The organism is Methylobacillus glycogenes JCM 2850, from assembly GCF_000617925.1.
In the GTDB taxonomy this organism is placed as follows: domain Bacteria; phylum Pseudomonadota; class Gammaproteobacteria; order Burkholderiales; family Methylophilaceae; genus Methylobacillus; species Methylobacillus glycogenes.
This window is the reverse complement of sequence record NZ_BAMT01000004.1, coordinates 1-57,671: the sequence shown is the minus strand read 5'-3', so window position 1 is coordinate 57,671 and position 57,671 is coordinate 1. Positions and strand designations below refer to the sequence as shown.

Below are 57,671 nucleotides of genomic sequence, written 5' to 3'. Positions count from 1 at the left end.
CCATTTCCCGCCGCGGTGCACATTTCCGTATTGCCGGGGAACAAACCAACACCAGGCTGGCGGCACAATTAGTAGAGAATTATTACTCCCGCGCCAGCAAGCCAGTGAGTCTGGAAGAAATACAGCTAGGCCTGGTAGAACTGGATCGACTGGCACCAGAGCAAGTCAGCACTGCCATGCCCACACTGATGACCCGCCGTCAGGATCTGCATGGCCGTACACCGCGTCAGGTGAGCTATCTGCAGCAAATTCAGGATTACGACATCACCTTTGGCATAGGCCCAGCCGGAACTGGCAAAACCTATCTGGCGGTGGCCAGCGCCATTGATGCGATGACGCGTGACCGCGTCAAACGCATTGTGCTGGTGCGTCCCGCAGTTGAAGCAGGCGAGCGCCTGGGCTTTTTACCTGGAGACTTGTCACAAAAGGTAGATCCTTATTTACGCCCACTTTATGATGCCTTGTACGACTTGGCAGGCTATGACTCGGTGAACAAGATGTTTGAACGCGGCGCGATTGAAGTGGCACCACTGGCCTATATGCGTGGCCGTACGCTCAACCAGAGCTTTATCATTCTGGATGAAGCGCAGAACACAACGCCCGAGCAGATGAAGATGTTCCTGACCCGCATAGGTTTTGGTACCAAGGCTGTGATTACCGGGGATGTCACACAGATAGATTTGGCCCGCGGCCAGAAAAGCGGTTTGGTTGAGGCGCAAAAAGTGCTTAAGGATGTGCGCGGTATTGCCTTTACCCAATTCCTTTCCGATGACGTGGTACGCCACCCATTGGTGCAGAAAATCATCAATGCCTATGAGCGCTACGATAGCGAACGTCAGTCTGCATCCACCACAGACACAGGAAACAAGTAATGCCCAAGCTGGCGATGAGTGTGCAGCTAGCAACAGAAAGCAGCGGATTGCCCAGCGAGCAACAGTTTCGCAAATGGGCGCGTGCAACCTTGCGTGTAGATACCGAGGCTACACTGCGCATCGTGGATGAAGAAGAAGGCCGTGAGCTTAATCGCGACTATCGTGGCAAGGATTATGCTACGAATGTATTGACCTTCCCCTTGACCGAAGAACCCTGGCTGATAGGCGACATTATCCTGTGTGCGCCCGTAGTCGCCCGGGAAGCGCAGGAACAGGGCATTACGCTGGAAGCGCATTATGCGCACCTCACCGTGCATGGCATACTGCATATGCACGGTTATGATCACATCGAGGAGGCGCAGGCCGAGCTCATGGAATCGCTGGAATCCGCGATCATGATCAAGCTCGGGTTTGCTGACCCCTATTTATCAGAAAAACGGAAGCTCTAAACCATTACCATGGCTGAACCGGAAAAACGCAGCGCCAACGACAAACCCCACTGGCTGGAACGCCTGACCAATTTTCTGCTGCGCGAGCCTGAAGATCGTGAACAACTCATAGAGCAACTGCACACCGCCTACGAGAACAGCCTGCTGGATGCCGATGCGCTGGCCATGATAGAAGGCGTGTTGCAGGTCTCCGAAATGCAGGTGCGTGACATCATGATCCCGCGCTCGCAAATGGATGTCATCGACATCACCGACCCCCCAGAAAAATTCATTCCCTTTGTCATTGAAGCCGCGCACTCGCGCTTCCCGGTCATAGGCGAAAACAAGGATGACGTCATTGGTATTCTGCTGGCCAAGGACTTGCTGCGCTTTTACAGCAGCCCGGAATTTGATGTGCGCGAAATGCTGCGCCCTGCCTTGTTTATCCCTGAATCCAAGCGCTTGAATGTGCTGCTCAAGGAGTTCCGCAGCAACCGCAACCATATCGCCATTGTCGTCGATGAATACGGTGGCGTAGCGGGCATGGTGACGATTGAAGACGTGCTGGAGCAAATTGTCGGCGATATTGAGGATGAGTTTGACGAGGACGAGAACGAAGACAATATCATCCAGGACGCGCATGGCCGGTATCGCGTCAAAGCGCTGACCGAGATCAGCGACTTTAATGAAGTGCTGGGCACCCAGCTTAGCGACGAAGAATTTTCCACCATAGGTGGTCTGGTCGTCAGCCAGTTCCAGCATATGCCCAAGCGCGGTGAGGAAGTTACATTCGACAATCTCAATGTCACCGTCTTGCGTGCAGATAGCCGCCGTGTTTATTCACTATTGGTAGAAATCATCCCGCCCCAACTAGAAAACGGCGCGGAATAAGGCGCACAGCAATAAACGCATAAGTCATTGTCATCACTGGAACTTTAGGCAAGAATTCAAGCTCAAAACTACTCAACCTGCTTGATGGGAGATTTCTCATGCGTACGCTGTGGCTATCCCTGTTGTTGTGCTTAATTGCCAGCCCTGCCAGCCAAGCCTTGGCGCAGGACGAACCAGCGCCTGCTGCGTCTGCGGCAGACCCTGCCAAATCTACCATCCCCACCGCAGAAACGGATTTCATCCAGAAAATCCATCAATACGATAAGGATGCGATAGTGGCGCAGTTTGGTGAGCCAGCCAGCAAGAATGACTACCACCGCGCGGGCACAGATGAATTGATGGCCTCGGTCTGGCAATACCACTACATCAACACCGACCTTGAAGGCGCGTTCTACCAAACTACTGAACTGGATTTTGTCGGCGACAATGTGGTGATGGTGGTCTTCATGAATCATGATGGCACAGACCCTGACGCTCAGCGCATACAGGTCAAGCCAGATCTATAACTCCCTGCTTCCTGCCATACAGGCGCAAAAAAAGCGATGCATGCATCGCTTTTTTATTGCTCACTGCTTAGCAGCAACAGACTATTTTTTTAGGGAATCGCGAATTTCACGCAGCAGCACAATATCTTCCGGAGTGGCCGCTGGCTTGGCTGGCTCTTCGGTCTTGAGCTTGTTGATGGCACGTATCAGCAAGAACACCGCAAACGCTACTATGGTAAAGCTCACCACTGCATTGATAAACACGCCATAGTTCAGGGTCACAGCCCCCGCTGCATGGGCGGCCGCAATAGTGGCGTAAGGCGGAGCTACTTCAGCGCCATCCTTGAGCACCAGGAATAGATTGCTGAAATCCACATTGCCCAGCAACAAGCCTATGGGTGGCATGATGACGTCATCCACCAGGGATTTGACGATGGCACCGAAGGCAGCGCCTATGATGATACCGACCGCCATATCGACTACATTGCCGCGCATGGCAAATGCCTTGAATTCCTTTAACATTTTTTCTCCTTCTAAGAATTGTGGATTGGCTGGCGCATGCAGCTGCATGCCGGATTGAAGCTTGAGCCGTTATAATGCAATAAAGTTCGAACTGCCGTCTATCTAAGCATAGCAAACCATGACTTGTGCTTAGCGTTAGAAAGGCCCAAACCCTAGCATAGAACATATACAACCCTGCCCTGAAACCCCTCTTTAAGGCTTACCCAAGGTGTCCCAGTTACTCAAGAAGTTACCCCTGTCTTATTTGCTGAGCCTGCTGGCTGGTGCCGCCACTATATTGGGCTATGCCCCTTTCTACCTCTACCCGGCCACTATTCTGGGTTTAGCGGTGTTGGTGTACCAATGGCATCAAGCCAGCTCAGCCAAGCAGGCACTCTGGCTGGGACTGAGTTTTGGCCTGGGCATGTTTGGCACGGGTATCTACTGGATTTATATCAGTCTGCATGACTTTGGTGGCATGCCAGCGGCCGGGGCCATTTTTGCCACCTTCTGTCTGAGCCTATTCATGGCCTCTTTCCCAGCGATGACAGGCTGGGGCGCACGCAGGCTGGGGCATCTGTGGATGACAATACCCGTACTCTGGGTGCTGGGTGAATGGGTGCGCGAGTGGATATTCACGGGCTTTCCCTGGTTGCTTGTGGGCTATTCCCAGGTGCCTGCCAGCCCCTTGGCTGGCTTTGCGCCGGTTCTGGGCATACACGGCGTATCGCTGGCCACTATTCTCAGCGCCAGCCTGATCGCAGCGATTGCCTTGCACTGGCGCCTGGCTGCGTCCTGGCGGCGCAATGTGCTGTTACTGCTGATGCTGGGCCTGAGTGGCGGCCTGCTCAAGCTGCCGCAGTGGAGCACGCCCATAGGTGAGCCTATCTCGGTATCCTTGTTGCAAGGCAATATCACCCAGGATTTGAAATGGGAAAATGACACTCTGCGTCAAACCCTGCAGCTGTATCTGGATATGACATTGCAAAGCCGGGCACAGCTGATTATTTTGCCGGAAACCGCTTTCCCTTTGCTTTCCACGCAGATTCCCCAGGACTATCTGGCGCAACTGAGCGGCCATGCGCGCAATAATGGCGGTAACATATTGATAGGCACCGTAGAGTCGGAAAACGGTTTGTACTACAACAGCATGCTAAGCCTGGGCACCGCCCCAGCGCAGTCTTACCGCAAAACCCATCTGGTGCCGTTTGGCGAATTCATTCCCCTTAAAGGCGTTTTCGGTTGGGTGTACGAAAACTGGTTGCAGATTCCACTGACCGACCTGGCGCGCGGTGGCTTCCAGCAACGTCCCATGCAGCTTTCCAAGCTAGCTGTAGCGCTGAATATCTGCTACGAAGATGTATTTGGCGCGGAAATCATCAAGCAATTACCCGAGGCCAGTTTGCTGATCAATACCAGCAATGACGCCTGGTATGGCGATTCGTTGGCTGCATACCAGCACTTGCAGATTGCCCAAGCGCGCGCATTGGAAACCGCACGCATGATGTTGCGTGCCACCAATACTGGCGCCACCGCCATCATCAACCCGGATGGCAGCCTGCAAGCCCATGCACCGCATTTCACCACCATGTCACTGGAGGGCCAGGCCCAGGGCTATACGGGCACCACGCCTTATGTACGCTGGGGCAATTGGCCAGTGTTGCTCTTGCTGTTTGGCAGCTTGCTGATTTTGTGGGCGCGCGGTCGATTCAAGTAACGCGGGGCAGTGTAATAATCCAGCCTTTTATGGGGTGGCAAAAAGAAGTAAAATCAAGCCCTTTTGTGCCTGCGCAAAACACACGATGCGACGGCCTCATCAACCCATTAGCCACAATCTCTAAACTTTAGTTAAGAACACCATGCTGACTTTTCAACAGATCATTCTGACCTTGCAGCAATATTGGGATAAGCAGGGCTGCGCCCTGCTGCAACCCTACGATATGGAAGTTGGCGCTGGCACTTCGCACACCGCCACTTTCCTGCGTGCATTAGGCCCTGAGCCCTGGAAGGCCGCCTATGTGCAGCCCAGCCGCCGCCCCAAGGATGGCCGCTATGGCGAAAACCCCAATCGCCTGCAACACTATTACCAGTTCCAGGTGGTGCTCAAGCCTGCGCCAGACAATATTCTGGAGCTATATCTGGGCTCGCTGGAAGCGCTGGGCTTTGACCTCAAGCAAAACGACATCCGCTTTGTTGAAGACGACTGGGAAAACCCCACCCTGGGTGCCTGGGGTTTAGGTTGGGAAGTCTGGCTCAACGGCATGGAAGTGACACAGTTCACCTATTTCCAGCAGGTGGGCGGCATCAATTGCAAACCTATCACTGGCGAAATCACCTATGGCCTGGAACGTCTGGCCATGTATCTGCAAGGCGTGGAAAACGTCTACGACCTGGTGTATTCGCGCGGCATCAATGGCGCGCCTGACCTCAGCTATGGCGATGTATTCCATCAAAACGAGGTTGAGCAATCCACCTACAACTTCGAGCATAGCGATGCCGATTTTCTCTTTACCGCGTTCAGCGCCCACGAGAAAAAGGCGCAGGAACTGATAGAGCACAAACTGGCCCTGCCCGCCTATGAACAAGTGCTCAAGGCAGCCCATACCTTCAACCTGCTGGATGCGCGTGGTGCAATTTCGGTGACCGAGCGCGCGGCCTATATTGGCCGCATCCGTAACTTGGCCCGCGCCGTGGCGGCGAGTTATCTGGACAGCCGCGCACGTCTTGGTTTCCCTATGGCGCCCAAGGCCTGCAGATGAAGTATTGGCAGAACTGGCAAAGAAAGCAGCAGCATGAGTAACTTATTAGTCGAATTATTTGTAGAAGAACTGCCGCCAAAAGCCCTGAACAAGCTGGGTGAGTCCTTTGCCAATACCTTGGCAGAAAGCCTGGCCGCACAAGGCCTGCTGGCAGCTGACTCCGCCACCACCGCCTTTGCCTCGCCGCGCCGTCTGGCCGTGCATATCACGCTGTAGCCGAGAAAGCCGCAGATAAAGCCGTGGCACAAAAGCTGATGCCCGCCAGCGTGGGCCTGGATGCCCAAGGTCAAGCCACGCCAGCGCTACTCAAAAAACTCAGCGCTTTGGGTGCCGATGCCGCGGCAGTGAGCCAGCTCAAGCGTGAGCATGATGCAAGGCCGAGATTCTGTTCCTGGATCAAACCTTGCCGGGTGCCAGCCTGGTTGATGGCCTGCAAAAAGCGCTGGATGAAGCCCTTGCCCGCCTGCCTATCCCCAAGGTCATGACCTATCAGTTGCAGGATGGCTGGAGCAGCGTCAACTTTGTGCGCCCCGCGCATGGCCTAGTGGCTTTGCATGGCAATCACATCATTCCGGTAGCCACCCTGGGACTTAAGGCTGGCAATACCACCCACGGCCATCGATTCGAGGCCAAGCATGACCCGATTACCCTACGTGATGCTGACAGCTATGCTGAGCAATTGCGTACAGAAGGCGCAGTGCTGCCAGGCTTTGCAGAACGCCGCGCCGAAATTGCACGCCAGCTTGCAGCTGCGGCAGCCAAACAGGGCCTGAAGCCGATTGACGATGATGCCTTGCTGGATGAAGTCACTGCCTTGGTCGAACGTCCCAATGTGCTGTTGGGCCAATTTGAACAAGAATTTTTGGCGGTGCCGCAGGAATGCCTGATTTTGACCATGAAGGCCAATCAGAAATACTTCCCGCTGCTGGATGCACAGGATAAGCTCACCAACAAATTCCTGATTGTCTCCAATATCAGCCCGCAAGACCCCAGCGCGGTCATTGGCGGTAATGAGCGTGTGGTGCGCCCACGCCTGGCGGATGCCAAGTTCTTCTTTGAGCAGGATAGAAAGAAAACCCTGGCCTCACGCATCCCCGGGCTGGATAAAGTGGTGTACCACAACAAGCTGGGCTCGCAGGGCGAGCGTATAGGCCGTGTGGTCAAGATTGCCCAACTGATTGCGGCATCCCTGAATCAAGCTTCCTTGCTTGAGCAGGCCGCGCAGGCAGCAGCATTGGCCAAGGCCGATCTGGTTACTGACATGGTCGGTGAATTCCCGGAGCTGCAAGGCATTATGGGCCGCTATTATGCTCAGCACGAAGGTCTGGGTGACGAGATTGCCTTTGCGATTGAAGACCATTACAAGCCACGCTTTGCTGGCGATAGCCTGCCACGTAATCAGGTTGGTAGTGTGGTGGCGCTGGCAGATAAACTGGAGACGCTGGTCGGCCTGTTCAGCATAGGTGAGAAACCTACAGGCGAAAAAGACCCCTTCGCCCTGCGCCGCCATGCCATAGGCATACTGCGCCTTTTGACCGAATCTGGCATCAACACGCCACTGGATCAGTTGCTGCAACAAGCGCTGTCGGCATTTAATCAGGTGGCAGATGAAGCCGCAGTGTTGCAGTCACTGCAGGAGTTCATCTTTGACCGCCTGGCGGGCAACCTCAAGGAGCAAGGTTATAGCGCGCAGGAAATTGACGCGGTACTGGCACTCAAGCCCCAGCAACTGGCCGATATCCCCAAGCGTCTGGAAGCGGTACGTGCGTTTGCCTCGCTGCCTGAAGCGGCCAGCCTGGCTGCGGCCAACAAGCGTGTAGGCAATATCCTCAAGAAATCTGAGGAGACAGTCAGCAGCACTATCAACACAGCCTTGTTGCACGAAGCGGCCGAGCAGGCATTGGCGCAAGCCCTGGATCAGGTAGGGCCGGAAGCCGAGCGTAGTTTCATTGCCAACGACTATACGCAGTCACTCAAGGCACTGGCAGCACTTAGAACTCCGGTTGATGCTTTCTTTGATCACGTCATGGTGAATGCCGATGATGCAGCACTCAAGGCCAATCGTTTGGCCTTGCTCGCCAAGCTGCACCATGCCATGAACCGCGTCGCCGATTTGTCCAGGCTGGCGGCTTAACCTGCACCATGGGCACCCCTATGAAACTTGTGATTCTCGACCGTGACGGCGTCATTAACTATGACAGCGCACAGTTCATCAAAAGCCCGGATGAATGGAAGCCTATCCCTGGCAGCCTGGAAGCCATTGCCTTGCTCAACCAGAGTGGCTTCCGCATTGCGTTGGCAACCAATCAGTCCGGCATAGGGCGCGGGCTATTTGATATGGCTACCCTCAATGCCATTCATGAAAAAATGCACAAGGCACTGGGGCAGCTGGGTGGGCGTATAGATGCGCTGTTTTATTGCCCGCATGCGGCTGATTCCAATTGCAATTGCCGCAAGCCTAAGTCCGGCATGATAGAGGAAATCAGCAAGCGCTTTGGCGTGGATTTGCATGGCGTGCCCAGTGTAGGCGACTCACTGCGGGACCTACAGGCCAGCGCGGCTTTCGGTGCGCAACCCATACTAGTGTTGACCGGAAAAGGCGATAAAACTCTGGCCGCAGGCAATCTGCCTGAAAATACCTGGGTCTGCACCGATCTGGAAGAAGCCGCCCAGCGCATCATCAGCGAGTTGGCTTAATTTAATACTAAAACCATGATTGTTATCCGTTCCCTTATTTATACGATAGGCATGTGGCTATTCACTATTGTGTTTACCACCGCCATCCTTCCCACCATTATTCTGCCGCGCCGTCTGCGCTATATTCTGATTACCGGATGGGCGCGCAGCATGCTGTGGTGGCTGCGTGTCAGCTGTGGCCTGAGTTATCGCGTCATAGGCCGCGAGAATATTCCGCAACAGCCCAGCATTCTCTTGTGCAAGCATCAATCCGCCTGGGAAACCCTGGCCCTGCAGCAGATTTTTCCGCCGCAGGTATGGGTGTTAAAGCGTGAATTGCTCTGGATTCCCTTCTTTGGCTGGGGGTTGGCGCTGGCTTCGCCAATTGCCATTAACAGGGCCGCTGGGCGCGAGGCGCTGAAGCAATTGGTGAGCAAGGGTAAGGAACGCCTACAGCAAGGCTTCTTTGTCGTGATCTTTCCCGAGGGTACACGCATCGCCCCAGGCAGCCGCGGCAAATATCATATAGGTGGTGCCTGGCTGGCCACGCATACCAAATCCTTGGCGGTGCCTATTGCACACAATGCGGTGAGTACTGGGGCAAGAATTCATTCCTCAAACGCCCTGGCACCATCACCCTCAGCATAGGTCAGCCTATAGATACCACCAAGCTCAAACCTGATGCCCTCAACCAGCAGGTAGAAGCCTGGATTGAGCAGGAAATGCTACGGCTGCCTCAGCTGTGAAGTTGATATGAACCAGCATGTGTTAGCCCTGCCCAACGGTGAACGCATTGCCTACCTGCTGGAACGTAGGCAACGCAAAACCATAGGCATGAAGATTACTGCGGAAGCCTGGTGGTGCATGCGCCACTGCGACTTAAGCAGACTGATCTTGAGGGTCTGCTGCTGACCAAGGCACGCTGGATCAGCACCAAGCTCAAGGCTAGGCAGGCATCTGCCCTGCCCGCCATGCAATGGGTAGATGGCGCCAGCCTGCTTTGGCTGGGAGAGCCGATTACGCTGGAAATTATCCCCGCTGCGCGTAATAGCCGCCCGCGTCTGGAACAAGGCATATTGAGCCTGACCACCACCAATATTAATGACCACGTCAGCATCGCGCGCCGGGTTGTGCAGTGGTATCACAAACAGGCCATGGAAGACTTTGCCCGCAGGCTGCAATTGCTGGCAACCAAGCTCGGCGAGCCCCTGCCGCCGCTCGCGCTTTCCAATGCCCGCACACGCTGGGGCAGTTGCAATTCCAGACGCGAAATTCGCTTGAATTGGCGTTTGATCCAAGCCAAACCCAGCATTATCAACTACGTCATTGCCCACGAGCTTGCTCATCTACGCGAGATGAATCATTCCGCACGTTTCTGGGCAGTGGTGGCGAGTATCTATCCTGAATACCGTCAGGCAGAGCTTGCTCTCAAGCAATGCTCTGCCTTGCTGTATCAATTAGGTTAATCAAGCTCAGTCAGCAATCTCTATTGTTGTTTTTATGATGCAACAATAATATACTGCCCTGCATGCAACTGACTAAATTCACCGATCTGGGTTTACGCGTACTGATGTATGTGTCGCAGCACGATAGAGAGTCGCTGATCACCATCAGCGAAATTGCGACGCAATTCAATATTCCGCGCAATCACCTGATCAAGGTCGTCACCTTCCTCAACAAAACCAGTTGGATACAAACCACACGCGGCCCAAGTGGCGGCTTGCGCTTGGGCACAGACCCAGCCAGCTTGCGCCTGGGTCATGTTATCCGCACCCTGGAAGGTAGTGAATCGCTAGTGAATTGCCAGGAGCCGCCCTGCCCTCTCGCTGGCATGTGCGGCCTGAAAAGCGCACTGGATTTTGGTTTGAATGCGTTTTACGAGCATATGGACCAATACACCCTCGCCGATGTGACCCAGGCACGTACTGCCCAAGTCATCCTGCAGCTGCAACAACAACACCTGAGCATCAGCCACTAAATAATTTCAGCATTGTTTATGTCCAAGATTACATCTCGCCGCTATTGTTTCATTTTATATACAACATAAGGAGTCATCATGCTTTCTGCCAGCGCTCGTCCCTATATTGATGCCAGTGTTCCCGTCTTGCGTGAACACAGCCTGGATATCACTAAAGTGTTCTACGCCAATATGCTGGGTGCCCACCCCGAGCTGAAGAACCTGTTCAATATGGGTAATCAAGCGAGCGGCGTGCAGCAGCAGTCTCTGGCTTCGGCCTTGTTTGCCTACGCCGCCAATATTGCTAATCCGGCAGCGCTGGCGCCCGTCGTGACGCGCATTGTGCATAAGCACGCGGCGGTTGGACTGACTGCTGCGCACTATCCTATTGTCGCCGAGCATCTGCTGGGTGCCATCAAACAAGTGCTTGGTGATGCTGCCAGCGATGATTTGCTCAGCGCCTGGGGCGAAGCTATTGGCTGCTGGCCAACCTGTTGATAGAAGAAGAAAAGAAACTGTATGCCGCCACTGCAACTACCCCAGGAGCATTGAAAACACTCAAAGTGGTGCGCAAAGTCTTTGAGTCCGAGCATATCGCCTCGTTTTACCTGCAAACTGAAGATGGTCAGCGCCCAGGCGATTTTCAGCCCGGCCAATATATCAGCGTAGAAATGCAGTTTGATGGTGGTCAGCGCCGCCAGTTGCGCCAGTACAGTCTCTCGGATTCGCAAGCGGCTCCCTGGTGGAGAATCTCGGTCAAACGTGAACAGGCACAGGACCAACTCCAGGGCCAGGTTTCCAACTGGCTGCATGATGAAGTGGAAGTGAGTGCCAGCATTCAAGCCACGCCAGCTTTTGGCGATTTCATGCTCACGCCTGTGGTCAGCGAGCGTCCTTTGGTGCTGTTATCCGCCGGGGTAGGTATCACGCCTATGTTGTCAATGCTGAACTCGGTACGCGATCTGGCACCACAACGCCAAGTCTACTTTGCGCATGCTGCCCGTAGCCCAGCCTGGCAAGCGCATAGCCTGGATCTGCAAGAAGCGCGCAACCGCATGTCTGCATTGGAAATTGCATTGTTCTACGAAAGCCTGGAAGGTGCACATGGCAGCATAGGTGGCGTTTACCAAGGCAGAATGGATGTGTGCACACTATGGCTGAGGCACTATTGCACGCGGACATCTACCTGTGTGGCCCGCTGGGCTTCATGCAGGCGCAAAGGCAGCAACTACTTGAGGCTGGTGTCGCGGCGGAACGTATACAGCGTGAGGTGTTTGGCCCAGACCTGCTGGATCATTTACTGTAAATGTTGGTGGAGTGCCCTGAGCAGAATACTCAGGGCTGGGAGGCGTCAGTTAAATGAACTGACGCCATCTGATTTCAGGCAAAACTGATGGGCATCAGGCCATTAGCGTTGGGTTCGGCGTGTGCTTCACGCAGGCACTGGCGAGCACAGCTGGCACATTGACCGCATTCTGCGGCCACACCCAACTCGCGGCGCAAATCCTTGAGATTTTTGGCTCCAGCTCGCGCGGCCTGCAAAATTTGGCGATCGGTTACCGCGCGACAAACACAGACGTACATATCAGGCTTACCAGCAACTTTCTCATATCAGCCCAGCAAATGGCCGGGATTAGGTTGATGTAACGTTTGATATATAAAACAAACGATAACTATTATCGTTTTTAACTCAAATACTTGTCAAGAAAAATTCCTGCCTTATTCTTAAAATCCCCACACCCAGCTATAGACAACCTCACTCTTAACTCCACGCAACAGCAGGCCAAAAAAAACCGCAGACTGGCTGCGGTTAGGGGCTTGCATAGAAGCAGTAGACTGAAAAAGCAGTTTAGTCTGCCGCTTCCATATGCGCTTGCAGGTAATTCGGTAGGGTCACGTCCGCAATCAAGGTTTGCTGGGTTTCCAGCCAATCAATCGCAGCTTCACTTTTTTCCAGCAGTTCCTGTACCAGATCCCGGCTGACGTAATCTTGTAATTTCTCGCACAGGGCCACGGCCTCAATCAGCAAGGGCCTGTGGATTTCCCGCTCATACTTAAGGTCGCCCTGTAGGCACTCAACCACATTCTCGCCTATCAGCAACTTGCCCAGATTCTGCAGATTGGGCAGGCCATCGAGAAACAAGATGCGCTCTATCAGCTCATCAGCTTCCTTCATGACGCGTATGGACTGCTTGTATTGGTAGTCGTTGAGTTTTTCCAGGCCCCAATTGCGGAACATGCGCGCATGGAGAAAATACTGGTTGATCGAGGTCAATTCATTCTTCAACACCTTGTTGAGAATGTCGATAATTTGCTTGTCGCCTTTCATGATTTACTCCTTATGCTGCCGCGCCAGATTTGATCTGACTTTGCAGGTAATTCTCCAGACCCACCAAGCCTATCAGGCGCAATTGTTGCTCAATCCAGTAAGCATGATCCATCTCGGTATCATCCAGTTGTACCAACAACATATCGCGAGTGACGTAATCGCCCGCTTTCTCGCATTTGGCCATGGCCGCCTTGAGGTCACCCACTACTTGGTATTCCAGCGCCAGATCAGACTTGAGCATCTCAACCACGTTACTACCCACGGTCAGTGGATTACGCTTTTCCAGATTGGGTTTGCCTTCGAGGAACAAGATGCGCTGAATAATCGCGCGCGCATGCTGACGCTCGTGATCAGACTCATGCAGACTCTTTTCTGCCAATAAATTCAGACCAAAATCGGCATACATTTCGCCGTGGATTAAATATTGATCTACAGCGGTTAACTCACCAGCCAGTAGCTCATTCAGGGTATCAATGATTTTCTTATCGCCTTTCATAGCGCCTCCACGGGTTTTTTATACGATGCAGGCATGATACCCAAAGTCATGACCAATAGATAGGAAAATGTTATATAAATTATTGATTTTAAATGATTTTATAAAGAAAAATACCAACAAGAATCATTCTTTCTCAGACTAAATTCTAGTCCTTCATTTAACCGCTAAATCTCAAACAATATTTAGCGGCATGTGTATAAGATGCCCCCAAAATACGGACATAATAAAACCCGCCGTAGCGGGTTTTATTATTAAAAACATTCTGTTAGATTTTTAAAACAACAGCCTCTTTTAAATATTTAGCTCACTCCCCTTGTGCCAAGCATGGAGGCAAGCTGTGCTCAAATGCAGATTCAAGACAGAGTTGAACGCAAATCAAATGCAGCCATAGGCGCTGCCTTAGGCATTAGTCCCACCATCAACCACTATATTGCTACCAGTAATCTGTTTGGCAGCGGGGCTGGCGAGGAAGGCCACACTCTCAGCAATATCGTCTACCGTAGCGTATTGTCCCAATGCGCCCAATGCCCTTAAACCATCAGCATGGTCACCATCCGCAGGGTTCATATCGGTATCTGTGGGGCCTGGATGTACATTGTTGACGGTAATGCCTTTGCCACCCAGGTCTCTGGCTAATCCCCGCGTGAATGCAAGTAAAGCGGATTTGGTCATGGAGTATACCGTTGCACCTTCAAAAGCCACCCGCTCCGCCAGGCATGAGCCTATTGAGATAATTCTTCCGCCAGCCTGCAAGTGCGTAATGGTAGCTCGCGTGAATAGCACTACGCCGCGGATGTTGACGGCGATCACAGCGTCAATTTCTTCAATACTCATTTCAGGGAGTGAGCCTCCGGCATTGATCCCAGCATTGTTCACCAGTATGTCTATACCACCGAGCTGAGCCACGGTATTTTCGACAGCCTGGGTAATTGAGTTGGCATCTTTACTGTCGGCCTGAACTGCCAGACCTTTGCGGCCTAGGGCTTGTATGCCCTGCACCACGCTATTGGCTTTATCCGCAGATTTTTCATAGGTGATGGCAACATCCGCGCCACGTTTCGCAAGCAATATGGCAATGGCCGCGCCTATTCCTCTGGATCCCCCTGTTACCAAAGCTTTTTTACCTAACAAATCTTGCATTTTATTTCTCCAAATAGTCGTATGTATCAGGAATGATGCACGAGAAATATTGCTAAAAATATTAAGCTACGTCACTAGATGCATTGCTTTACAGGCACTGCTTGAGAAGTGCTCATGATGGGATTTTGCCTGAACCACAAAACCCCAGGCTGATCACTAGATAAGGCTATTTTTAACAAGCTGTAAAGCTAGAGTACTTCTAATATAGGTTCAAACTTGTCTGATCAGAGCTGCCACTAGTATGCCAGCTGCGATGGCAGGCAAGGGTTTCTTCAGCCAGAGCATCATGAGCGCTGTTGTCAGCAAGGCCATTCGTGCAGCGATATCGCCATTCAGTGCAATAGGAGCAAGCAAGGCCACCAGCACGGATCCGGACATGGCGCGGATAAAACGTCTGACACGTTCATTGATAGGTACCAGCGACATGATAAACACGCCACCCAGACGGGTAGCCAGCGTCACCAAGGCCATCACGATCACTACAAAAATCGCGCCCCATGCTGTGGTTTCAATGTTCATCTGCTGGCTCTTCCCAAATCATACCCAACAAACCGCCTGCCAAGGCGCCTACTACCACATGGCTGTTTTCCGGCAGATACCAGTAGCTAAGCAGGGAGGCTAGCGCCGCCACGGTCCAGATCGCCAGCACGCGCCAGTTTTTCTCAACATCCACCACCATGGCCAGCAGAAAGCAACCCATGACCATATCCAGGCCTATGCTTTTAGGGTCTGCCATCACGCTGCCCAATGCCAGCCCAAAACAGGTGCCGGACACCCAGAACAACCACAGGGTGGCCCCTCCGCCCAGCAATATGCCAAAGCCGGGACGTCCGTGATTGAAAGCCTGCAAGGACATGGCCCAATTGGCATCTGAAGTGACTCCCATCAATCCATAGCGCTTTGCTGGCGGTAAATGACTGAGCCATGGGTATAAGCTAGCCCCCATCAACAGATGGCGGGCATTGATCGCAAATACGGTCAACATCATAGTCAGCAGCGGAATGTGGGTGCCCCAGAGATCTAGCGCCGCAAACTGTGAGGCACCAGCAAACACCAGCATGCTCATGGCGAGTATGGTGAGTTCGCTCAAGCCAGCCTGACTGGCGGCCAAGCCAAATGCTGCGCCAAAGATAGCGACAAATACTGAAATTGGTATCAGTTGCTTGAAACCAGCCCAGACCAGCGCCTTGTCTATTTTAGCCAAGGCTGCATCGGCAACTGCCATGGCTACATCCTTTTGTATGCATTGATGTTAATTACCTTAATCATGAATTCCGCAGCATAGGCCAAGCCGCTGTGTGGCAAAACACCAGTAATAGCTGATTAGCGCAGGCGTAAAGCGTTGATGATGACGATCAGTGAGCTTACCGACATGCCTATGGCCGCCATCCAGGGAGCAATCAAGCCTGCGGCAGCAAAAGGCAGGGCCACGGCATTATAGACCAGCGCCCAGGTGAAGTTCTGCCTGACCACGCTGACCGTAAAGCGCCCGGTGCGGATGGCATGGGCAATTTCCAGCAAATGTTCACCCAGGAGGACAATATCACCGGATGCCCTGGCCATTTGCGTACCGTTACCCATCGCAAACGATACCTGGGCACCCGCCAGCACCGGGGCATCATTGATGCCATCGCCTACCATGGCAACCACCTTGCCTTGTTGCTGCAAATCGCGCACGGCGGCGAGCTTGCCTTCAGGTGTCATCGCCGCCTGCCACTGAGTGATGCCAGCCTGGCTAGCGAAGTGAGCCACACTGGAGCTGGTGTCACCACTGAGGATGGACACCGAGATACCTAAGTCACTCAACTGTTGCATCAAGGCTGGCACCTCGGGGCGTGCGCTATCTTCCAGCACAAACGCTGCCAGCACTTGCTGCTCATTGCTGAGCCAGGCCAGGCTGGCCCCTGGTGCTAGGGTAGGCAGGGCTGGGTAGTCTAGTGCAGGGTTGAGCGCGGAATTACCTATAAAGAGACGTTGATTCCGGCCCACATAAGCCAACTCTCCACTCATGCCTTTACCGGGGAAGTTTTGCGCGGCTTGCACTTGGAGTAAGGCCCCAGTTGGCACGCGTTCAATAAAGCTGCGCGCCAAGGGATGTTCTGAGGCTTGCTCTAGGCTGGCCGCAAGCTGTAAAGCCTGCTCTTGCTTTAAATCATGCCAGGTGAAAACCTGTGTGATTAGCGGACGCCCCAATGTCAGCGTTCCGGTTTTGTCAAAGACCACATGATTGACCTTGGCCAGGGATTCCAGCGCATGTCCACGAGTCACCAGCACACCACGCCCCACTAGATGTGAGCCTGCCGCAGCGAAAGCAGCGGGCGCTGCCAAAGACAAGGCACAAGGGCAGCTCACTACCAGCACAGCCAAGATAATTTCGAAACTGCGTGCAGGCTCTATCCACCACCACACCACACCAATCACAATCACCGCCAGCAATAGCACCGAGGTAAACACCATGGCAACCTGGTCTGCCACCCGTGCCAACCTGGGCTTTTCAGCTTGTGCTTTGTCGAGCAGCCTCGCGATACCTGCGATCACTGTCTGCTCACCCAAGCCCGTTACCTGAACACGTAACGGGCTTTCATGGTTGATACTGCCCGCATACACCTCAGAACCTACCGCTTTAGGCACGGGCTTGCCTTCGCCAGTCAGCAAGGACTCGTCCACCTGACTGGCGCCATCAATCACCAGCCCATCTCCAGCAATGGTTTCACCCGGCTTGATCTGCAGAATGTCGCCAAGGCGTAAATCATGCAGTGCCACCAGCTCGGCTTGTTGTTGTGCATCCAGCCGGGTAGCCATGGCCGGAATCAATCGATGCAGATTTTCTGCGGCTTCAACCGATTTCTCGCGTGCATTGCGCTCCAAATAACGTGTTGCCAGCAGGAAAAAGAGCAACATGGTCAGGGTGTCGTAATACACCGTGCCCTGCCCTTGCAGCGTTACCCAGATGCTGCCCGCAAATCCGGTCAACAAGCCCAGGCTGATAGGCACATCCATGCCTATGCGTCGGTTCACCAAGCTACGCCAGGCGGCCTGATAAAACGGCCAGGCGGCATACGTCATGGCGGGCACGGTCATGACTAGGCTAAACCAGCGCAGCAAATGCTCGGTGGCTGGCTCCAAGCCCTGTGCAGGCCCCGCATAAAAGGCCACGGCCACCATCATGACCTGCGCAGCGCAAAGCCCGGCAATCGCCAGACGGCGGAAATCCAGACGGCGCTGACGCTCTCTAACTGCCTCTTGTTGCTGAGCGTTGAAAGGATGGGCGTGATAGCCCAGTTTGCGGATCTCGGCGAGGATCTGACTTAAGCGCAGACGTTGATTGTCCCAACGGATACGGGCGCGGTGGGAGGCATAGTTGATGCTGACGGAGATCACTCCCGGCAGCTGTTGCAAGTGTCGCTCGTTAAGCCATATACAGGCAGCGCAGGTAATGCCTTCCAGAATTAAACTGGCTTCGAGTTGTTCGCCCGCTTCATCATGCACAAAGCTTTTTTGCACTTCGGGGTGATCGTAAAGCTCAAGCTGGCGCAGTTCATCGGGCACCAGTTGCTCTGCGGTGTTGGGCATCTCGGTGCGATGCTGGTAATAGGCATCTAGCCCATTGGCGACTATGGACTCAGCCACGGCCTGACAGCCGGGGCAACACATACTACGGCGCTCACCGAATATGCTGACATGGAAATCGCTTGCCTCAGGGACAGGCAAGCCACAGTGATAACAGGCTAGCTGCACGGCAGCCGTCTATTCCTCGCCGATAAACAGCGACTGTTGCTTACGGAAACGTTGATCGCCGAGCTTGACCAGCATTTCTGCGACCCAGCGCCCAGAATCCGGCAGGGTCACCTCAGCGACATAATGCCCTGGTGACTGCTCACGCATGACATAGCTTTGGTCATCACGACTATTGGCCATGCGCCAGAAATTCAGCGTCAGTTCAGCCTGGCTGATAGGCTGGCCGTTTTCATCTTTCAATTCCACGCTGACCTTTTTTGGCTGGTCGGGGGCCAGGCTTTCAATATCGGCAAGCTTGAGTTGCCAACCCAGCGCCTGTTGTTGCTCCAACTGCTGCAAGTGGGGTTGGTAACTTTTATTGCGGTCATGCGGCATGACACCGGGGAAGCCAGTATGCACACGCTGATTTTCTGGGCTGGGCAAGAATACCGAGGTCAAGCTTTGAGGCAAGCCACGCCCGGCAATGGAAAGCAGGATGGCATTGGAGATCACCAGAAAAATAAAGAAACCGATGATGATTTTTGGTGCCCAGTGCAAGGTCTGCTGCTTCTGCCGCATGCCACCGAACACCCCCAACAAGCCAGCGTTGGCAAGGAATACCGCAAAATGAATTGCCAACACATCACCCCCACCCCAGTGCTGAGTGCTATAGACGATATACATGACAAAAGGAATGGCACCACTGAGCACTGCCGCCCAGAAATTGGCAAGACGTAGCGCCCGCAACAAAAAATAGAGGGCAATCGCAAACACCAGCCCACCAAACAGGGTCTCGGCTATCGACAATAAAGGAATCAGGCTCAGCATTATTTAGTAACTATGGTCTTGTAAATATGATTAGTGGCTATAGAAATTGGTTTTCACTACCACAGGCTCGGCTTCTGCCTGTGTGGGGATAATGATGAAGGAAAACTCCTTGGTATTACGCGCCTGCTCAGCGCTTAAGTCCACCTTGGCATTGAGGCTCAGGGTCTTACCCGCACGCACGCGTATTTGCGGAATATGGCCGATATCAAGCGCGTTTGGTGGTATGCCTTGCACCCTTAGCTCGTAGCGCTGTTCATGTTCGGTCTTGTTGATAATGTTGACCTGGTAGCGATTGCGCACGCTGCCATCGGACAGCATGACAAACAAAGGCTGCCTCACCTGCTGCACGCTGGCTTCGGTGGCATGGCGCGAGCCTATGTTATAGAACAGAATGCCAGTAGCAATCACCAGCGCCGCCGCATAACCCAACACCTTTGGCCGCTTCCATTCCATGCGGGGTGCATGCGGTGCGCTGCTGGCCAGGTTCTGCTCGGAGTCATAGCGTATCAATCCACGCGGTGACCCCACCGAATCCATAATGGTGTTGCAAGCATCTATGCATAAGCCGCAGGAAATGCATTGATACTGCAGACCATCGCGTATATCGATACCAGTGGGGCAAACCTGCACACAGAAACCACAGTCTATACAATCGCCATGACCACTGGCCTGGCGTTCTTCCCTAGTCTTCAGCCCCTTGGCCGGAGCCTTGCGCCCGGCACTGCCTTCGCCGCGCTTCGCATCGTAAGCCACTGCCAGGGTATCGGCTTCGTACATCACGCTCTGGAACCGCGCATAAGGGCACGCCAGTGTACAGATATGCTCACGCGACAAACCTGCCGCCACGTAGGTCGTAATGGTCAGCACCACTACCGTGATATAGCCCGCCTCAGCAGCACTGCCGTTGAATAACCTGGGAATAAAATCTGGCGCATAGGTGAAATAGCAGGCAAAAGTGACCCCAGTCCAGAACGAGACCAATACCATCAAGCCATGAGACGCGCCCATTTTGAGGATTTTTTCTGCATTCCATGGCTGTTTCATCAAGCGTAAACGCGCGGGTCGCTCACCCTGGATCATGCGCTCTATCATGATAAAGAGATCAGTCCACAGCGTCTGGAAACAGAAATAGCCACACCAGGCACGGCCTATGAGGCCAGTGGTGAAGAATAGCAACGCCGCTGCAATAAACAGCAGCATGGCCAGCCAGAAGATATCCTGGGGATAAACGACTAGATCGAAGATAAAGAAGCGACGTGCATCGAGATCGAACAGCAAGGCCTGACTAGCGCCTGTGCTCCTCTCCCATGGCATCCACGGCAATAGGAAATATACAGAATAGGCAATCACCATGACTGCCGTCTTGAAAGTGCGGAACTTGCCTTTTACAGAACGAGTGACAATGGGGATTTGCCGGTTGAGTAACGGTGATTTCTTGACACTGTTGACCGAGCTGCTGGCATCCATACGACTTAGTCATTACCCCCGTAAAGAATAAGATCGACGTTTCAGAACATCAGGGCCCACGCATTGCTGCGTGAGCCCTGGTTCAGGCATCGATTAGACAGGCACTGCTTGCATGCCTTGATTTAACGCTGAGTCAGCTTATCTACCGCCACCCAGGCTGTCATGTACATAGACCGTCAACAGCTTGATTTGTTCTGGCTTGAGACGGCCACCCCAGGTTGGCATCACGCCTCTGTCCAAACCTGCAGTAATCACGCGCTTCACTTCCGCCAGCTTGGCTTCTTGGCCAGACTTGCCGCCTACATCTGCCCATAGCCAGATCTTGTCGGTCAAGTTAGCAGAACCATCTGTGTATTACCCTTGGCTTCTGCGCCATGGCAGTAGTAGCAACCCGCGTCTTCGCTCTTGAACAGCTGAGCACCCGCAGTAGCTTGGGCAGCATCGTGCGGCTCACCCGACAAGCTCAGTACAAAGTGACCCAACTGCGTAATCTGCTGCTCGTTCAGTACCTCCTTGAACGCTGGCATGAAACCACGGCGGCCATGAACAATGGTCTGGTTGATTTCATCATAAGTGCCACCAAACTGCCAATGGTCATCGGTCAGATTAGGTGCAAAACCAATCTTGCCCTGACCACCTGCCTGATGGCAGGGTGCGCAGTTATCGGAGAACAAGGTCTTGCCAGCAGAGTTGACGAACTGCATCAGCTCAGCATCCTTGGCCACATCCTCGAAGGACATGGAGGCCACCTTGTCAAACCATTGCTTCTGGCTGGTCTGCATTTCGTTCATTTCATGCATGAACTTGGAACGCATATTCCAGTGCGTGGTTTTTTCCACTTCCTTGCCGTCTGCCGTCACCGCTTTGTAGGTAATGGTGTGCAAACCGGGAATACCCTTGGTGAACTGGTTGCCTATAGGCCAAGCTGGATAGAGCAGCCAGTAAACCACGGTAAAGATGAAAGTGATGTAGAAACCCCAGATCCACCAAGCGGGCAAGGGGTTGGTGTATTCCTCGATACCGTCCCAGCTATGACCAGTGGTCTTTGGGTTTGTCGTAGCCTTATCCTGACTCATACTGTTTTCCTAACTAAATTTCGTCATCTTGCAGCGGAATGTTCTTATGGCTTTCCAGCCTTTCGCCGCGTTGCTTGCTTCCGAAGACATAGAACAAGATGCCGCAGAACACGATGAAGAAAATTGCCAACGACAAAGGCTTGGTATTCTCAAATCGCGTAAACCAAAGCATCCATTCCATCATCTTTTCTCCTTAACGGAATTTGACGAAATAATCGTCGTCATACTTTTTGAAATCAACATGGTGCCTAGCACCTGCAGGTAGGCAATCAAGGCATCCAACTCAGTGATATTGCTTGGATCGGTATCATAGTTACCAAGCTGAGCCTGAGCGATCAGGTTCTTCTCTGCATCTGGAATGTGCAGGCTCTTGGCTACATCAGCACCAAAGTCTTTCACGTTGCGCTCGTACTCCGCCTTGCTGTTGGAGTAAGGCACGCCTGTAGTGCGCAATGCCTTGAGGCGCAATTCAATATCCGAGGTATCCAGCTTGGTAGTTGCCAACCATGGGTAATTAGGCATTACCGATTGCGGCACCAGGGAGCGCGGTGCAATCAAGTGCTGGGTATGCCAATCGTTGGAATACTTGCCACCCACACGCGCCAAATCAGGACCAGTACGCTTGGAACCCCATTGGAAGGGGTGATCGTACTTGGACTCTGCTGCGAGCGAGTAGTGGCCGTAACGCAGGGCTTCATCGCGGAAGGGACGTATCATCTGCGAATGGCAGAGGTAGCAACCTCACGGGTGTAAATATCACGGCCACGTTGTTCTAACGGTGTGTAGGGGCGCACGCCCTCAACCTTTTCCACCGTTTCCTTGATGAAGAACAGTGGGATGATTTCCACCATGCCACCCGCACTGATGGCGAGCATGGTGAACACCAGCAAGATGCCTAGGTTGCGCTCAATTTTGTCATGCTTCATGAATAACTCCAGTAACTTGTCTTTAACTCAACCGCATCAGGCTGCAGCGATGTTCAGGTCAGCGTGGGGAGCAGTGCTACCCTGGCGTATGGTTTTGAACATGTTGTAGCACATGATCAGCATGCCAGTGAGGAAGAAAGCCCCACCGACTGCACGCATGACATAGAACGGTTGTGCTGCCGCAACAGACTCGACAAAGGAATACTGCAAGTTACCGAAGTCATCGAAAGCACGCCACATCAGGCCTTGCATGATGCCGGAGATCCACATGGCGGTGATGTAGAGCAACACGCCTATCGTTGCCAGCCAGAAGTGCACATTGATCAAGCGCAGGCTGAACATCTGGGTGTTCCAGATACGTGGCACCAGGTGATACATACTGCCGAAGGTAATCATGCAACCCAGCCCAGCGCACCGGAGTGCACGTGACCTACGGTCCAGTCAGTGTAATGCGACAAGGCATTCACATCCTTGAGCGACATCATCGGGCCTTCAAAGGTGGACATGCCGTAGAAGGACAAGGCCACAATCAGGAAGCGGATCACAGGGTCAGTACGCAGCTTATCCCAGGCACCGGACAAGGTCATGATGCCGTTGATCATGCCGCCCCAAGATGGCAGCAACAACATGATGGAGAAGGTGGCAGCCAATGTGCCAGTCCAGTCAGGCAGCGCAGTCCAGTGCAAGTGGTGCGCACCCGCCCACATGTATAGGAAGATAATGGCCCAGAAGTGCAGAATGGACAGACGATAGGAGTAAACCGGACGACCAGCTTGTTTGGGCACAAAGTAGTACATCATGCCGAGGAAGGCCGCAGTCAGGAAGAAACCCACCGCATTGTGACCATACCACCACTGTGTCATGGCATCTTGAGTGCCAGAGAACAGGCTGTAGGACTCTAAGGAGAACAGCTTGATAGGCACTTGCAGGTTATTGAAGATGTGCAGCAGGGCTGTAGCCAGAATGAAGGCGAGGTAGAACCAGTTGGCCACATAGATATGTGGTTGTTTGCGCTTCATCAGGGTGCCGACATAAATGGCCAGATAGCTCACCCAAACCACCAGGATCAGCAAGTCAACTGGCCAAACCATTTCTGCGTACTCACGTGCCTGGGTGTAACCAAACATATAACCCAATGCTGAGAGCGCTACAGCCGTTTGCCAGCCCCAGAAGGTGAAGTTCGCCAGACGCTCGCCACCAAAGAGGCGGGCCTGACAGGTACGTTGCACCACATAGTAAGAGGTAGCAAACAAGGCGCTACCACCAAAGCCAAAGATCACGCCACTGGTATGCACCGGGCGCAAACGGCCAAACGTGATGTAGGCACTATCAAAATTCAGGAAGGGGAATGCCAGTTCGGAGGCGATATACACACCGACGAACATACCAATCGCCCCCCAGACCAAGGTCATGATGGCGAACTTGCGAATAATATCGTAATTATATTGTTCGCTAGTACCAACACCAGCAGTCGCGACGCTTGCCGTTGCCATTACTATCTCCTCACACAAAATCTATACTTGAAAAAATCCCAAAATTATATGCTCTATCCAATCGCTTGGACAAGAAAAACCCTAATAAAAGTGGGTAATATCATGTGCTAATTCCGCTGGCGTTTGATCATGCCGTAAAAACGCGCGAATTTTTCCTTCCCGGTCAAACACATATACGCCAGCACTATGATCCATGGTATAGGAGTCACCATCTTCTGTCGCTTGCTTGCGATAGACCGCTCGGTAATTTCTTGCCGCCTCTTTCAGCTGCGCTGGCGTACCGACAAGTCCTAAAAAGTCAGGATGAAACGACGGCACATACTGCGCCAGGATTTCCTGAGTGTCACGCTCCGGGTCTACGGTAATGAACAGTACTTGCACATCCCTGGACTTATCCCCAAGCAGTTTCATTGCACTCGCCAGAGACATCATTGTCGTGGGGCACACATCCGGGCAACGCGTATAGCCAAAGAAAACCGCGACCAACTTACCCTTAAAATCATCGAGATGCCTAAGTCGCCCCATGTGATCAGTGAGCGTAAATTGCCCATTGATGCTGGAACCCGTGACATCCGTACCCACCAAGAAATCTGTCTGCGGCGCCGGGCCACAGCCCAGCAACAGCAAACTTAAACCCATGCAAAATTGTTTTAGCACCCTACCCTCGATTTGTTGTGCCAACCTGATTGAACATTATCAGCTAGGCGAGCATTTACTCCAATCAAGGGCAGAGTTGCACTCAATTAAAAACGCTTACCAAAACCAAAGCCTACAACCCAGGGGTTGATATCCAGACTGTCGATCTTGGGGCCATTCTTCAATTTGACGTCGGTATCTATCCACAAATATTTAATATCAGCATTGATCAGCCAGCCATCAGCCAGGTTGTAGTCAAAACCAGCCTGCAAAGCAGGGCCCCAGCTATTGCGCTCAACACGGATATCCTGATCCAACTGATCGGAATGCAGACCGTTATCCATGAAACGGGTGTAATTCACACCAGCGCCTACATAAGGATCAAAGGTTTGGTCAGGACGGAAATGCCACTGCGCAGTCAGCGTAGGTGGCAGCAGATTGACTGAACCCAGCCCTTCGCTAGCGACACCGTTAGCTCCCTTGATACCCACGTTATGCCGCGTACCTAGCGCCAACACCAGTTCCAGCGCGATGTTTTTGGTGACATAGTAGGAAATATCCAACTCGGGAATCACCTTATCGCTTACTTCCAGCTTGGAGCCAGCGCCAGCACCGAGCAGAGAATTGGTGTAATCACCCAAACGGCTATCTTCATTTGGGCTGACGTTAACCGCACGCGCCCGCACCACCCAATCACCAGCCTCAGCCATTGCTGCCGCAGGCACCATTAATGCACAGACCAACATCATTGTTTGCTTGATTTTCATTTTATTGCACTCTCCAGAATTACCCACAAAAATCCTATGGGTTTGATTCTACCCCCATTACCCATAATTTAAAAGTGGTTAATAGCTTATTAATTTAGTCAACTAATATAACAAGACATCAATCCGACCATTTTTATAGCTTAAAACCGGGGAGGCAGCCCATCGATCAAAGCCAACACTAGCGCGCTTGCTAATGAATTTTTCTTGATGCTGCTATCCAATACAAGGCCTTGCGCTTACAATAAGAGTTTTGACCGCACTAAGTAATGGAGAAGCAAGATGTCGATGGCTGACCGCGATGGTCTGATTTGGTATGACGGTAAAATGGTACCTTGGCGCGATGCCACAACCCATGTACTCACCCACACCTTGCACTACGGCATGGGCGTATTTGAAGGTGTGCGCGCTTACAAGACTGACAAGGGTACGGCCATTTTCCGCCTGCAGGACCACACTGACCGCCTGTTCCGCTCGGCTCACATCCTGGGGATGAAGATGCCTTTCGACAAGGCCACACTGCTAGAAGCGCAAATTGCCGCATTCCGCGAGAACAAGCTGGAATCTGGCTATATGCGCCCAATGGCGTTCTATGGTGCAGAAGCCATGGGTATTTCTGCCAAGACGCTGTCTACCCACGTTATCGTTGCTGCCTGGAAATGGGGCGCTTACATGGGTGACGATGCCATCAAGCACGGCATTCGCGTCAAGACTTCTTCCTTCGCCCGCCATCATGTGAACATTCATATGTGTAAGGCCAAGGCCAACGGTAACTATATGAACTCCATCCTGGCTCACCAGGAAGCGGCAGCCGATGGCTATGATGAAGCCTTGTTGCTGGACGTTGATGGCTTTGTTGCCGAAGGTTCAGGTGAAAACATTTTCATCATTCGCAACAACAAGATCTACACGCCTGACCTCACCAGTGCACTGGAAGGCATCACGCGCGACACAGTTGTTCAGCTAGCTACCGAGTTTGGCTATCAAATCATTGAAAAGCGTATCACTCGCGATGAAGTCTATTCCGCAGATGAAGCTTTCTTCACTGGCACTGCCGCTGAAGTAACGCCTATCCGCGAACTCGACAACCGCGCGATTGGTGCAGGCACCCGTGCCCTATCACTGAGAAGCTGCAATCCAAGTACTTCGACGTAGTACATGGCCGCTCACCTGAGCATATTGGCTGGCTAACCCTGGTTTAATTCTGACGAGAGCTTGTAATGGCTGACGATATCAAGGAAATTGAAATCAGTGCTGCGGATTTACCGCTGCATTGCCCGACCAAGGAAGTGCCCTATGGTGTTCTCACCCGCGGGTATTTCTTGATATCGCCGCCAGTGGCGCTGCCATGTGCCCTTATTGCGGTACTAAATACAAGCTCAAGGCAGGCGAAGTGGTCAGTCACCACTAGCGCATCAAAACCTAAAATATAAAAGCCGGATTTATCCGGCTTTTATATTTCCATTCTCAGCGCTCCGTCACATCGTGAGCTTAGGCCTGCGTATATCAAAGACCAAGCGCCGCTCAGCGCATACTTGCCAGTATGGCCTCGATATCCAAGGCCTGATCATCGCGCCAACCTTGCAGCTTACCCGCAGCTTGCAAAGGTGAAATCAAACTTGATTCCTCCAGCCTGTGTTGCAAATGTCTGGCCACTGCCGCCCCGGTATCAATCAAGGTGACTTGCGGCCCCGCGATCTCGGCAATCAAGGGCCGGACAAAAGGATAATGAGTACAACCCAGCACCAGAGTATCGGCACCTGCCTCTAGCAAGGGTGTGACATATTGCGCTACCAAAGCACGTGTACTGGCAGCATCCAGTTCGCCACGTTCCACACACTCAACCAGCCCCACACAGGCCTGGGTAACCACCTGGATATGCTGACCATAATTGGCCAGCAAGGCGGCAAACTGGGCACTTTTCAAGGTGCCCGTAGTGGCCAGCACCCCGATGACACCCGTCTTGGTCGCAGCCGCAGCAGGCTTGACCGCAGGCTCCATGCCTATAATCGGCAAGGTGTATTCCTGGCGCAGGGTTTGAATCGCAGCCGCAGTGGCAGTGTTGCAGGCCACGACGATAGCCTTAGCCCCATGCGCCAGCAAAAACTCCGTCAGCACGCGTGAGCGCTGAATAATGAATTCGGCTGATTGGCCACCATAAGGTGCATGCTGCGAATCGGCAAAATAAAGCAAATCCTCGTGGGGCAAATGTTCACGTATATGCCGCAGCACGGAAAGACCGCCGATGCCGGAATCAAAGATACCGATCGGGCTTGAAGCGTTAGCGACTGGCTGCATGATGAGGAAGTGGGCTGCGTGACATTGGGAACCACAGCAGTTTACCCAAGCTTATGCCTGCTAGCCAGTTTGCAGATGGGTTTACAATAACGCCCTTTACAGCACTGCTTGTGACTGATGGAAAAATGAGGAATTGAACATGGCAAATCGCTTGAGCAAAATCTACACGCGCACTGGCGATGATGGCAGCACTGGGCTGGGCGATGGCAGTCGGGTCAGCAAGAATGATCTACGCGTGGAAGCCATGGGCAATATTGATGAACTGAATGCGGTGATTGGCCTATTGCTGACAGAAGCGCTCAGCCCTAGCATCAATGACACCTTAGTCCGCATACAGCATGATTTATTCGACCTGGGGGGTGAACTCTCCATCCCAGGCCATGTATTACTGGGCCAGCATAGAATTGCGGAGCTTGAACAAGCGCTGGATTCTTTCAACGCCAATTTGGCACCGTTGAAGGAATTTATCTTGCCAGGCGGCTGCGTGGTGCGGCCACATGTCATTTGGCACGCACCGTTTGCCGCCGCTGCGAGCGTATATTGATCAGCCTGCAGAGTGAGCAGGCCATCAGCCCAAGCGCCTTGCCTTATATCAACCGTTTATCCGACCTGCTATTTGTACTGGCCAGACTCATCAACTATGAAGCAGGCCTGCCCGATGTGTTGTGGCAGCACCAGCGCTGATGCCACAGCAACAGACAACAGCTTATATACAAGCAGAATATATCAATAGAATAATAAAATATTTTTAATTATTTACATTCATTGTTACAGTGCGAGCATCTTTCACAGGACGCCATTAAAAAGCACGCCCTCATGCCGATAACAAGCTTAATTTCAACGCTGGGTATCATCACCATGAATGCGTCCTGCCTCATTCCCCTGGCCGAGCAACAGCCCAAGCAGCGCTGTTGCGCCCGGCCTGGCATGAACACCTACTGAATTACCAGCGGTTCAAATTTTTCACGAGACAATACATGGCTTGTCTACCAGTCAGCTGGGTGGCGGCCATACATACAGGGAGAACTATCTTGTTCAAAAAAACTGGAATCATCCAGCTACTTATCGCCAGCGGCTTGGCACTTAGCAGCAGTTACGGCTACTCAGCTGAAGAAGCCAGCGCATCCTCTAGCACACTCAGCGCCGAGGAGCTCGATCAACAGGAACGAATCAAGGCGCGCAAGGCCGAACTCAAAGCTGAGGCGGCTGCAGCCAAGAAAGCAGAAGTAGGTTATTGGGTTGCCCCGCGTGCCTACGGAACGACACGTGAAAGCGAACCCCCAAAGTTCGTCAAGCCCATCAACAAGACCTGGCTCAAGGACTATACCGATATAGACTGGCTGGACGTCGGTGCTGACTACCGCTTCCGTTATGAAAACCGTGAAAACGATTTCCGCCGTGGCGTTAATGTCACCGACGAGCCATTCCTGCTGCGTTCACGTATTTATGTTGCCGTGCGCAACAAATTTGACCCTCTGCGTTTCACCTTGGAAGCTGAAGATGCTCGCCGCAATCACAGTAATTTTGCCCGAGATAACCGCGATGTAGACTTGGCTGAACCTATCCAGGCTTATGCAGAACTTTACTTCAAGGACTTCCTACCCAAAGATGACCTGGGTGCAGAACGCCCTGTCAGCATCAAAGCGGGTCGTATGGCTTTCGAGCAGTTGGATAGACGTCTGATTGCACGTAACGAATGGCGTAACACCACCAATACTTTCCAGGGCTTCCGTGCCACCATCGGTCAGCACCGCAATGACTGGGAACTGGATCTGTTGGCGCTACAACCCATCGTGCGCTTTACCGAAGAGCTTAACCAGCGCGACAAGGCGCAATGGTTCTACGGTGCGGTGTTTGATTGGCGCAAGTGGTCTGACGTCATCACGCTGTCCCCATCCTACTTCTACCTCAAGCAGGATGGTGATGAAGTCAAATACACCGCCAACGGGGTACCAGCAACCGCAGCACAACGCATAGATCGCGAAATTCACACAGCAGGCCTGCGTGGCTATGGCGTGGTAGGTAAGACTGGCTTCGATTATGACGCCAGCTACTACCGCCAGTGGGGTGAAGACGGCACACGCGATCAACGTGCGTATTCCTACGTTGCAGAAGTTGGCTACACCGCTGAACATGCCTGGAAGCCCCGTTTCAGCGCCAACTACGGAGTAGCCAGCGGTAACAAGCAAGGCACCACTGGTACCACTGAGCGCTTTGACCGTCTGTTCGGCTTTGCCCGCCCTTGGTCCAGCAATGATTACATCCAGATGGAAAACATTAACGCTACAAAGATCCGTGCAGAGTTCAGCCCCTTCACTGGTGTCAATATCGATACCGGTTACAGCTGGTACAAACTGGATAGCGCCACTGACCGTTGGGGTGCGGGTAACAACCTGCAAGACACTACTGGCAGAAGCGGTCGCGATCTGGGTGAAGAATGGGATCTGCGTGTACGCTTCCCAGTCGTAGACAAAGTCTCGGCCAACGTGGGTTACGCCTACTTCAAGGGCGGTGATTTTGTTCAGAATGCCGCTGCAACGCGTAATCGCAAAGACACTTCCAACTTCTTCTACGTAGAGTTGACCGTCAGCGCGTTCTAAACCCCGTACTCTAGTTCTGTATACCTCCATTCTCGGGAATGCCTCAGGCATTCCTTTTTTTTGCCTATTTATCCAGCTAGATCAACTTTTATTGCTGAGGTTAATCTCTAGCAATTCAATATTCCAATTCAAGCTAAAAATATAAAAACAAATTATTTTTAACTATTTAAGCTTCTTGCTACAGTGCCAGTCATCCCATTGAACGCCGCCAAGGACAACAACATGTCACAAGAATCTACTCGCCGCGCCAGCAACGAAGTGGTGGAAGAAATCCTCCGCTCCATCGACCTGCTGCGCTTTGGCTCTATCGAGATCACAGTCCATGACGGCCGGGTAACGCAGATAGAGCGTAGAGAAAAGGTGCGATTCAATCAGGAGCCGCAGAAGCTCAAAGCACCACTAAGCAGTGCCGCAAATAACTAAAGCAAAAAACTAAAACTATTAAACGAGACAAAGGATTTTCATGAACCGCCTGTTACCCAGCCTTTCCGGCCTGATCACCATCGCCGCCCTGGCTAGCCCATGGTCTGCATTGGCTGCAGACATTACCTTGCTCAACGTGTCTTACGACCCTACACGCGAGCTTTATCAAGAATACAACGCTGCATTCGCCAAATACTGGCAAGCCAAGACTGGTGACAAGGTCACCATCAAGCTTCGCACGGCGGTTCCGGCAAACAGGCACGCTCCGTGATTGACGGCTTACAGGCCGACGTAGTCACGCTAGCACTGGCTTATGACGTGGATGCACTGTACGAAAAAGGCAAGCTGATAGACCCTAAGTGGATCAGCCGCCTGCCTGACAACAGCTCCCCTTACACCTCCACCATCGTGTTCTTGGTGCGCAAGGGCAACCCCAAGAACATCAAGGACTGGGATGACTTGGCCAAGCCTGGCATCAAGGTTGTGACCCCCAACCCCAAAACTTCTGGCGGTGCACGCTGGAATTACCTGGCTGCATGGGCTTATGGCCTCAAGCACTTCAACAACGATGAAGCCAAGACCCGTGACTTCCTCAGCAAGATTCTGAAAAACGTCCCGGTGCTGGATTCCGGCGCGCGTGGTGCGACCACTACATTTGTAGAACGTGGCATTGGTGATGTACTGCTGGCCTGGGAAAACGAAGCTTTTCTGGCACAAAAGGAACTCGGCCCAGACAAGTTTGAGATCGTTGCCCCTTCACTCTCTATCTTGGCTGAGCCTTCGGTTTCTGTCGTGGATAAGGTGATAGACAAGCGCGGCACTCGCAAGGTGCTGAAGCTTATCTTGAGCACCTTTACAGCGAAGAAGGCCAGGAAATCGCCGCCAAGAACTACTACCGCCCACGTCTGGAATCTGTGGCCAAGAAGTACGAAAAAACCTTCCCCAAGCTGAACCTGGTGACCATAGATGGCGCATTTGGTGGTTGGCAAAAGGCTCAAAAGACCCACTTTGCTGATGGCGGGACTTTTGATCAGATTTACCAACAGTAAGCCTTAAGATTTACCAGCAATAAGCTTCAAGCACTTTCTTGATTAGCAGGCGGTGTCAGGCAAAACCTGGCACCGCCGATAAAAAGGAGACTCTCATCATGAGTACTGCGTTAATTGTAGGTGGTGACCAGATTGATGGCATCAAGCAGGAATTATCCAATTTCGGCATTACGCATATCAATCACTGGTCTGGCCGCAAGGTCGGCGATGGCAAAAAAGTCATTCCGCATGATACAGACCTGATTGTGCTGATCACCGACTGGATCAGCCATACCTTCACCCACAAGATCAAGCAGAACGCTGCCAAGCGTGGCCTGCGCATCGTCTACACACCCAATGGCCCGGCTGCATTGCGTACCCGCTTGCAACAGATAAACCCGGACTATGTGCTGGAGGCAGAATGTACAGCCCCCGAGTTTTCCCTACAGTGGCAAGGCCGCAAGCCAGGCAAGTCATTGAATTAGGGTCTCCCATCGCAGTTAGCAGCATCTCGCTCAAACGCAGGAAAGTCAGAAGTTAGTCAAAGGAGTTTTACCATGGCAATACATGCAATCAATGTACGTAACCAATTTCGCGGCAGGATCAAAGAAATCGTCGTTGGTCCGGTCGTCTCTGAAGTCGATGTGGAAACGCCCGTCGGCATCGTCACCTCAGTGGTGACCACACGTTCTGTCAACGAACTCAATCTGCAGGTAGGCACTGAAGTGCTGGCCTTGATCAAGGCTACTGAAGTTTCTTTGGCCAAGGTTTAAAACCTTTCAGCCTAAAGTTTAGTTTTGCATAATGAAAAAGCCAGGGTTAAACCCTGGCTTTTTTATTGCTCGCTTGTTATTGCCCGGCTAGCGCCGGGCAGATACAGATTTACTACCGCTTGATTACCGCTTGGCAGAAGCCAGTCGCAGCAAGGCCGATTGCAGGATGTCGATTTCACCATAGGTGTTGTAGAACGCCAGTGATGGTCGCACCGTGGTTTCCACGCCGAATCTGCGCAAGATAGGCTGGGCGCAATGGTGACCAGAACGAACGGCTATGCCTTCCTGATTCAAGGCCGCACCCACTTCCTCGCTCTTGTAACCGTGCAGGTTGAAGGACAAGACACTGGCCTTGTTTTGCGCGGTGCCTATCAAACGTATACCTGGCACTTTGTTCAAGGCAGCGGTGGCATATTCCAGCAACTCATGCTCGTAGCGCGCGATGTTTTCTATGCCCAGACGCTCCACATACTCCAGTGCGGCACCCATGCCAACAGCATCGGCAATATTGCCAGTACCTGCCTCAAACTTGGCAGGGGCACCGTGATAGACCGTCTTTTCAAAAGTCACATCCTGAATCATATTGCCGCCACCTTGCCAGGCAGGCATATCATCCAGCACCTCAGGCTTGCCATATAAAGCGCCTATGCCTGTGGGGCCAAAGATCTTGTGGCCTGAGAACACCAGGAAATCGCAATCCAGTTGCTGCACGTCAGTCCGCATATGCGATACCGATTGCGCGCCATCCAGCAATACCTTGGCGCCAGCAGCGTGTGCCATGGCAATCATTTCACGCGCAGGCGTCACAGTGCCCAGGGCATTCGACACCTGAGTGAAAGACACCAGCTTGGTACGCGAGGTCAGCAACTTCTGGTATTCATCCAGCAATACCTGACCGCTGTCATCCACCGGCACCACCTTGAGCTTGGCCCCAGTTTCCTGGCATAGCTGCTGCCAGGGAACGATATTGGCGTGATGCTCAAGATTGGTGACGATAATCTCATCGCCCTCACCCAGATGCTTGCGCCCCCAGGTTTTGGCCACCAGATTGATCGCTTCTGTCGTGCCGCGTACAAAGACGATGTTATTGACCGAAGGCGCATTGATAAAACGCCTTACGGTTTCACGTGCGCCTTCGTAGGCATCGGTCGCGCGTGCTGCCAGTTCATGCGCAGCGCGGTGGATATTGGAGTTTTCGTGCTGGTAGAAATAGCTCAGCCTGTCGATCACCACCTGCGGCTTCTGCGTAGTGGCCGCATTATCCAGCCAGATTAATGGCCTGCCATTCACCAGCTCGCGCAAGATGGGGAAATCCTTGCGTACCAGGTTGGCATCAAACGGCGGATGCGCAGATGTTGCCACCGCAGGCACTCCGGCCACATCACTCAGGAAGTAATAAGAGCCAGATTTAGCTGCAGGTTTAGCAGCCGGATTAGCGTGTGAACCTGCAGAATGCGGGGTAGCGACTGGGCTAGCCCCATTGCCTGCACCCAGCTAGCTGGTGAAATCAGCAAGTCCTGCAAGTCTACCGCGTAAGGAATCTCCATATTGCCGAGCAAGGTGCTGATATCCAGCGGATTATTGCTAGGTACGCTACCAGCACCAGGCACAGGGCCAACCGCTTCCACACGCTCCTGGCTAAAGGCATCCGGCAAGTCCGAAGGTGATACACCTAAGCTGGGGGTCGCGAATGGCAGTGTTTCAGCCCCCGGCACCACATTGCCAACAGCAGGCAAGCCTGTAGGCACAGCCGAAACCGCAGAAGGCGCCTGTGGCACTTGCGCACCTATGCTGGGGCTACCCGCGCCATAAGGCGCAGCCGAATCGGTCAGCGAAGCCGTGGATGGAAAAGACTCACGCCCGGGAAAACCCTGGGAGTAGAGTTCATTGGCAATGCGCGTCAATTCATCGATATCCAGGTGGCCGGAATGCTGCGCCTCGCGCCCCACGGCCACGGCAGCGGCCATGCGTGGGTGATCGCCGGGCGCTGCGGCCAAAATGGCCTCGGGCTCGAACGAAGATAAGTCGTTGAAGTTACTTGTAGTCATAGTAGTTGCCTACGTCTACATTCTCCAACACGGCAATCGCATCTTCGGTCAACACCGCCAGCGAGCAATACAGGGAAACCAGGTAAGAAGCGATCGCCTTGTGGTTGATGCCCATGAACCTGACGGAAAGACCCATGCTTTGTTGACCTGGCAGGTTAGGCTGATACAAACCTACCACGCCTTGACGGCTTTCACCTGTGCGCAACAAGAGGATATTGGTCTTGCCCTTGGTCACACGCAGCTTGTCGCAAGGAATCAAAGGAATACCGCGCCAAGTGATGAACTGGGAACCAAACAGGCTGACGGTAGGCGGTGGTACACCACGGCGTGTGCACTCGCGGCCAAACGCGGCAATCGCTTGCGGGTGAGCCAGGAAGAAAGCAGGCTCTTTCCATACACGTGAAATCAGCTCATCAAAATCGTCAGGGGTTGGCGAGCCAGTGCGCGACTTCACCTTTTGGCTATCGGCCACATTGTGCAGCAGGCCGTATTCCTTGTTATTGATCAGTTCGCTTTCCTGGCGTTCCTTGACGGTTTCTATGGTCAGGCGCAGTTGTTCGCGGATCTGGTTGTGTGGGCTGCTGTAAAGATCAGAAATACGGGTGTGTACATCCACCACTGTGTTGACGGCATTCAGTACATACTCACGGCCCCACTCTTCGTAATCAACAAAGGTCGCAGGCAACTCGCGCTCATCCTTGGCGGAGCAATCCACCTCAACCTGGTGGTTATCCTTGACCTTGTTAACACGGTAAATACCGGCTTCTACGGGCACCCATTGCAAGAGGTGCACCAGCCAGCGCGGCGTGATGGCACCCAGCATGGGCACGGTTTTAGTAGCATTCGCCAGCGTACGTGCTGCCACGTCTCCCAGCGCGGTATGGCCTTGATGAATATCCGACATGTGATGCTCTCCTTAAAAAATCAATGGTTACACAGCGGCCTGCAAGCAAGCCTTATTGCTGAAATGCACTTGGGCTCTCTGTGGCTGCCTCAAGCTATTGCGAACTACGTGTTGCAGCAGGCGCGGCTTCGCGCATTTGCGCCTGCGTGATATTGCTGTTTGGCGGCACGGTATACGTCAGCCAGACATTGCCACCTATGACAGAACCGTGCCCTATGGTGATGCGCCCCAAAATAGTGGCCCCTGCGTAAATCACCACATCATCTTCCACTACAGGGTGGCGGGCATGGCCCTTCACCAGACTGCCATCGGCTTCAACTGGGAAGCGCTTGGCCCCCAGCGTCACTGCCTGATAAAGCCGCACATGCTTGCCTATAACGCAGGTTTCCCCGATGACCACGCCAGTGCCATGATCAATAAAGAAACCCTCATCTATGCTGGCACCCGGTGTATATCTATGCCTGTGGCTGAGTGGGCAATCTCGGTGATGATGCGTGCCACCAGCGGTACGCCCAACTGATGCAGCACATGCGCAATCCGATAATGAATGATGGCGTTGATACCGGGGTAGCACACCAGCACTTCGTCTACGCTACGCGCGGCGGGGTCGCCCTCGAAAGCGGCGCGGATATCGCTATCCAGCAACAAACGCACCTGCGGCAAGCGCGCGGCAAAGTCACGCACCAGGCTGAGCGCCCGACTCCGAGGCTGTACCGCGGCATCTACCTTGTCGGCGGCAAAATCCAGCTCCAGACGCACTTGCGCCACCAGCTCACGCAAAGCCACATCCAGGGTATGGCCAACAAAATAATCTATGCCTTCTTCACGCAAATCGGGCAGGCCGAGGCGATTGGGGAATAAGGCTGCTCCCAGCCCTTCCACCACGTCTGCCAAGGCCTTGCGCGCAGGCAATTTGGGGGGGCGGTTACGGCGATTACGGTGTTCCAGCGAAGCCAGGCGTACATCGCGCAAGGCACTGACCACCTGACTGATTCCCAGGGCATCTGCCTGATCTACAGGCTCTGTCGGCTCTGGTGCATCTGTGGCTTGCGTGGTTTGTGTTTCATCTATCATCTAAACATTCCAGCAGGGCTAAGATTTCAAAAAGCATACAAAAACACTGGTACTGATTCTCTAAACGCACTGCAAAGCGTGCGGCAAAAAACAAAAAAGCCAGCCATCTCTCAAGATGGCTGGCTTCCGGTGGTCCGGTCAGCAAAAATATCTAGCGTTTGATCTTGCAAACTAGGCATGCAACTTATCCCTTTGCCAGGCAAAATTAAGGATAGGATTCAGGCAATGCTTACCCTGCGTCATCATCATCCACTGGTGGTGGTCTGGCAGATAGGCTTGGGCTGTTATACGGTGCTGGATTTAATACTATATTCGGTGTGTTGCAATTCAATGCAGGACAAGGTGACGGTGGCTACATTGAATCTTGAATCAGTTAAGTAATGCCTTATGCATGGTAATGCAAACTGGGCAATAATCGTAGCCTAACACATATTCAATTGCCTTATATGGTTATTCCAAAAAAATATATAGAGCACAGTAATTTTAATAACTTTTTTGCTTAATCATATTCAACTATATTCTTTTACATTATTTTTAATCTTACTTATAGTGCGAGCTATTCCGCTCCGCCCCAACTCTTGAGGTCTTTATGTCAATAAGAAAAATACTGGCGATCAGTCTGCTGACTTTCGCTGGCCTGGCCCATGCCGACACTACTTTGCTCAACGTCTCTTACGATGTCACGCGTGAGTTCTATAAGGATTTCAATCCGGCTTTCAGCAAGTTCTGGAAGCAAAAAACCGGGGAAGCCGTCACCATCAACCAATCCCATGGCGGTTCCAGCAAGCAGGCACGTGCAGTGGCCGATGGCTTGCAGGCCGATATCATTTCCATGAATCAAAGCAATGACATCGACATTCTGTTTGAGCGCGGCAAGCTGATTCCCGCCGATTGGCAAAAACGCCTGCCCAATGCCAGCTCACCCACTACATCCACCACCGTGTTTCTGGTGCGCAAGGGCAACCCCAAGCAGATCAAGGACTGGGATGATCTGGTCAAGCCAGGTGTAGGCGTGGTGATCCCTAACCCCAAGACTTCTGGTAATGGTCGTTACAGCTATCTGGCTGCCTGGGGTGCCGTGATCAAAAAAGGCGGCGATGAAACCAAGGCGCGCAATTTCGTGGCCAAGCTATTCAAGAATGTGCCAGTACTAGACACTGGTGGCCGCGGTGCTACCACCACTTTTGTCCAACGTGGCATAGGTGATGTGCTGCTGACTTTTGAGAATGAAGTCTTCCTCATCAAGAAGGAACTGGGCAATGACCAATTTGATGTGGTTTACCCTTCAGCCAGCATACTGGCCGAGAACCCTATCGCTCTGGTAGACAAAGTCGTAGATAAGCGCAAATCACGCGCCGTGGCTCAAGCCTATCTTGAATTCCATTACTCGGAAGAAGGCCAGGAAATTGCCGCACGTCACTATTTGCGCCCACGCTCCAGCGCTGTGCTGGCAGCCCATAAAGCCGATTTCAAGAACATAGAGCTATTCACTGTCGATGAATTGTTCGGTGGCTGGCAAAAGGCGCAGAAAACGCATTTTGCTGATGGTGGCGTATTCGACCAGATTTACACCAATTAAGACATAGCTAGACCAGACCAAGCCCCCCCCAGGTCAGATAGCAAAGCCATGTGAGCCAGTTAAGCCCTGGCTGACACATAAGGATGCAGCATGAGTAAACACAGCCAAGCAAACAGCAAAAGCAATTCCCCCTCTATAGATCAACTCAAGAGTCAGTTACGTGAGTCACTGTATCTTGACCTCGATGAATATGGTCTGGAAGAACAGGCCAGCGGGGAGTTCAACAGCACGTTTCTGGGTTTGCAGCTCAATAGTGCTTTCCAGCCGCTATATGACAGCGAGGCGGGCGATCTGATTGGGCATGAAGCTTTTCTGCGTCCATCCCTGGGCGGGCAGCAGACCATCAGCCCGGAGTTTGCCTTCAGCTTTGCCGCGCAAATTGGCAAGTTGGTCAAATTTGATCGCGTAGCACGTACACTGCACGTACTGAATTTCCGCCAGATTTATGCTGAAAAAGGCCTGCTGTTCCTCAATGTGCACCCCAGCCTGCTGATTAGCGTCAACGCCCACGGCAAGGTATTCGAGCGCATCCTGCATTCCAACTCAGTACCCACAGACCGTGTGGTGATTGAGATTCAGGAAAGCGTGGTCGAGCACGAAAACCAGCTGGCCGATGCCATAGAAAATTACAACGAGCGCGGCTACCGCATTGCTATTGATAACTTTGGCAACAAGCACTCGCATCTTGAACGCTTGTGGAAACTATCGCCGGAGTTCGTCAAGTTCGATACCAGCCTGATCAAGGAAGCAGAACGCAGCCCACGGGTACGCAAGATACTGCCAGGCCTGATTCAACTGGTGCGTGATATAGGTGCGCAACCTGTGATTACTGGCATTGAGTCACAAACTGGCCTGGAAATCGCCATCGCTTCTGGCAGCACGCTATTGCAGGGTTATTTCCTTGGCCAGCCAGTCACCGCGCATGAGCTGCAACCAACCGAGGCCCTCAAGCCCACACTCAAGCTCAACAAGCGCGCTGCAGCCTGAGTCAGCATCTGCTGTGCAAACCGCATAAACATCACAGGAAATAACACGCGGCTATAATGATATAGAAACATATTATTTTTCCCCGCATGGCGCTTCTGCTACATTCTCGCCTGCTTGAGCAAGCCTCCACTGGACTGATTGAACGATATGGCCTCCCATAAACAAAAGAATGTACTTCCCGGTTTCAATCTATCCCTGGGCTATACCCTGCTTTACCTTAGCCTGATTGTATTGATTCCACTCGCTGCCGCTTTTATCAAAACAACTGAGTTTACCCTGGCCGAATTCTGGCACGTAGTCACCACGCCACGCGTGATTGCCTCGTATAAGCTCACCTTTGGCGCGGCTTTCCTTGCTGCTGTGATTAATGCCTTCTTTGGTTTATTAACCGCCTGGGTGCTGACACGCTACACCTTCCCCGGCAAAAAGCTGGTAGATGCCCTGGTTGACCTACCCTTCGCCTTGCCTACAGCGGTGGCGGGTATTGCCTTGACTGCGGTTTACTCCGCCAATGGCTGGCTGGGCAGCATACTGGAACCCAACGGCATCAAGGTCGCCTTTACACCCCTGGGTGTAGTGGTGGCGCTCACCTTTATTGGGCTGCCTTTTGTTGTACGTACCGTCCAACCCGTGCTGGAAGACCTGGAAGCTGAAACCGAAGAAGCCGCTGCCAGCCTGGGTGCCAATCGCTGGCAAACCTTCCGCCGCGTGATTCTGCCCGCGCTCTGGCCAGCGCTGCTGACTGGCTTTGCCCTGGCGTTTGCGCGAGCGATTGGTGAGTACGGCTCAGTGATTTTCATTGCCGGCAATATGCCCATGGTGTCTGAAATCACGCCGCTCATCATCATCACCAAGCTAGAACAATATGACTACACAGGGGCTACTGCCGTCGCTGTGGTCATGCTGGTCATTTCCTTCCTCCTGCTGCTGAGCATCAACGGCCTGCAATGGTGGAGCAGCCGCCGTAACAGCGTTTCGCGCTAGAAAATAGAGGGAAAACACATGTCATCCACTGTTTCACAACTCGCCAAGTACCAAGCCAAGGTCGCGCATAATCGCGCCACCTCAGAGCCTGCCTGGGTACGCTGGACGCTGATTATCACGCGCTGCTGTTTTTGAGCCTGTTCCTGTTCATTCCACTGGCTGCTGTATTCACCGAAGCCCTGCGCAAGGGTTTTGAGACCTATATTGCCGCACTGGTAGAACCTGATGCCTTATCCGCCATCAAGCTGACCTTGATTGCTGCGGCTATTTCGCTGCCATTGAATCTGGTATTCGGTGTGGCGGCTGCCTGGGCAATTGCCAAATTCGAGTTCAAGGGCAAAAGCATACTGATCACCCTGATCGATCTGCCATTTGCGGTTTCACCCGTGATTGCAGGTTTGATTTATGTGCTGATCTTCGGCTTGCAGGGCTGGTTTGGTGAATGGCTGATAGACCATGATCTCAAAGTCATCTTTGCGATTCCGGGCATAGTATTGGCTACTATCTTCGTTACCTTCCCCTTTATTGCCCGCGAGCTGATTCCGCTGATGCAGGCACAGGGCAAGGAAGAAGAAGAAGCTGGCCTGGTGCTGGGCGCCTCCGGCTGGCAGATTCTCTGGCATATCACCCTGCCGAATATCAAGTGGGGGCTGCTCTATGGCGTGATCCTTACCAATGCGCGCGCCATGGGTGAATTTGGTGCGGTATCGGTAGTATCCGGCCATATCCGCGGCCTGACCAACACCATGCCCTTGCATGTGGAAATTCTGTATAACGAATACAACTACGCAGCCGCTTTTGCGGTGGCTTCACTATTGGCATTCCTCGCCCTGATTACACTGGGCCTCAAGTCCTATATCGAATGGCAGAGCGGCCGCAGCGCCAAGGCCAGCGAGAAGGCATCGGATGAATAAGGCAGTATTTACCCGCACTACGGTCACAAGGATGACATCATGAGCATAGCAATCCGTAACATCAAAAAAGAGTTTGGCAGCTTCACCGCCCTCAACAACGTCAGCCTCGATGTCCCCAGTGGCGAACTCGTGGCCCTGCTCGGCCCCTCCGGTTGCGGCAAAACTACCCTGCTGCGCATCATTGCCGGGCTGGAATCGCCAGATAATGGCAGCATCCACTTCCATGGTCAGGAAGCCACCGAGCGCGATGTGCGTGAGCGCCAGGTCGGTTTCGTCTTCCAGCACTATGCGCTGTTCCGCCATATGACGGTATTTGAGAACGTGGCTTTCGGCCTGCGTGTGCGCCCGAAGAAAACCCGCCCCACCGAAGCCGAAATTCATAGACGCGTGCATCAACTATTGGAGCTGGTACAACTGGACTGGCTGGCAGATAGATACCCGCCGCAACTCTCCGGTGGTCAGCGCCAACGTATCGCGCTAGCACGTGCTTTGGCGGTAGAGCCCAAGGTTCTGCTGCTGGATGAGCCGTTTGGTGCCCTGGATGCCAAAGTACGTAAAGACCTGCGCCGCTGGTTGCGCCGCCTGCATGACGAATTGCACATCACCAGCGTGTTTGTGACGCACGATCAGGAAGAAGCGCTGGAAGTGGCTGACCGTATCGTGGTGATGAACCAAGGCCGTATTGAACAGATAGGCTCGCCACAGGAAGTCTATGACAACCCGGCCTCGCCCTTTGTCTACAAATTCCTCGGCAATGTGAACCAGTTCCATAGCCGCGTAAACGAAGGTCAGGCCCATATCGGCGATCTGGCTTTCAGCCTGAATGATCACCATAGCGTGCAGAACAGTGATGCGCTGGCTTATGTACGTCCGCATGATATTGACGTATTTACCCAGCAAAACGGCCAGGCCACGCTGCATGCCGTTGTCAGCTACATTCACGCCGCTGGCCCACTGGTCAGGCTGGAGTTGCAGCCCGTCAACGAAAGTGACGTCATCGAGGCAGAAATCACGCGCGAACGTTTCCGTGAGCTGGAGTTGAGCCAAGGCAGCCATGTCTATCTCAAACCGCGCACTGTGCAGGTCTTCCTCAACAGCAAAGCCAGCTAGGGTATAGCGCGTCATGACGCTGGACTGGGCTAGCTTCACTCCCTGGAGCGCCTTGCTGGCGGCATGTTGATAGGCTTGGCCGCCGCCATGCTAATTATGTTCAATGGGCGCATTGCGGGTATCAGCGGCATCTTGTCCGGCTGGCTGGTGCAACCGAGATCAGGCTGGCGGCTGGCATTTCTGCTGGGCCTGATCATTTCGCCCGTGCTCTGGTCATGGCTGGGCACACTCCCGGCCACGCATGCCATTCATAATCCCTGGCAAATCCTGTTGGCTGGCTTGCTGGTCGGCATAGGTACGCGCTTGGCACAGGGCTGTACCAGCGGCCATGGCGTTTGTGGCCTGGCAAGACTCTCCCCGCGTTCACTTCTGGCAACTGTACTGTTTATGGCAGCAGGTTTTGTCACCGTGTTTCTGCTACGTCATGGATGGCATTAATCATGCACGCTTGCGCTGAGATGCTTACCCTCTCCCCACCCCAGCCACTATCTAGCAAGAAGCTACCATGTCATTACTGAGTGCATTGATCAGTGGCTTGCTGTTCGGTGCCGGACTCATACTCTCAGGCATGGGCAACCCTGCCAAAGTGTTGGCTTTTCTCGACCTGGCTGGTGCCTGGGACCCTTCCCTTGCCCTGGTGATGGTGGGTGCAATCAGCGTCGCTTTTCCGGCATTTCACTGGGCTAAACGCCAGCCCAAGCACACCAGTTTGCTGGGCAAGCCCATCACCCTGCCACAGCGGCCTGTGGCTGACCGCAAACTCATTGTAGGCGCTGTACTGTTTGGCATAGGCTGGGGTTTGGCGGGTTACTGCCCCGGCCCAGCCCTGGCAACCCTGCTCAGCGCAGGCTGGCCCGCTATTCTGTTTGTGATTGCCTTGCTAACTGGTCTGCTGATTGTGGAGTGCTATTCCGCACGCCATCCCTAGCGCATGCGCTTGTTCCTTACAAGCTTTTGAATTCCCCAGCTATCTAGCGCTGATGCATAGGCAATGCTTACGCTATAATCATGCACTTTAGCGCATCAGAAACCCCAGGCTAAGCCGCATAATGATCAAAAAACTGCTGCAGCGCGTTTTCAAGCCCGCAACATCCAACAAATCCGCTCCCGCAACGCCAGCAGGCAAGGTTGAGCGCATTTCTGCCCGCGTACATCGCATAGACCGCAAGCTGCTTAGCAATGCAGCCATCAAAACCACCGAAGGCTTGCAAAAAGCTGGGTTTGAGGCGTTTGTCGTCGGTGGTGCCGTTCGTGACTTGTTACTGAAACAGCGCCCCAAGGATTTCGATGTGGCTACCAATGCCACGCCTGAGCAGGTGAACAAGGTATTTCGCCGCTCACGCATCATAGGCCGACGTTTCCGTTTGGTGCATGTGATGTTTGGTGATGAAGTGATTGAAGTCTCGACCTTCCGTGGCAGTCACCTCAATGAGCAGGGTGATGCCAAGGTCGCCGACACTGGCCGTATCCTGCGCGACAATGTGTTTGGCAGTCAGGAAGAAGATGCGGTACGTCGCGACTTCACGGCCAACGCGCTTTATTACGACCCAGCCTCGGAAGAAGTACTGGATTTCCATCAAGGTGTTCCCGATATCCAGGCAGGCATATTGCGCATGATAGGTGACCCGGTCACGCGTTACCGTGAAGACCCGGTGCGCATGCTGCGCGCGGTCAGGCTTTCTGCCAAGCTAGGCCTCAAGATCGACAAGGCGACTGAGCAGCCTATCTCTGAACTGGCCGACCTGCTGCATGATGTGCCACCCTCACGCCTGTTTGACGAAATGCTCAAGCTGTTCTTGTCTGGTCATGCCATAGAAAGCGCCAATGCCCTGCGTCAGCATGGCCTGCATCATGGCTTGCTGCCCTTGCTGGATGTGGTGCTGGAACAACCCATAGGCGAGCGCTTTGTGAAGCTGGCGCTGAAAAATACCGATGAGCGCGTATTGTCAGGCAAGCCAGTCTCGCCCAGCTTCCTGTTTGCCACCCTGCTCTGGCACGAAGTGCTGCTGGCCTGGAAGAAATTCGAGCAGCAAGGTAACAAGCCAATTCCAGCCTTGCATATGGCCATGGACGAAGTCTGCGACATCCAGGCGGAAAAGATGGCCATACACAAGCGCTTCAGCGCCACCATGCGCGAGATCTGGGGCTTGCAGCCTCGCTTTGAGCAACGTGCGGGCAAGCGGCCTTACAGTCTTTTGGAAAACCCACGTTATCGTGCGGCTTATGACTTCCTGCTGCTGCGCTGCGAATCTGGTGAATTGCCAGCTGAATTGGGTCAGTGGTGGACAGATTTTGCCAACGCCGATGGCGAGCAACGTCAGACCATGCTGCTGCCCGAGACCGCGCCGAAAAAGCGTAGACGCCGTCGCGGCCCGAAGAAATCGGCGGCAGGAGAATAAATGGCACGCGCCTTTATTGCCCTAGGCAGCAACCTCAGCAACCCTGGCCGCCAACCTGCAGATGAAGTCAGGCTGGCTTTGCGTGAACTGGATACGCTGACGGATACGCGCTTGCTCAGCCATTCTTCGCTCTATCGCACCGCGCCTGTGGGTTATGACAATCAGCCCGACTTTATCAATGCCGTGGCCGAGCTTGAAACCAGCCTGAGCCCACTGGCATTGCTGCATGCGATTCTGGCGCTGGAGAATCAACACGGCCGCGAACGGCCTTTCCCCAATGCGCCACGTGTGCTTGACTTGGATGTGCTGCTTTACGATCAAGTCAGCATCAGCAGCCCAGAACTCACCGTGCCGCACCCGCGCATGCATGAGCGCGGCTTTGTGCTGCTGCCGCTGGCGGAAATTGCCCCGGAACTGGCGCTAGCCGCACATGGCAAGGTCAGCACACTGGCTGTGCAATGTGCCGATCAAGGCGTGGAAAAGCTGGAGGAAAATGCGCTATGAGTATTTTTGACCGCTTTCACTACATCGTGGTCGAGGGGCCGATAGGCAGTGGCAAAACCACGCTGGCGCGCAAGCTCGCCGATATGTTCCCGGTCAATCTCTTGCTGGAAAACGCCGGGGCCAATCCTTTCCTGCCCAAGTTTTACCAGGATGCGCCACGCTATGCCCTGCCTACGCAGATGTTCTTTTTGTTCCAGCGCGTAGAGCATATCCGTGACCTGGCCCAGCGCGACATGTTCAACCAGGCGACGATTGCCGATTTCTTCCTGGAAAAAGACCAGCTATTTGCGCAAATGAACCTCAATGATGAGGAATATGCGCTTTACCGCCAGATGTACAAGCATGTACAGGTGCAGGTGCCCACACCAGACCTGGTGATCTATCTGCAATCGCCAGTGGAAACCCTGCATGAGCGCGTGAATCAGCGCAATATCCGCTATGAACAGGAAATTCCGCGTGAATATCTGGCGCGGCTGGCCGAAACCTATAGTCAATTCTTCCATCAATATGACGGGGCGCCCGTACTTATCGTCAACAATGAAAAACTCGACATCACCGAAAAAGATGGTGCCATGGAAATGCTGCTGGAGCGCATTATGCAAATCCGCAGCCGCCGCGAGTTTTTCAATCCCAATCTGGAGTAAGCCATGAACCTGCTAGCCCTACAGCAGATGAAGGCACAAGGCGAGAAAATCGCCGTGCTGACCAGCTACGATGCCAGCTTTGCCGCCCTTAGTGACAAGGCCGGGGTTGAAGTCTTGCTGGTTGGTGATTCACTGGGCATGACCATACAGGGCCATAGCAGCACCTTGCCCGTGTCCTTGCAGGATATGCAATACCACACGCGTTGTGTTGCCAGCACCGCCCGCAACGCATTTATCGTCACCGACATGCCTTTCGGCAGCTATCAGCGCAACCCCGAGCAGGCATTCGACAATGCCGCCACGTTGATGGCGGCAGGCGCACAAATGGTCAAGGTTGAGGGCGGTAGCATCATGCTGGATACCGTGCGCTTCCTGGTGCAACGCGGCATTCCGGTGTGTGGTCACTTGGGGCTGACGCCGCAAGCGGTTCACCAATTGGGCGGTTATCGCGTACAAGGCCGCGATCAAGCCGCTGCGGCACAATTACTAGATGACGCGGTACAACTCGCCCAGGCAGGTGCCAGCATGCTGGTGCTGGAAATGGTACCCACGCGCTTGGCCGCTGAAGTGAGTCAGGCCATCCAGATTCCGGTCATAGGCATAGGCGCGGGCAAAGACTGTGACGGCCAGGTGCTGGTGTTACAGGATATGCTGGGCATATACGCAGGAAAATCGCCACGCTTTGTGCGCAACTTCATGCAGGGTGCCAGCAGCATAGAAGCCGCATTGGTGAGCTATGTAGCTGCCGTTAAGGATGGCAGCTTCCCCGCCGCCGAACATAGTTTCGATTAGCGCTAGCTGGTTTCAGGCGCTCTACACTTAAGCCTCACCTACTTCAGCAGCACCCGTCACTTTCAGGTATTCAACAGCCATGACAGCTCACAGCACCTCCAGCAAGCCACTTGAAATCATTGCCGATATCGCCAGCCTGCGTCAGCGCTTGAGTGCTGAGGGCAGCATTGCCTTTGTACCCACCATGGGCAATCTGCATGCCGGGCACCTGCATCTGGTCAAGCTGGCGCGTGAACGTGCGCAGTGTGTGGTGGTGAGCATCTTCGTCAACCCTTTGCAGTTTGGTGCCAACGAAGACCTGGATAATTATCCGCGTACGCTGCAGGCAGACTGTGCGCTGCTGGCCGAGGCGGGAGCCGATGTGGTGTTCACCCCCAGCCCGGCAGAAATGTATCCGGCCACGCAGACCATGCGCATCACCCCACCATCGATTGCCAATGAACTCTGTGGCGCGGCACGGCCTGGGCACTTTGACGGCGTGGCGACGGTAGTGATGAAACTATTCAATATTGTGCAGCCGCAGATCGCCGTGTTTGGCCGCAAGGATTACCAGCAACTATTTATCATTCGCGAGCTGGTGCGGCAGTTCAATCTACCCATAGATATCATTGCCGGTGAAACCCAGCGCGAGGCCAGCGGCCTGGCACTCAGCTCGCGCAACGGTTACCTCAACCCAGCACAGAAACTCGAGGCCCCACGCCTCTCGCGCACCTTGCAACTGGTGGTGGATAACGTGCGCAAGGGTAACCATGACTATGCCGCGATTGAGGCACAAACCAGCCAGTATTTAACGCAACTAGGCTGGATAGTGGATTACATCAGCATACGGTCGGCTGACACGCTATTGCCCGCTACTGTGGATGACGAGGCCCTGGTGGTGCTAGGTGCGGCGAGACAGGGCCAGACCCGCCTTATAGACAATATCGAATTCCAGCGCTAAGACTTGTCGCGTAGGGAATCGCCACAGGCGTGCCTAAGCCTGAGGCCTTGCCTATTCATCCGCCAAAGGGATATGGCATGATAGTACTGTCACGTCAGCGTCATGCTGTGATCATATAGTCAGCGCATTAGATGTTTCTTGTTTTAAGCCCATCGCCTAAAGCACCTTGCCATGACCGCATTCCATCGCCTGCTACCGTATACCCTGGTCATCCTGCTCAGCCTGACCATTGCCGCTTGCTTTGCCAAATCCGGTGCCAGCTACAATCCAGATGCCTTGCTGCAAATTGTCGATGGCCAGTGCCTGCCGCATCAGGAACAGCAGCAATCACCCGCCCCTTGCGCCAAGGTGGACATAGCCCAGGCTTATGCCATCTACAAGGACAGAAACGGCCCTTTGCAATACCTGCTGATTCCCACCAGCAAAATCAGCGGCATTGAATCCCCGGTGCTGCAAACCCACACCGGGCAAGCCTTATTGGCACACGCCTGGCAAGAAAGAATCTGGATGTCACGTAAGGCTGGCAAGCCCGTGCCTGATGACATAGTCAGCCTCACCATCAATGCCCAGCGCGCGCGCACGCAAAACCAGCTGCATATCCATATCTCCTGCCTCAAGCCGGAGATACGCACCGAACTGGATGGCCTGGCCCCTATACTGACGCCGCAATGGCGACCTCTGCGCAATGCCTTGCAGCAGCAAGTGGTCTGGGCCAAACGTATCAGCCTGCATGAGTTGCAGCACGATAATCCATTCAGGGAATTGGCCCAGGGCCCGGCGCAACAGCAGATAGCATCGTTTGGCTTGGGGCTGGCCACTTTGCCGGGCGGTGATTTTGCCTTGCTGGCCAGCCAGCAGACCGGGCCTTTCCCACATCCTTCCATGGAAATCATTCAGGATCATGCTTGCCCGCAGGTGATGACCGTCGCCACTCACAATTAAGAAGCATTACCATTTATAATGGCGGCATCCAAGTTTCACGGCCCAAGTATTCCGCGTGCTGCACAACTCTCCCGCCACCAACCTCATCACCTCGCTGACGCGTCATTACGACGAGCTGGTGGATTACATCCGCCGCCGCTTTGGCGATAAAGGTTTTGCGCGCGAAATCGTGCACGATATGTGTGTACACCTGATGGAAAAACCCAGCTTGCCAGAAGCCAGGCAGCCTATAGCTTTCCTAAAACGTGTTTCACACAATATGGCGGTCAACGAGTGTAGGGCAGAGGCGGTGCGCAATCGGCTGATGGAATCCATGGCCGAGCTGCCAGAAACGGTGGCGGAAATCACAGACCCAGCGCGCGCACTGCAAGCCCAGCGTGAAATTGCCCAACTTTCCCAGGCCGTAGACCGCCTGCCCTTACGCTGCAAGCAGGTATTCATCATGCACAAGATTCACGACATGTCGCAGGCTGATGTGGCCCAGCAACTGGGGATATCCGTCAAAATGGTCGAGCGCCACACTCGCCTGGGGCTTGCCGCATGCAGGCAGTTTCTTGGCCGGGAATAAGCCCGGATTAAGCAGAATACCCAGCATGATGAAATCGCCACAGCCGCATACTCCGCCACCTTCCCATGACACGGAAGCCGTTATTGCGCAGCACCGGGAAACCCTGAAAGAACTGTTTCCATTGCCGCAGGTGCAGCCACCGCGCAAAAAGAAAACCCCTGCCAGCATCACCCTGGTGCTGGCGCTGCTGGCGGCGGGGCTGGTCTGGCTAGACCCAGCCTACCGCAGCGAGCAATACGCTACCGCGATAGGCCAGCGCCAGTTTATACAGCTAGCCGATGGCAGCGAGCTCACGCTTAACACCAATACCCGTCTCGAAGTGAGCTGGCATCTACGTTCACGCCGCGTGAACCTGCCACAGGGCCAGGCCATGTTCCATGTGGCCAAGGCCAATTTCCGGCCATTTTTGGTGATCGCTGCCAATAGCGAAACCCGAGTGTTAGGCACCCGCTTCGAGGTCTACCATGAAGACCAACAAGCACATAAACAAGTCACTGTCAGCGTGGCAGAGGGCACTGTGCGTGTCACCAGCAAAGCTGCAGATGGCTTGAATGGCACCACCCTGACGGCAAGCCAGCAGGTGAAGATAGACGGCGATGGGCATATGCACGCACCAGTAGCTATAGACCCCAGCATCAGCATGAGCTGGATGAATGGCAAGCTGGTATTCGCACAAACCCCGCTGCAGCAGGTGATTGCCGAAATCCAGCGTTATCGCACTGCGCCTATCCAACTGCAAGGCAAAACGGCACAACTCAAACTATCCGGCACGTTTGCCATAGACAATACTGACAAGCTGCTGCAATTACTTCCCGACATCCTCCCGGTACGCCTGGAACCACAGCCAGATGGCAGCCTGCTGATCAGCTCCAGATAGCACATGAAAAAAATTCTCATTCCCAGGTTGGGGTAAACACCAGTCCAAACGGCTTACTCCCTGAAGCTCTTTCAATTCATCGTTATCAGGGAACATTCATGCACTCACCATCACCGCGCAAACGGCCTTTCAAGCTAGGCGCTATTACCCTCTCCATGCTGCTGGCCTTTACGGCTTATGCTGCCGATCCCAAGGTCAAGCTGGACTTACCAGCAGAGGCCCTGGATAAATCCATCAACCATCTGGCCCAGCAAACCGGGGTGCAGATCATTTTTGCCAGCAGCCTCACCACGGGTAAGCATGCGCCCGCACTCAAAGGCGAATACTCGGCGCGCGAAGCCCTGCAAAAACTGCTGCAAGGCTCAGGCCTGGAAGTAACTTCTCAGGGGGACAATACCTTCACCCTGCGCGCGCAAGCCTCAAGCCAAAATAATGTACTGGAAGAAGTCCATGTATTAGGCAAGCTGGATACCCGCGAGCAAAACCTGGCCTTTGATGGCAGGAATAGCTACAGCGCCAAGCGCAGCTTTACTGGCACCAAATCCAGCACCATCCTGCTAGAAACTCCGCGCAGCATTAATGTGGTCACCCGCGCCCAGATGGACGATCTAGGTGTGCAAACCATCACCGAAGCCCTGCGCTATACCCCAGGCGTAGTGCTGCAATACGCCAATACTGACTCGCGCTATGACTGGATGACAGTGCGCGGCTTCAGCCCTCCTACCCGTTACCTCGATGGCTTGCGCTTGCCGTTTGGGGCCAATGGCTACTCACAAGCCAAGATAGACCCTTACCTGCTGGAACGCGTGGAAATACTTAAAGGCCCAGCCTCCAGCCTCTATGGTCAATCCTCCCCTGGCGGCATGCTGGCGCTGAGCAGCAAACTGCCTACCGACCACAAGCGCGGGGAAGTGCAATTACAGACTGGTAGCCATGGCCGCAAGCAGGGTGCATTTGATATCTCCGGGCCAGTGGATGATGAAGGCCGTGTGCTTTACCGCCTGGTGGCTCTGGCACGTGAAGCCGATACGCAAACCCGCTATGTGGAAGATGACAAGGTCGTGATTTCTCCTAGCCTGACCTTCAAGCCCGACAACAACACCAGCCTGACCCTGCTGGCGCACTACCAAAAAATCGATTCCCGTGGTGGCGCGGCCACTGCCCTGCCTGCCAAGGGTACGCTCTATTCCTATGGCAACCTGGGCCGCTTGCCCACCGATACCTTTATTGGTGAAAAACACTATGATCGCTACGTCAACGAGCAATGGTTTGCGGGCTATATGTTCAGCCATGCCTTCAATGAGCAATGGACATTCCGCCAGAACCTGAGATACGGCAGAGTTGATGCAGATTCGCGCCGCGTGCAGGGGGCTTGCCTGGCTACGGATGCCTGCCTGCCCACCAACCTGGTGCGCTACGCCTGGGCCTTCCCGGAAGACTCCAATATGTTCACGATTGATAACCAGGTTGAAGGCCAGTTCAGCACCGGGCCGCTGCAACACCGCATCCTGCTGGGTGTGGATTACACCCATGAGTCGGCTACCTATCGTGAATCCAACCTCAATTACATCAATCTCTACAACTACAACGCCTTTGCCTCCAACCCATTCCTGACAACGCTGGTAGAACCACCCCTGGGCACCAAGATAGACTCCAGCCAACGACAACTAGGTTTTTATGCGCAAGACCAGATCAAGTGGGATAACTGGACCCTGCAACTGGGCGCACGTCATGACCAGGCCAGCAAAACCAATGAAACCCTTACCGCCAGCACCGGGGCAACACGCCGCATCACCAACGCTGACGATGCCCTCACTGGCAATATCGGCCTAAGCTACACCTTTGCCCAACAATTAACGCCATATATCGCCTTTGCCAGCTCCTTCCAGCCCAGCACGGGCGTTGATGGCACTGGCAGCCCATTTGATGCCACCAAGGGCAGGCAAAGCGAAGCCGGGGTAAAGTACCAGCCCTAGGCATGGACGCATCACTGGGCTTCTCGGTTTACCACCTTGCCCAGCGCAATGTCATCACCACAGCGCCGAATGGCAGCCGCGTACAGACCGGGGAAGTGGAAGTCAAAGGGGCAGAACTGGAAGGCAAGGCCAAGCTGGGTTATGGCTTTGAAGCCCTGGCCTCCTATGCCTATACCGATAGTGAAATCACCAAGACTGGCATCGCGGCGCAGCTTGGCAACCAGCTGGCTTTTGTTCCACGACACCAGGCTTCCACCTGGCTGCACCATGTTTCCAGCGCAGGGCTGCTGGATGGCCTGGGCATAGGGTTAGGCGTGCGCTACCTTGGCTCATCCTATGGCGAAAATCTCAATGCCTTCAGAAATGATGATGTCACCCTGCTGGATGCAGCATTGCATTACAACCTGGCCAAGGCCAACCCCAGCCTCAAGGGTTTCAGCCTGCAAGTGAATGCCGCCAACCTGGCAGACAAGAAATATGTCGCCACCTGCATCTCGAATGCGGGTTGCTACTATGGCGACAGACGCTCGATTTATGCCACTGTGAAGTATCAGTGGTAATGTAAAGTGCCACTGATAAAAACGGGCGCCCAAGGGCGCCTGTTTTTTTATTGCCGCAACATATCAATGCGCACCAGTAGATGGGGGCTCAGGCCCCTCACTCCTCCTGCACCTTGAATTGCATATCGCCTATCTGTAAATCCTGCCAGTGAGTAGGTTTACTGGAAAAATTGCCGGTTGTCAGTGCATCCTCAACTGACTTTTCATTGAGCTTGTAGGTTTCACCGAGCAACGTACCCACTTTTTTCCATTGCCCCCCTCAAGACCATAGACCATGCTGCGGAAGCCATCGAGCAACACCAGTTCCTCTACGCCGTCAGCGTTCAGGTCCAGCAGCAACACAGCACATGGCCGCTTTTTCTCACATCCCAAAAATACCTTGTTGTCTTCCAAAGATATGCTCAAGGCATCAACAAATGCCTGCGGCAATTGCGCCTGCTGAGGATAAATCTTGAACAACTGGCGCAACTCCTCAGCCCCTAGCTTCACTGCCTCGGGCTTATATTGGCGCTGTGTCAGCGCATGCGCCAGCTTGGCTTTACGTCTTAACTCGACGGCATCAGGATGCGTTTGCTCCTGTTCCAACCTAGTCAGTGCCGCATCGCCGTAGCGGCCGGCCTGAAAGCGCAAATACTCAAAATCAAAATCACGCACCTTGACCTTTTGCTGCAACAAGCGGGCAAGCTGGCTATGTACGGCAATTCTTGTAGGGTCAAGCAGTGGGCTACACGTGAGTATGCCCAGCAGCACTGTCAGCAAAGCCGTGGCGATATTGACCTTGCTTACCGAATTCATCCATAGCTTTTCACGCCGCAGCACCACAGCAGCATAGCCCAGGGCATACATCGCCATGACCAGGATCACGAGAGCTGCAAACACTCGCTCTGTAGTCCAGCCATATTGCGCAACCCGCAGCCCCAATGCATAGACGCAAAGCCCTATATAGACAGGCATGGTCAACAGACCCAATCCGATAAAGCGCAGCAACCAGGGCGGGAAGCGTTGCTGACCGGAAGCATCCTGCCAAGCGGCATTGAATAGAAAAACCGTGAGCCCAAGCAGTGATAGCATCAGGCTGCTGGCATAGCCTGTGTCCCATAATTTATCCAAGCCTTGCACTGGCAATACCAGCAGAAAAGCTAACAGGATCAGGCTCACCACAGGCAGTAACCAGCCAGCAATATTTAGCCCCGCCCTGTAAAACCCTACCAGCACTTCTTCCTTGGCGGCATACAGCGAAAGGCCTATGCCAAACGTGACTGCGGTCACCGGATAGAAAAAGATGGGTTTGCCCAATAAATCCAGGAGGTAAGTAACTCCCAGCACTTTGAGCAAGTTGGCAAACAGCAATAACAATAGCCAAAGCAGTCCGGTAAAGCCGCCAGCCAGCGCCAGCTTGATGCTGTTGCGCCATGCCGCGGCAAACAATAATGCGTAATCATCCGCCCAGCGCTGGCGCAGCAACCTATGCTCAGCAAACGGCAGCAAGACAAACCAACTACCAAAGCCCACCAACGCGAGACACACGCCTGACTGTGCATACTGAAAAGTATCAAGAGCAGGCGTCCAGGCTTGATACCCGAGGTAGGAAGCAAGCCCCGCAATCAGCACGACATACGCTGTGACCATAGGCCATAAGCGCTTTTGCTGCCTATAGGCAGATAGCAGCATCATACTTAGCGGTAGCAGCAGCACGGCCATATACAAAGGCCAGATCAACCAGAAATACTCACCCTGCTTGCTCAAACTCAGCAACCACTCATGCAATAGCCACAGGCCTGCCCCCTGCCCTGCGGCCCAGGCAATCATCCAGCTTCTTTCCTCCCTCTGCATTTTCAAATCCTCCTCAGCAATAAATCTTCATTTATTCAGCGTGTTGTTTCCACTATAATGGCGGGTCTTATTTTTTCCACATTGGTTGGCCATGCAAAGAACCATGCTCAAATCCAAGCTGCATCGGGTGCGCGTCACGCATTCGGAGCTGGACTACGAGGCTCCTGTGCCATTGATGAGAACCTGCTTGAGGCAGCGGACATCAAAGAATATCAGCAGATTGACATCTACAACGTGAATAACGGTGAACGTTTCACTACGTACGCCATTCGCGCTCAACGCAACTCGGGCACCATTTCGGTTAACGGCGCTGCGGCACGCAAGGCCAGCCCTGGCGATCTTTTGATCATTGCCAGCTATGCCAATTACTCCGAAGCCGAACTGGCTCAATTTAAACCCCAGCTGGTGTACGTTGATGCGCAAAACCGCATCAAGGATCAACGCCAGCAAATTCCTGTACAAGCGGCCTAATGCTAGATCTAGAACAAATGAAACTGGCGGTCATAGACGCGCTGGAAGATATCAAAGCTTTTGACATCACCGTGATGGACGTGCGCAAGCTCACGTCCATGACCAGCTATATGATAGTCGCCAGCGCCAACTCCACGCGCCAATCCAAGGCGGTGGCCGATAACGTGCGTGAAAAACTGCGTGAAAAAGGCGCGGTTCTGCAAGGCACCGAAGGCGAGAAAGAAGGCGAGTGGGTATTGGTCGATCTGGGTGATATCGTCGTCCACATCATGGTGCCTGCCACCCGCGCCTACTACAACCTGGAGCAACTCTGGGGCGAGGCTGAAAACCGCCGTAGCGCATCCGCCGCCAAGGGCTAGAAAGACTCATCGCTTTGAAGCTGCGCATCCTTTCCGTCGGCCACAAAATGCCGGATTGGGTGCAAGCTGCCTGTCACGAATACACCAAGCGCATGCCACGCGAAATGAGCGTGGACATCGTCGAAATCAAGCCTGACAAACGCGCCTCGGGCAAAAACTCAGAAGTTGTGCAAGAGGCTGAGGCCAAACGCATACTGGAGCTGGCTGGCCGGGATTTCTTGATTGCGCTGGATGAGCGCGGCCAGGAAGTCACCACCTTGCAACTCTCAGAGCGCATGCGTCTGTGGATGGGTCAGGGCCGCGATGTCTGCCTGGTGATAGGCGGGGCCGATGGCCTGCACGAAAGCATCAAGCAAAAAGCCGACTGGCTGTGGAGCTTGTCACGCCTGACCATGCCGCACGGCATGGTGCGCGTGATGCTGAGTGAGCAACTCTATCGCGCGCTCAGTGTCATCAATAATCATCCGTATCACCGCGAGTAATCGCGCTCACTCATGAACAAAGCCCTGGTTTGGTTCCGCCGCGATCTGCGCGATTTTGATCACGCAGCGCTTTATCATGCGCTCAAGCAAAACGAAGAGGTTTATTGCGTCTTCGTCTTCGATAGCGACATTCTGGATGCCTTGACCCAACGTCAGGACAGGCGGGTGGAGTTTATCTGGGAAAGCGTGCGCGAGCTCAAGGCCGAGCTGCAATGCCGTGGTGGCGATTTGCTGGTCAGGCACGGCCAAGCCAGCAAACTAGTGCCAGCGCTGGCTAGGGAGCTTGAAGTCAACACGGTTTACTGCAACCGCGATTATGAGGCAGCCGCCAATCAGCGTGATGCAGCCGTCAGCCAAGCCCTGGCTGAACATGATATTGATTTCCTCAGCTTCAAGGATCAGGTGATCTTCGAGTGCGATGAAATCCTCACCAAATCCAACAGCGCATTCAGCGTGTTTACACCATACAAGAATGCCTGCCTGAGAACACTCAACGATTTTTATCTCAAACCTTACCCGGTAGATCGCTATTTCCGCAATCTGGCAGAGCGCGACCCCGAGCCCATGCCCGAGCTTGAGGACTTAGGCTTTGAGCGCAGCAATTTGGCAGCGCTCAAGCTGCCTACCGGCATGAGCGGTGGCAGCGCCTTGTTTGAAGATTTTGTAGAGCGCATGCCGCAATATCGCCAAGCCAGGGATTTCCCTGGGCGCAAAGGCCCGTCTTATCTTTCGGTGCATCTGCGCTTTGGTACGGTATCCATACGCCATCTCGCCAGAACGGTTGGCAAATGGGTGGCCAAGGTGCCGAGACCTGGCTCAATGAGCTGTTCTGGCGCGATTTCTATTTCCAGATATTGCATCACCACCCTGAAGTTGCCGCGGGTCACAGCTTCAAGCCTGAGTTTGATCACCTGGCTTTTCCCAATGACAAAAAACTCTTTCAGGCCTGGTGCGAGGGCAAGACCGGCTTCCCGCTGGTAGATGCGGCCATGCGTCAAATCAACCAGACTGGCTATATGCACAACCGCCTGCGCATGGTGGCAGCCAGCTTTTTGGTGAAGGATTTATTGATAGATTGGCGCTGGGGCGAGGCTTACTTTGCTCAGCACCTGATAGATTTTGATTTCTCTGCCAACAACGGCGGCTGGCAATGGGCAGCCTCCACAGGCTGTGATGCCCAACCCTGGTTCCGCATTTTCAACCCGGTCACGCAATCAGAAAAATTCGACCCCGAAGGCAAATTCATCCGCAAATATGTGCCTGAGTTGTCGCAATGCGACAACAAGGAAATCCATGCGCCCTGGAAAATGTCTGAGCAACGTCAGCAAGCACTAGGCATAGGTAGCAACTACCCGCTGCCTGTGGTGGACCACGCCACGCGCCGCGAGCAGGTGCTGGCGCTGTATAAGCGCGCCAGCCAAGCGGCAAAAGCTGATGAGGCAAGCAATAGCAATGAAGCAGATGATGAGTAAATTCAGCCTGCAAGCTAGTAGCAGATTGCGCGGTGCATGCTCGCGCATCTTAGTCTTGTCTAGGCTGTTGGGTCGGTAAACGAGTAATACTCCCGCACCAGCCCAACTTCGCTGCTGGCTCCCAGCACCACGGCAACGCGCTGATGCAGGCTGGTCGGCTCTACTTCCAGAATACGCCTGTGCCCAGTGCTACCCTGCCCGCCCGCCTGCTCCACCAGCCAGGACATGGGATTGCCCTCATATAGCAAGCGTAAGCGCCCGCCCTTGCCCACACTGCGGCTATCCAGAGTAGAGAAACACCCCGCCGCGCACCAGCAATCTATGCACCTCGGCCACCATGGTCGCCACCCAACGCATATTGAAATCCTTGCCGCGCGGCCCAGTGCTACCAGCCAGACAATCCTTGATATAGCGCTGCACTGGCGGCTGCCAGTAACGCTGGTTGGACATATTGATGGCAAACTCACTGGTATCTGCGGCAATACGCATATTGGCGTGCGTGAGCAAAAACTCGCCACTTTCGGGGTTTAAGGTAAAGCCATATACGCCAAAGCCCAAGGTAAACACCAGCATGGTGGAGGTGCCGTATAAGGCATAGGCGGCCAGTTGCTGGCGCGTACCGGGTTGTAGAAAATCCTCGGCCTGCGCAGCTCGACCTGAGACTGCCAAGGCAACACAGGGACGTAAAA

At 53.6% G+C, this 57,671-nt stretch carries 50 protein-coding genes and 15 pseudogenes (1 of these 65 running past the window's edge); 42 read left to right on the top strand and 23 right to left on the bottom strand.

The genetic code is table 11. From position 1 onward, the window contains the following. The 4 genes from JCM2850_RS07515 to JCM2850_RS07500 form a co-directional block, all read left to right on the top strand. A protein-coding gene (locus JCM2850_RS07515; RefSeq protein ID WP_025870887.1) for a PhoH family protein crosses the window boundary here: on the top strand, positions 1–872 show its 3' portion. It extends 100 nt beyond the left edge of the window; 872 of the gene's 972 nt are visible here — the last part of the coding sequence; its start codon lies off the left edge, out of view; the stop codon is at positions 870–872. Further along, positions 872–1,321, top strand: a complete 450-nt coding sequence (ybeY, locus tag JCM2850_RS07510) for an rRNA maturation RNase YbeY (RefSeq protein ID WP_025870885.1) — start codon at positions 872–874, stop codon at positions 1,319–1,321. The genes JCM2850_RS07515 and ybeY overlap by 1 nt, the downstream gene beginning before the upstream one ends. Positions 1,322–1,330: 9 nt before the next feature. Continuing rightward, positions 1,331–2,191 (top strand): CorC family transporter, encoded by an 861-nt coding sequence (locus tag JCM2850_RS07505; protein ID WP_025870883.1) that lies wholly within the window; start codon positions 1,331–1,333, stop codon positions 2,189–2,191. 98 nt (positions 2,192–2,289) lie between these two features. Continuing rightward, positions 2,290–2,697 carry a hypothetical protein gene (locus JCM2850_RS07500; RefSeq protein ID WP_025870881.1) on the top strand — a complete coding sequence of 136 codons (408 nt, stop codon included), beginning with the start codon at positions 2,290–2,292 and terminating at the stop codon, positions 2,695–2,697. An 81-nt stretch (positions 2,698–2,778) separates the two neighbouring features. Here the strand turns inward: JCM2850_RS07500 and mscL are convergent, their stop codons facing one another. Continuing rightward, on the bottom strand, positions 2,779–3,198 hold the full coding sequence (gene mscL / locus JCM2850_RS07495) for a large conductance mechanosensitive channel protein MscL (RefSeq protein WP_025870879.1): 420 nt from the start codon (positions 3,196–3,198) through the stop codon (positions 2,779–2,781). Positions 3,199–3,406: 208 nt separating this feature from the next. Here mscL and lnt point away from each other — a divergent pair, with 208 nt between their 5' ends. The 9 genes and pseudogenes from lnt to JCM2850_RS23900 all read left to right on the top strand — a co-directional run bounded on the left by lnt (position 3,407) and on the right by JCM2850_RS23900 (position 11,963). Beyond that, entirely contained in the window at positions 3,407–4,894 is a 1,488-nt protein-coding gene (lnt, locus tag JCM2850_RS07490) for an apolipoprotein N-acyltransferase (RefSeq protein ID WP_025870878.1), read from the top strand. A 142-nt stretch (positions 4,895–5,036) separates the two neighbouring features. Beyond that, positions 5,037–5,973, top strand: a pseudogene (glyQ, locus tag JCM2850_RS17930) (glycine--tRNA ligase subunit alpha). Further along, positions 5,970–8,070 (top strand): annotated as a pseudogene (glyS, locus tag JCM2850_RS17925) (glycine--tRNA ligase subunit beta). Before glyQ ends, glyS begins: the two co-directional pseudogenes overlap by 4 nt. A gap of 20 nt (positions 8,071–8,090) precedes the next feature. After that, positions 8,091–8,633 carry a D-glycero-beta-D-manno-heptose 1,7-bisphosphate 7-phosphatase gene (gene gmhB / locus JCM2850_RS07475; RefSeq protein WP_025870876.1) on the top strand — a complete coding sequence of 181 codons (543 nt, stop codon included), beginning with the start codon at positions 8,091–8,093 and terminating at the stop codon, positions 8,631–8,633. A gap of 15 nt (positions 8,634–8,648) precedes the next feature. Continuing rightward, positions 8,649–9,358 (top strand): annotated as a pseudogene (locus tag JCM2850_RS17920) (lysophospholipid acyltransferase family protein). Between the two features lie 111 nt (positions 9,359–9,469). Then, a complete protein-coding gene (locus JCM2850_RS17915) occupies positions 9,470–10,078 on the top strand; it encodes a M48 family metallopeptidase (RefSeq protein WP_369384859.1) in 609 nt (202 codons plus the stop codon). A 62-nt stretch (positions 10,079–10,140) separates the two neighbouring features. Further along, a complete protein-coding gene (locus JCM2850_RS07460) occupies positions 10,141–10,590 on the top strand; it encodes an RrF2 family transcriptional regulator (protein ID WP_025870874.1) in 450 nt (149 codons plus the stop codon). 78 nt (positions 10,591–10,668) lie between these two features. Then, positions 10,669–11,067 (top strand): globin domain-containing protein, encoded by a 399-nt coding sequence (locus tag JCM2850_RS23905; RefSeq protein ID WP_369384858.1) that lies wholly within the window; start codon positions 10,669–10,671, stop codon positions 11,065–11,067. Next, the gene (locus JCM2850_RS23900) at positions 11,064–11,963 is read left to right on the top strand and encodes an FAD-binding oxidoreductase (RefSeq protein WP_369384857.1); all 900 of its coding nucleotides are present in this window, start codon (positions 11,064–11,066) and stop codon (positions 11,961–11,963) included. The genes JCM2850_RS23905 and JCM2850_RS23900 overlap by 4 nt, the downstream gene beginning before the upstream one ends. On the opposite strand, the gene JCM2850_RS07450 is transcribed toward JCM2850_RS23900, so the two are convergent. The 16 genes and pseudogenes from JCM2850_RS07450 to JCM2850_RS07380 form a co-directional block, all read right to left on the bottom strand. Next, entirely contained in the window at positions 11,950–12,153 is a 204-nt protein-coding gene (locus JCM2850_RS07450) for a (2Fe-2S)-binding protein (RefSeq protein WP_025870872.1), read from the bottom strand. The two genes, JCM2850_RS23900 and JCM2850_RS07450, sit on opposite strands and share 14 nt — an antisense overlap. Positions 12,154–12,418: 265 nt before the next feature. Continuing rightward, positions 12,419–12,898: a bacterioferritin gene (bfr, locus tag JCM2850_RS07445; protein WP_025870870.1), complete on the bottom strand. Its 480-nt coding sequence runs from the start codon at positions 12,896–12,898 to the stop codon at positions 12,419–12,421. Positions 12,899–12,908: 10 nt separating this feature from the next. Beyond that, a complete protein-coding gene (gene bfr, locus JCM2850_RS07440) occupies positions 12,909–13,394 on the bottom strand; it encodes a bacterioferritin (RefSeq protein ID WP_025870868.1) in 486 nt (161 codons plus the stop codon). Between the two features lie 399 nt (positions 13,395–13,793). Next, the gene (locus tag JCM2850_RS07435) at positions 13,794–14,534 is read right to left on the bottom strand and encodes an SDR family NAD(P)-dependent oxidoreductase (RefSeq protein WP_025870866.1); all 741 of its coding nucleotides are present in this window, start codon (positions 14,532–14,534) and stop codon (positions 13,794–13,796) included. Positions 14,535–14,744: 210 nt separating this feature from the next. Beyond that, the gene (locus JCM2850_RS07430; protein ID WP_025870864.1) at positions 14,745–15,053 is read right to left on the bottom strand and encodes an AzlD family protein; all 309 of its coding nucleotides are present in this window, start codon (positions 15,051–15,053) and stop codon (positions 14,745–14,747) included. Beyond that, positions 15,043–15,759, bottom strand: coding sequence for an AzlC family ABC transporter permease (locus JCM2850_RS07425; RefSeq protein ID WP_025870862.1), 717 nt, complete (start codon positions 15,757–15,759; stop codon positions 15,043–15,045). Before JCM2850_RS07425 ends, JCM2850_RS07430 begins: the two co-directional genes overlap by 11 nt. A 98-nt stretch (positions 15,760–15,857) precedes the next feature. Further along, on the bottom strand, positions 15,858–18,272 hold the full coding sequence (locus JCM2850_RS07420; RefSeq protein WP_025870860.1) for a heavy metal translocating P-type ATPase: 2,415 nt from the start codon (positions 18,270–18,272) through the stop codon (positions 15,858–15,860). A 9-nt stretch (positions 18,273–18,281) separates the two neighbouring features. Next, the gene (locus JCM2850_RS07415; protein ID WP_025870858.1) at positions 18,282–19,079 is read right to left on the bottom strand and encodes a FixH family protein; all 798 of its coding nucleotides are present in this window, start codon (positions 19,077–19,079) and stop codon (positions 18,282–18,284) included. Between the two features lie 30 nt (positions 19,080–19,109). After that, complete coding sequence (gene ccoG, locus JCM2850_RS07410; protein ID WP_025870856.1) at positions 19,110–20,546, bottom strand: cytochrome c oxidase accessory protein CcoG; 1,437 nt, start codon at positions 20,544–20,546, stop codon at positions 19,110–19,112. A 138-nt stretch (positions 20,547–20,684) separates the two neighbouring features. Beyond that, complete coding sequence (locus JCM2850_RS22600; protein WP_234406155.1) at positions 20,685–20,879, bottom strand: hypothetical protein; 195 nt, start codon at positions 20,877–20,879, stop codon at positions 20,685–20,687. Continuing rightward, entirely contained in the window at positions 20,876–21,622 is a 747-nt protein-coding gene (gene ccoP, locus JCM2850_RS17905; RefSeq protein WP_234406154.1) for a cytochrome-c oxidase, cbb3-type subunit III, read from the bottom strand. The genes JCM2850_RS22600 and ccoP overlap by 4 nt, the downstream gene beginning before the upstream one ends. 13 nt (positions 21,623–21,635) lie before the next feature. Then, a complete protein-coding gene (locus JCM2850_RS20975; protein WP_369384856.1) occupies positions 21,636–21,806 on the bottom strand; it encodes a cbb3-type cytochrome c oxidase subunit 3 in 171 nt (56 codons plus the stop codon). A gap of 9 nt (positions 21,807–21,815) precedes the next feature. After that, positions 21,816–22,548 (bottom strand): annotated as a pseudogene (ccoO, locus tag JCM2850_RS17900) (cytochrome-c oxidase, cbb3-type subunit II). 36 nt (positions 22,549–22,584) lie between these two features. Next, positions 22,585–24,041 (bottom strand): annotated as a pseudogene (gene ccoN / locus JCM2850_RS17895) (cytochrome-c oxidase, cbb3-type subunit I). Positions 24,042–24,122: 81 nt separating this feature from the next. Next, the gene (locus JCM2850_RS07385; RefSeq protein WP_234406153.1) at positions 24,123–24,722 is read right to left on the bottom strand and encodes an SCO family protein; all 600 of its coding nucleotides are present in this window, start codon (positions 24,720–24,722) and stop codon (positions 24,123–24,125) included. A gap of 62 nt (positions 24,723–24,784) precedes the next feature. Next, entirely contained in the window at positions 24,785–25,444 is a 660-nt protein-coding gene (locus JCM2850_RS07380) for an OmpW/AlkL family protein (RefSeq protein ID WP_025870852.1), read from the bottom strand. Between the two features lie 279 nt (positions 25,445–25,723). On the opposite strand from JCM2850_RS07380, the pseudogene JCM2850_RS17890 reads away from it, so the two are divergent. Both JCM2850_RS17890 and JCM2850_RS20970 read left to right on the top strand, forming a co-directional pair. Then, a pseudogene (locus JCM2850_RS17890) lies at positions 25,724–26,643 on the top strand (branched-chain amino acid transaminase). Positions 26,644–26,661: 18 nt separating this feature from the next. Beyond that, positions 26,662–26,852, top strand: a pseudogene (locus JCM2850_RS20970) (zinc-finger domain-containing protein). A gap of 113 nt (positions 26,853–26,965) precedes the next feature. On the opposite strand, the gene murI reads toward JCM2850_RS20970, so the two are convergent. Beyond that, on the bottom strand, positions 26,966–27,739 hold the full coding sequence (gene murI / locus JCM2850_RS17885) for a glutamate racemase (protein WP_036265749.1): 774 nt from the start codon (positions 27,737–27,739) through the stop codon (positions 26,966–26,968). A 139-nt stretch (positions 27,740–27,878) separates the two neighbouring features. On the opposite strand from murI, the pseudogene JCM2850_RS17880 reads away from it, so the two are divergent. The 6 genes and pseudogenes from JCM2850_RS17880 to JCM2850_RS07340 all read left to right on the top strand — a co-directional run bounded on the left by JCM2850_RS17880 (position 27,879) and on the right by JCM2850_RS07340 (position 32,563). Next, positions 27,879–28,423 (top strand): annotated as a pseudogene (locus tag JCM2850_RS17880) (cob(I)yrinic acid a,c-diamide adenosyltransferase). Between the two features lie 347 nt (positions 28,424–28,770). Then, entirely contained in the window at positions 28,771–30,339 is a 1,569-nt protein-coding gene (locus JCM2850_RS07360; protein ID WP_025870850.1) for an alginate export family protein, read from the top strand. A 222-nt stretch (positions 30,340–30,561) separates the two neighbouring features. Continuing rightward, the gene (locus JCM2850_RS07355; protein ID WP_025870848.1) at positions 30,562–30,762 is read left to right on the top strand and encodes a YezD family protein; all 201 of its coding nucleotides are present in this window, start codon (positions 30,562–30,564) and stop codon (positions 30,760–30,762) included. 40 nt (positions 30,763–30,802) lie between these two features. Further along, positions 30,803–31,811: pseudogene (locus tag JCM2850_RS17875) on the top strand (sulfate ABC transporter substrate-binding protein). A 98-nt stretch (positions 31,812–31,909) separates the two neighbouring features. After that, positions 31,910–32,275, top strand: a complete 366-nt coding sequence (locus JCM2850_RS17870; RefSeq protein WP_025870846.1) for a DUF2325 domain-containing protein — start codon at positions 31,910–31,912, stop codon at positions 32,273–32,275. A 72-nt stretch (positions 32,276–32,347) separates the two neighbouring features. Then, positions 32,348–32,563, top strand: coding sequence for a TOBE domain-containing protein (locus JCM2850_RS07340; protein ID WP_025870844.1), 216 nt, complete (start codon positions 32,348–32,350; stop codon positions 32,561–32,563). A 123-nt stretch (positions 32,564–32,686) separates the two neighbouring features. Here the strand turns inward: JCM2850_RS07340 and JCM2850_RS07335 are convergent. The 3 genes and pseudogenes from JCM2850_RS07335 to epsC form a co-directional block, all read right to left on the bottom strand. Next, positions 32,687–34,611, bottom strand: a pseudogene (locus JCM2850_RS07335) (family 2A encapsulin nanocompartment cargo protein cysteine desulfurase). Next, positions 34,598–35,515, bottom strand: coding sequence for a family 2A encapsulin nanocompartment shell protein (locus JCM2850_RS07325; protein ID WP_025870838.1), 918 nt, complete (start codon positions 35,513–35,515; stop codon positions 34,598–34,600). Before JCM2850_RS07325 ends, JCM2850_RS07335 begins: the two are co-directional and overlap by 14 nt. Positions 35,516–35,609: 94 nt before the next feature. Beyond that, positions 35,610–36,589, bottom strand: a pseudogene (gene epsC, locus JCM2850_RS17865) (serine O-acetyltransferase EpsC). A gap of 589 nt (positions 36,590–37,178) precedes the next feature. Here epsC and JCM2850_RS07310 point away from each other — a divergent pair. From JCM2850_RS07310 to JCM2850_RS20420, 17 genes and pseudogenes are all read left to right on the top strand, one after another. After that, positions 37,179–38,168, top strand: coding sequence for a sulfate ABC transporter substrate-binding protein (locus JCM2850_RS07310; protein WP_025870834.1), 990 nt, complete (start codon positions 37,179–37,181; stop codon positions 38,166–38,168). Positions 38,169–38,258: 90 nt separating this feature from the next. Then, on the top strand, positions 38,259–39,155 hold the full coding sequence (locus JCM2850_RS07305) for an EAL domain-containing protein (RefSeq protein WP_025870833.1): 897 nt from the start codon (positions 38,259–38,261) through the stop codon (positions 39,153–39,155). Between the two features lie 147 nt (positions 39,156–39,302). After that, on the top strand, positions 39,303–40,139 hold the full coding sequence (gene cysT / locus JCM2850_RS07300; RefSeq protein ID WP_025870831.1) for a sulfate ABC transporter permease subunit CysT: 837 nt from the start codon (positions 39,303–39,305) through the stop codon (positions 40,137–40,139). Between the two features lie 18 nt (positions 40,140–40,157). Continuing rightward, positions 40,158–41,053: pseudogene (cysW, locus tag JCM2850_RS17860) on the top strand (sulfate ABC transporter permease subunit CysW). Between the two features lie 39 nt (positions 41,054–41,092). Beyond that, on the top strand, positions 41,093–42,163 hold the full coding sequence (locus JCM2850_RS07290) for a sulfate/molybdate ABC transporter ATP-binding protein (RefSeq protein WP_025870829.1): 1,071 nt from the start codon (positions 41,093–41,095) through the stop codon (positions 42,161–42,163). Positions 42,164–42,226: 63 nt separating this feature from the next. Continuing rightward, positions 42,227–42,601: a YeeE/YedE family protein gene (locus tag JCM2850_RS17855; RefSeq protein WP_199898271.1), complete on the top strand. Its 375-nt coding sequence runs from the start codon at positions 42,227–42,229 to the stop codon at positions 42,599–42,601. A gap of 67 nt (positions 42,602–42,668) precedes the next feature. Continuing rightward, the gene (locus tag JCM2850_RS07280) at positions 42,669–43,091 is read left to right on the top strand and encodes a DUF6691 family protein (RefSeq protein WP_025870827.1); all 423 of its coding nucleotides are present in this window, start codon (positions 42,669–42,671) and stop codon (positions 43,089–43,091) included. A 121-nt stretch (positions 43,092–43,212) separates the two neighbouring features. Next, positions 43,213–44,562, top strand: a complete 1,350-nt coding sequence (gene pcnB, locus JCM2850_RS07275; RefSeq protein WP_025870826.1) for a polynucleotide adenylyltransferase PcnB — start codon at positions 43,213–43,215, stop codon at positions 44,560–44,562. Further along, entirely contained in the window at positions 44,563–45,066 is a 504-nt protein-coding gene (folK, locus tag JCM2850_RS07270) for a 2-amino-4-hydroxy-6-hydroxymethyldihydropteridine diphosphokinase (RefSeq protein ID WP_025870823.1), read from the top strand. It begins immediately after the preceding gene. Further along, positions 45,063–45,710: a deoxynucleoside kinase gene (locus JCM2850_RS07265; RefSeq protein ID WP_025870822.1), complete on the top strand. Its 648-nt coding sequence runs from the start codon at positions 45,063–45,065 to the stop codon at positions 45,708–45,710. Before folK ends, JCM2850_RS07265 begins: the two co-directional genes overlap by 4 nt. A 3-nt stretch (positions 45,711–45,713) precedes the next feature. Next, positions 45,714–46,502 carry a 3-methyl-2-oxobutanoate hydroxymethyltransferase gene (panB, locus tag JCM2850_RS07260; RefSeq protein WP_025870820.1) on the top strand — a complete coding sequence of 263 codons (789 nt, stop codon included), beginning with the start codon at positions 45,714–45,716 and terminating at the stop codon, positions 46,500–46,502. 79 nt (positions 46,503–46,581) lie between these two features. Continuing rightward, entirely contained in the window at positions 46,582–47,442 is an 861-nt protein-coding gene (panC, locus tag JCM2850_RS07255) for a pantoate--beta-alanine ligase (RefSeq protein WP_025870818.1), read from the top strand. Positions 47,443–47,613: 171 nt separating this feature from the next. After that, a complete protein-coding gene (locus JCM2850_RS07250; protein WP_025870816.1) occupies positions 47,614–48,384 on the top strand; it encodes a CDP-diacylglycerol pyrophosphatase in 771 nt (256 codons plus the stop codon). A gap of 55 nt (positions 48,385–48,439) precedes the next feature. Beyond that, a complete protein-coding gene (locus JCM2850_RS07245) occupies positions 48,440–48,952 on the top strand; it encodes a sigma-70 family RNA polymerase sigma factor (protein ID WP_025870815.1) in 513 nt (170 codons plus the stop codon). Between the two features lie 25 nt (positions 48,953–48,977). Further along, positions 48,978–49,829: a FecR family protein gene (locus JCM2850_RS07240; RefSeq protein ID WP_159105135.1), complete on the top strand. Its 852-nt coding sequence runs from the start codon at positions 48,978–48,980 to the stop codon at positions 49,827–49,829. A gap of 98 nt (positions 49,830–49,927) precedes the next feature. Beyond that, positions 49,928–51,805 (top strand): TonB-dependent siderophore receptor, encoded by a 1,878-nt coding sequence (locus JCM2850_RS17850; RefSeq protein WP_051525312.1) that lies wholly within the window; start codon positions 49,928–49,930, stop codon positions 51,803–51,805. A 2-nt stretch (positions 51,806–51,807) separates the two neighbouring features. Continuing rightward, a complete protein-coding gene (locus JCM2850_RS20420; RefSeq protein WP_051525311.1) occupies positions 51,808–52,365 on the top strand; it encodes a TonB-dependent receptor domain-containing protein in 558 nt (185 codons plus the stop codon). Between the two features lie 180 nt (positions 52,366–52,545). Here JCM2850_RS20420 and JCM2850_RS07230 read toward each other — a convergent pair whose 3' ends face one another. Next, positions 52,546–54,198, bottom strand: coding sequence for a DUF4153 domain-containing protein (locus JCM2850_RS07230; RefSeq protein ID WP_081774996.1), 1,653 nt, complete (start codon positions 54,196–54,198; stop codon positions 52,546–52,548). Between the two features lie 91 nt (positions 54,199–54,289). On the opposite strand from JCM2850_RS07230, the pseudogene panD reads away from it, so the two are divergent. The 4 genes and pseudogenes from panD to JCM2850_RS17840 all read left to right on the top strand — a co-directional run bounded on the left by panD (position 54,290) and on the right by JCM2850_RS17840 (position 56,982). After that, positions 54,290–54,669: pseudogene (gene panD / locus JCM2850_RS17845) on the top strand (aspartate 1-decarboxylase). Next, positions 54,669–55,028 (top strand): ribosome silencing factor, encoded by a 360-nt coding sequence (rsfS, locus tag JCM2850_RS07220; RefSeq protein ID WP_025870808.1) that lies wholly within the window; start codon positions 54,669–54,671, stop codon positions 55,026–55,028. Before panD ends, rsfS begins: the two are co-directional and overlap by 1 nt. A 14-nt stretch (positions 55,029–55,042) precedes the next feature. Continuing rightward, positions 55,043–55,510, top strand: a complete 468-nt coding sequence (rlmH, locus tag JCM2850_RS07215; protein WP_025870806.1) for a 23S rRNA (pseudouridine(1915)-N(3))-methyltransferase RlmH — start codon at positions 55,043–55,045, stop codon at positions 55,508–55,510. A 12-nt stretch (positions 55,511–55,522) separates the two neighbouring features. Next, positions 55,523–56,982 (top strand): annotated as a pseudogene (locus JCM2850_RS17840) (cryptochrome/photolyase family protein). A 59-nt stretch (positions 56,983–57,041) separates the two neighbouring features. On the opposite strand, the pseudogene JCM2850_RS17835 reads toward JCM2850_RS17840, so the two are convergent. Then, positions 57,042–57,671: pseudogene (locus tag JCM2850_RS17835) on the bottom strand (class 1 fructose-bisphosphatase); the annotation flags it as partial.

Bases quoted from the DNA above. Each gene is read 5' to 3' on its own strand.
- ybeY (WP_025870885.1), top strand. From the start codon at position 872: ATGCCCAAGCTGGCGATGAGTGTGCAGCTAGCAACAGAAAGCAGCGGA.
- JCM2850_RS07505 (WP_025870883.1), top strand. From the start codon at position 1,331: ATGGCTGAACCGGAAAAACGCAGCGCCAACGACAAACCCCACTGGCTG.
- JCM2850_RS07500 (WP_025870881.1), top strand. From the start codon at position 2,290: ATGCGTACGCTGTGGCTATCCCTGTTGTTGTGCTTAATTGCCAGCCCT.
- mscL (WP_025870879.1), bottom strand. From the start codon at position 3,198: ATGTTAAAGGAATTCAAGGCATTTGCCATGCGCGGCAATGTAGTCGAT.
- gmhB (WP_025870876.1), top strand. From the start codon at position 8,091: ATGAAACTTGTGATTCTCGACCGTGACGGCGTCATTAACTATGACAGC.
- JCM2850_RS07460 (WP_025870874.1), top strand. From the start codon at position 10,141: ATGCAACTGACTAAATTCACCGATCTGGGTTTACGCGTACTGATGTAT.
- JCM2850_RS23905 (WP_369384858.1), top strand. From the start codon at position 10,669: ATGCTTTCTGCCAGCGCTCGTCCCTATATTGATGCCAGTGTTCCCGTC.
- JCM2850_RS07450 (WP_025870872.1), bottom strand. From the start codon at position 12,153: ATGTACGTCTGTGTTTGTCGCGCGGTAACCGATCGCCAAATTTTGCAG.
- bfr (WP_025870870.1), bottom strand. From the start codon at position 12,898: ATGAAAGGCGACAAGCAAATTATCGACATTCTCAACAAGGTGTTGAAG.
- bfr (WP_025870868.1), bottom strand. From the start codon at position 13,394: ATGAAAGGCGATAAGAAAATCATTGATACCCTGAATGAGCTACTGGCT.
- JCM2850_RS07435 (WP_025870866.1), bottom strand. From the start codon at position 14,534: ATGCAAGATTTGTTAGGTAAAAAAGCTTTGGTAACAGGGGGATCCAGA.
- JCM2850_RS07430 (WP_025870864.1), bottom strand. From the start codon at position 15,053: ATGAACATTGAAACCACAGCATGGGGCGCGATTTTTGTAGTGATCGTG.
- JCM2850_RS07425 (WP_025870862.1), bottom strand. From the start codon at position 15,759: ATGGCAGTTGCCGATGCAGCCTTGGCTAAAATAGACAAGGCGCTGGTC.
- JCM2850_RS07415 (WP_025870858.1), bottom strand. From the start codon at position 19,079: ATGCTGAGCCTGATTCCTTTATTGTCGATAGCCGAGACCCTGTTTGGT.
- ccoG (WP_025870856.1), bottom strand. From the start codon at position 20,546: ATGGATGCCAGCAGCTCGGTCAACAGTGTCAAGAAATCACCGTTACTC.
- ccoP (WP_234406154.1), bottom strand. From the start codon at position 21,622: ATGAGTCAGGATAAGGCTACGACAAACCCAAAGACCACTGGTCATAGC.
- JCM2850_RS20975 (WP_369384856.1), bottom strand. From the start codon at position 21,806: ATGATGGAATGGATGCTTTGGTTTACGCGATTTGAGAATACCAAGCCT.
- JCM2850_RS07380 (WP_025870852.1), bottom strand. From the start codon at position 25,444: ATGAAAATCAAGCAAACAATGATGTTGGTCTGTGCATTAATGGTGCCT.
- murI (WP_036265749.1), bottom strand. From the start codon at position 27,739: ATGCAGCCAGTCGCTAACGCTTCAAGCCCGATCGGTATCTTTGATTCC.
- JCM2850_RS07355 (WP_025870848.1), top strand. From the start codon at position 30,562: ATGTCACAAGAATCTACTCGCCGCGCCAGCAACGAAGTGGTGGAAGAA.
- JCM2850_RS17870 (WP_025870846.1), top strand. From the start codon at position 31,910: ATGAGTACTGCGTTAATTGTAGGTGGTGACCAGATTGATGGCATCAAG.
- JCM2850_RS07340 (WP_025870844.1), top strand. From the start codon at position 32,348: ATGGCAATACATGCAATCAATGTACGTAACCAATTTCGCGGCAGGATC.
- JCM2850_RS07325 (WP_025870838.1), bottom strand. From the start codon at position 35,515: ATGTCGGATATTCATCAAGGCCATACCGCGCTGGGAGACGTGGCAGCA.
- JCM2850_RS07310 (WP_025870834.1), top strand. From the start codon at position 37,179: ATGTCAATAAGAAAAATACTGGCGATCAGTCTGCTGACTTTCGCTGGC.
- JCM2850_RS07305 (WP_025870833.1), top strand. From the start codon at position 38,259: ATGAGTAAACACAGCCAAGCAAACAGCAAAAGCAATTCCCCCTCTATA.
- cysT (WP_025870831.1), top strand. From the start codon at position 39,303: ATGGCCTCCCATAAACAAAAGAATGTACTTCCCGGTTTCAATCTATCC.
- JCM2850_RS07290 (WP_025870829.1), top strand. From the start codon at position 41,093: ATGAGCATAGCAATCCGTAACATCAAAAAAGAGTTTGGCAGCTTCACC.
- JCM2850_RS17855 (WP_199898271.1), top strand. From the start codon at position 42,227: ATGTTGATAGGCTTGGCCGCCGCCATGCTAATTATGTTCAATGGGCGC.
- JCM2850_RS07280 (WP_025870827.1), top strand. From the start codon at position 42,669: ATGTCATTACTGAGTGCATTGATCAGTGGCTTGCTGTTCGGTGCCGGA.
- pcnB (WP_025870826.1), top strand. From the start codon at position 43,213: ATGATCAAAAAACTGCTGCAGCGCGTTTTCAAGCCCGCAACATCCAAC.
- folK (WP_025870823.1), top strand. From the start codon at position 44,563: ATGGCACGCGCCTTTATTGCCCTAGGCAGCAACCTCAGCAACCCTGGC.
- JCM2850_RS07265 (WP_025870822.1), top strand. From the start codon at position 45,063: ATGAGTATTTTTGACCGCTTTCACTACATCGTGGTCGAGGGGCCGATA.
- panB (WP_025870820.1), top strand. From the start codon at position 45,714: ATGAACCTGCTAGCCCTACAGCAGATGAAGGCACAAGGCGAGAAAATC.
- panC (WP_025870818.1), top strand. From the start codon at position 46,582: ATGACAGCTCACAGCACCTCCAGCAAGCCACTTGAAATCATTGCCGAT.
- JCM2850_RS07250 (WP_025870816.1), top strand. From the start codon at position 47,614: ATGACCGCATTCCATCGCCTGCTACCGTATACCCTGGTCATCCTGCTC.
- JCM2850_RS07240 (WP_159105135.1), top strand. From the start codon at position 48,978: ATGATGAAATCGCCACAGCCGCATACTCCGCCACCTTCCCATGACACG.
- JCM2850_RS17850 (WP_051525312.1), top strand. From the start codon at position 49,928: ATGCACTCACCATCACCGCGCAAACGGCCTTTCAAGCTAGGCGCTATT.
- JCM2850_RS20420 (WP_051525311.1), top strand. From the start codon at position 51,808: ATGGACGCATCACTGGGCTTCTCGGTTTACCACCTTGCCCAGCGCAAT.
- JCM2850_RS07230 (WP_081774996.1), bottom strand. From the start codon at position 54,198: ATGCAGAGGGAGGAAAGAAGCTGGATGATTGCCTGGGCCGCAGGGCAG.
- rsfS (WP_025870808.1), top strand. From the start codon at position 54,669: ATGCTAGATCTAGAACAAATGAAACTGGCGGTCATAGACGCGCTGGAA.